Source organism: Pseudarthrobacter arbutini (genome assembly GCF_054510915.1).
Window position 1 is genome coordinate 1 of record NZ_JBTNDQ010000025.1, and the last position, 40,574, is coordinate 40,574.

The 40,574-nt window shown below is 65.7% G+C and carries 41 protein-coding genes and 1 pseudogene; 15 read left to right on the top strand and 27 right to left on the bottom strand.

Annotated features, from left to right (window positions below):
- Positions 1–137 precede the first annotated feature (137 nt).
- Genes ACX80V_RS20910 through ACX80V_RS20920 form a run of 3 tightly spaced genes read right to left on the bottom strand, consistent with a single transcriptional unit; the run spans position 138 to position 2,240 of the window.
- On the bottom strand, positions 138–860 hold the full coding sequence (locus ACX80V_RS20910; RefSeq protein WP_485844757.1) for a hypothetical protein: 723 nt from the start codon (positions 858–860) through the stop codon (positions 138–140).
- 2 nt (positions 861–862) lie between these two features.
- Complete coding sequence (locus ACX80V_RS20915) at positions 863–1,369, bottom strand: GNAT family N-acetyltransferase (protein ID WP_485844758.1); 507 nt, start codon at positions 1,367–1,369, stop codon at positions 863–865.
- 13 nt (positions 1,370–1,382) lie between these two features.
- Positions 1,383–2,240, bottom strand: coding sequence for an alpha/beta fold hydrolase (locus ACX80V_RS20920; RefSeq protein ID WP_485844759.1), 858 nt, complete (start codon positions 2,238–2,240; stop codon positions 1,383–1,385).
- A gap of 157 nt (positions 2,241–2,397) precedes the next feature.
- On the opposite strand from ACX80V_RS20920, the gene ACX80V_RS20925 reads away from it, so the two are divergent.
- Complete coding sequence (locus tag ACX80V_RS20925; protein WP_485844760.1) at positions 2,398–2,832, top strand: nuclear transport factor 2 family protein; 435 nt, start codon at positions 2,398–2,400, stop codon at positions 2,830–2,832.
- A 12-nt stretch (positions 2,833–2,844) separates the two neighbouring features.
- On the opposite strand, the gene ACX80V_RS20930 is transcribed toward ACX80V_RS20925, so the two are convergent.
- Both ACX80V_RS20930 and ACX80V_RS20935 read right to left on the bottom strand, forming a co-directional pair.
- Positions 2,845–3,189, bottom strand: coding sequence for an iron chaperone (locus ACX80V_RS20930; RefSeq protein ID WP_485844761.1), 345 nt, complete (start codon positions 3,187–3,189; stop codon positions 2,845–2,847).
- Between the two features lie 114 nt (positions 3,190–3,303).
- Positions 3,304–3,684, bottom strand: coding sequence for a VOC family protein (locus ACX80V_RS20935; RefSeq protein ID WP_485844762.1), 381 nt, complete (start codon positions 3,682–3,684; stop codon positions 3,304–3,306).
- 316 nt (positions 3,685–4,000) lie between these two features.
- Here ACX80V_RS20935 and ACX80V_RS20940 point away from each other — a divergent pair, with 316 nt between their 5' ends.
- A complete protein-coding gene (locus tag ACX80V_RS20940; RefSeq protein WP_485844763.1) occupies positions 4,001–5,158 on the top strand; it encodes a glutamate--cysteine ligase in 1,158 nt (385 codons plus the stop codon).
- 60 nt (positions 5,159–5,218) lie between these two features.
- Here ACX80V_RS20940 and ACX80V_RS20945 read toward each other — a convergent pair whose 3' ends face one another.
- From ACX80V_RS20945 to ACX80V_RS20955, 3 genes are read right to left on the bottom strand one after another with little or no spacing between them, the layout of a single operon-like run.
- Positions 5,219–5,653 carry an SRPBCC family protein gene (locus tag ACX80V_RS20945; RefSeq protein WP_485844764.1) on the bottom strand — a complete coding sequence of 145 codons (435 nt, stop codon included), beginning with the start codon at positions 5,651–5,653 and terminating at the stop codon, positions 5,219–5,221.
- Between the two features lie 16 nt (positions 5,654–5,669).
- Entirely contained in the window at positions 5,670–6,647 is a 978-nt protein-coding gene (locus tag ACX80V_RS20950) for a TIGR03086 family metal-binding protein (protein WP_485844765.1), read from the bottom strand.
- Entirely contained in the window at positions 6,637–6,966 is a 330-nt protein-coding gene (locus ACX80V_RS20955; protein ID WP_254750419.1) for an ArsR/SmtB family transcription factor, read from the bottom strand. The genes ACX80V_RS20950 and ACX80V_RS20955 overlap by 11 nt, the downstream gene beginning before the upstream one ends.
- A 167-nt stretch (positions 6,967–7,133) precedes the next feature.
- On the opposite strand from ACX80V_RS20955, the gene ACX80V_RS20960 reads away from it, so the two are divergent.
- Positions 7,134–7,451 carry a hypothetical protein gene (locus ACX80V_RS20960; RefSeq protein WP_485844766.1) on the top strand — a complete coding sequence of 106 codons (318 nt, stop codon included), beginning with the start codon at positions 7,134–7,136 and terminating at the stop codon, positions 7,449–7,451.
- A gap of 65 nt (positions 7,452–7,516) precedes the next feature.
- Here ACX80V_RS20960 and ACX80V_RS20965 read toward each other — a convergent pair whose 3' ends face one another.
- Positions 7,517–7,840, bottom strand: coding sequence for a hypothetical protein (locus ACX80V_RS20965; protein WP_104062533.1), 324 nt, complete (start codon positions 7,838–7,840; stop codon positions 7,517–7,519).
- A 113-nt stretch (positions 7,841–7,953) separates the two neighbouring features.
- On the opposite strand from ACX80V_RS20965, the gene ACX80V_RS20970 reads away from it, so the two are divergent.
- Entirely contained in the window at positions 7,954–8,451 is a 498-nt protein-coding gene (locus ACX80V_RS20970; RefSeq protein ID WP_485844767.1) for a DinB family protein, read from the top strand.
- Positions 8,452–8,484: 33 nt separating this feature from the next.
- Here the strand turns inward: ACX80V_RS20970 and ACX80V_RS20975 are convergent, their stop codons facing one another.
- The gene (locus ACX80V_RS20975; protein WP_485844768.1) at positions 8,485–8,952 is read right to left on the bottom strand and encodes an SRPBCC family protein; all 468 of its coding nucleotides are present in this window, start codon (positions 8,950–8,952) and stop codon (positions 8,485–8,487) included.
- Between the two features lie 144 nt (positions 8,953–9,096).
- On the opposite strand from ACX80V_RS20975, the gene ACX80V_RS20980 reads away from it, so the two are divergent.
- Positions 9,097–10,281 (top strand): metallophosphoesterase family protein, encoded by a 1,185-nt coding sequence (locus tag ACX80V_RS20980; RefSeq protein WP_485844769.1) that lies wholly within the window; start codon positions 9,097–9,099, stop codon positions 10,279–10,281.
- 88 nt (positions 10,282–10,369) lie between these two features.
- On the opposite strand, the gene ACX80V_RS20985 is transcribed toward ACX80V_RS20980, so the two are convergent.
- Genes ACX80V_RS20985 through ACX80V_RS21005 form a run of 5 tightly spaced genes read right to left on the bottom strand, consistent with a single transcriptional unit; the run spans position 10,370 to position 15,723 of the window.
- A complete protein-coding gene (locus ACX80V_RS20985; RefSeq protein WP_058929882.1) occupies positions 10,370–10,585 on the bottom strand; it encodes a hypothetical protein in 216 nt (71 codons plus the stop codon).
- Positions 10,586–10,632: 47 nt separating this feature from the next.
- Positions 10,633–12,540 carry a glycogen debranching N-terminal domain-containing protein gene (locus ACX80V_RS20990; protein ID WP_485844770.1) on the bottom strand — a complete coding sequence of 636 codons (1,908 nt, stop codon included), beginning with the start codon at positions 12,538–12,540 and terminating at the stop codon, positions 10,633–10,635.
- Positions 12,537–13,868 carry an MGH1-like glycoside hydrolase domain-containing protein gene (locus ACX80V_RS20995; RefSeq protein ID WP_485844771.1) on the bottom strand — a complete coding sequence of 444 codons (1,332 nt, stop codon included), beginning with the start codon at positions 13,866–13,868 and terminating at the stop codon, positions 12,537–12,539. The genes ACX80V_RS20990 and ACX80V_RS20995 overlap by 4 nt, the downstream gene beginning before the upstream one ends.
- Positions 13,865–14,662, bottom strand: coding sequence for a sugar phosphate isomerase/epimerase family protein (locus tag ACX80V_RS21000; protein WP_058929885.1), 798 nt, complete (start codon positions 14,660–14,662; stop codon positions 13,865–13,867). Before ACX80V_RS21000 ends, ACX80V_RS20995 begins: the two co-directional genes overlap by 4 nt.
- On the bottom strand, positions 14,659–15,723 hold the full coding sequence (locus ACX80V_RS21005) for a zinc-dependent alcohol dehydrogenase (RefSeq protein WP_485844772.1): 1,065 nt from the start codon (positions 15,721–15,723) through the stop codon (positions 14,659–14,661). The genes ACX80V_RS21000 and ACX80V_RS21005 overlap by 4 nt, the downstream gene beginning before the upstream one ends.
- 116 nt (positions 15,724–15,839) lie before the next feature.
- On the opposite strand from ACX80V_RS21005, the gene ACX80V_RS21010 reads away from it, so the two are divergent.
- A complete protein-coding gene (locus ACX80V_RS21010; protein WP_485844773.1) occupies positions 15,840–16,430 on the top strand; it encodes a hypothetical protein in 591 nt (196 codons plus the stop codon).
- A gap of 36 nt (positions 16,431–16,466) precedes the next feature.
- Here ACX80V_RS21010 and ACX80V_RS21015 read toward each other — a convergent pair whose 3' ends face one another.
- Genes ACX80V_RS21015 through ACX80V_RS21025 form a run of 3 tightly spaced genes read right to left on the bottom strand, consistent with a single transcriptional unit; the run spans position 16,467 to position 19,806 of the window.
- Entirely contained in the window at positions 16,467–17,396 is a 930-nt protein-coding gene (locus tag ACX80V_RS21015) for a carbohydrate ABC transporter permease (RefSeq protein ID WP_485844774.1), read from the bottom strand.
- Entirely contained in the window at positions 17,396–18,397 is a 1,002-nt protein-coding gene (locus ACX80V_RS21020) for a carbohydrate ABC transporter permease (protein ID WP_485844775.1), read from the bottom strand. The genes ACX80V_RS21015 and ACX80V_RS21020 overlap by 1 nt, the downstream gene beginning before the upstream one ends.
- Positions 18,394–19,806 carry an ABC transporter substrate-binding protein gene (locus ACX80V_RS21025; protein WP_485844790.1) on the bottom strand — a complete coding sequence of 471 codons (1,413 nt, stop codon included), beginning with the start codon at positions 19,804–19,806 and terminating at the stop codon, positions 18,394–18,396. The genes ACX80V_RS21020 and ACX80V_RS21025 overlap by 4 nt, the downstream gene beginning before the upstream one ends.
- Before the next feature lie 382 nt (positions 19,807–20,188).
- Between ACX80V_RS21025 and ACX80V_RS21030 the strand changes: the two genes are divergently transcribed.
- Positions 20,189–21,253, top strand: a complete 1,065-nt coding sequence (locus ACX80V_RS21030) for an ROK family protein (RefSeq protein ID WP_485844776.1) — start codon at positions 20,189–20,191, stop codon at positions 21,251–21,253.
- A 21-nt stretch (positions 21,254–21,274) separates the two neighbouring features.
- Here ACX80V_RS21030 and ACX80V_RS21035 read toward each other — a convergent pair whose 3' ends face one another.
- Both ACX80V_RS21035 and ACX80V_RS21040 read right to left on the bottom strand, forming a co-directional pair.
- Complete coding sequence (locus ACX80V_RS21035; protein WP_485844777.1) at positions 21,275–21,628, bottom strand: GNAT family N-acetyltransferase; 354 nt, start codon at positions 21,626–21,628, stop codon at positions 21,275–21,277.
- A 67-nt stretch (positions 21,629–21,695) separates the two neighbouring features.
- Entirely contained in the window at positions 21,696–22,886 is a 1,191-nt protein-coding gene (locus tag ACX80V_RS21040) for a serine hydrolase domain-containing protein (protein ID WP_485844778.1), read from the bottom strand.
- Positions 22,887–23,097: 211 nt separating this feature from the next.
- On the opposite strand from ACX80V_RS21040, the gene ACX80V_RS21045 reads away from it, so the two are divergent.
- Positions 23,098–23,427, top strand: coding sequence for a DUF6457 domain-containing protein (locus ACX80V_RS21045; RefSeq protein ID WP_248762200.1), 330 nt, complete (start codon positions 23,098–23,100; stop codon positions 23,425–23,427).
- Positions 23,428–23,442: 15 nt separating this feature from the next.
- Here the strand turns inward: ACX80V_RS21045 and ACX80V_RS21050 are convergent, their stop codons facing one another.
- On the bottom strand, positions 23,443–25,746 hold the full coding sequence (locus tag ACX80V_RS21050) for an FdhF/YdeP family oxidoreductase (RefSeq protein WP_485844779.1): 2,304 nt from the start codon (positions 25,744–25,746) through the stop codon (positions 23,443–23,445).
- A gap of 138 nt (positions 25,747–25,884) precedes the next feature.
- Here ACX80V_RS21050 and ACX80V_RS21055 point away from each other — a divergent pair, with 138 nt between their 5' ends.
- The 3 genes from ACX80V_RS21055 to ACX80V_RS21065 all read left to right on the top strand — a co-directional run bounded on the left by ACX80V_RS21055 (position 25,885) and on the right by ACX80V_RS21065 (position 32,167).
- Positions 25,885–27,081 carry a TerC family protein gene (locus tag ACX80V_RS21055; RefSeq protein WP_485844780.1) on the top strand — a complete coding sequence of 399 codons (1,197 nt, stop codon included), beginning with the start codon at positions 25,885–25,887 and terminating at the stop codon, positions 27,079–27,081.
- A gap of 89 nt (positions 27,082–27,170) precedes the next feature.
- Positions 27,171–30,902, top strand: a complete 3,732-nt coding sequence (locus tag ACX80V_RS21060) for a TM0106 family RecB-like putative nuclease (protein ID WP_485844781.1) — start codon at positions 27,171–27,173, stop codon at positions 30,900–30,902.
- A 41-nt stretch (positions 30,903–30,943) separates the two neighbouring features.
- Positions 30,944–32,167 carry an MFS transporter gene (locus ACX80V_RS21065; protein ID WP_485844782.1) on the top strand — a complete coding sequence of 408 codons (1,224 nt, stop codon included), beginning with the start codon at positions 30,944–30,946 and terminating at the stop codon, positions 32,165–32,167.
- A 76-nt stretch (positions 32,168–32,243) separates the two neighbouring features.
- Here the strand turns inward: ACX80V_RS21065 and ACX80V_RS21070 are convergent, their stop codons facing one another.
- The 4 genes from ACX80V_RS21070 to ACX80V_RS21085 form a co-directional block, all read right to left on the bottom strand.
- Positions 32,244–32,573, bottom strand: coding sequence for an acylphosphatase (locus ACX80V_RS21070; protein WP_485844783.1), 330 nt, complete (start codon positions 32,571–32,573; stop codon positions 32,244–32,246).
- Between the two features lie 5 nt (positions 32,574–32,578).
- A complete protein-coding gene (locus tag ACX80V_RS21075) occupies positions 32,579–33,124 on the bottom strand; it encodes a YceI family protein (protein WP_185262704.1) in 546 nt (181 codons plus the stop codon).
- Positions 33,125–33,281: 157 nt separating this feature from the next.
- Positions 33,282–34,175 carry a pullulanase X25 domain-containing protein gene (locus ACX80V_RS21080; protein WP_485844784.1) on the bottom strand — a complete coding sequence of 298 codons (894 nt, stop codon included), beginning with the start codon at positions 34,173–34,175 and terminating at the stop codon, positions 33,282–33,284.
- A gap of 240 nt (positions 34,176–34,415) precedes the next feature.
- A complete protein-coding gene (locus ACX80V_RS21085; RefSeq protein WP_485844785.1) occupies positions 34,416–35,507 on the bottom strand; it encodes an adenosine deaminase in 1,092 nt (363 codons plus the stop codon).
- A gap of 290 nt (positions 35,508–35,797) precedes the next feature.
- Here ACX80V_RS21085 and ACX80V_RS21090 point away from each other — a divergent pair, with 290 nt between their 5' ends.
- Positions 35,798–36,499 carry a transglycosylase family protein gene (locus tag ACX80V_RS21090; RefSeq protein ID WP_485844786.1) on the top strand — a complete coding sequence of 234 codons (702 nt, stop codon included), beginning with the start codon at positions 35,798–35,800 and terminating at the stop codon, positions 36,497–36,499.
- A 196-nt stretch (positions 36,500–36,695) separates the two neighbouring features.
- Here the strand turns inward: ACX80V_RS21090 and ACX80V_RS21095 are convergent, their stop codons facing one another.
- Positions 36,696–37,298, bottom strand: a complete 603-nt coding sequence (locus ACX80V_RS21095; protein WP_485844787.1) for a hypothetical protein — start codon at positions 37,296–37,298, stop codon at positions 36,696–36,698.
- Positions 37,299–37,486: 188 nt separating this feature from the next.
- Here ACX80V_RS21095 and ACX80V_RS21100 point away from each other — a divergent pair, with 188 nt between their 5' ends.
- Positions 37,487–38,401: an MSMEG_6728 family protein gene (locus ACX80V_RS21100; RefSeq protein ID WP_485844788.1), complete on the top strand. Its 915-nt coding sequence runs from the start codon at positions 37,487–37,489 to the stop codon at positions 38,399–38,401.
- Positions 38,402–38,521: 120 nt separating this feature from the next.
- Positions 38,522–38,869 (top strand): annotated as a pseudogene (locus tag ACX80V_RS21105) (nuclease-related domain-containing protein); the annotation flags it as partial.
- 12 nt (positions 38,870–38,881) lie between these two features.
- Here the strand turns inward: ACX80V_RS21105 and ACX80V_RS21110 are convergent.
- Positions 38,882–39,070 (bottom strand): hypothetical protein, encoded by a 189-nt coding sequence (locus ACX80V_RS21110; protein WP_485844791.1) that lies wholly within the window; start codon positions 39,068–39,070, stop codon positions 38,882–38,884.
- Positions 39,071–39,472: 402 nt separating this feature from the next.
- Here ACX80V_RS21110 and ACX80V_RS21115 point away from each other — a divergent pair, with 402 nt between their 5' ends.
- Positions 39,473–40,333: an SDR family oxidoreductase gene (locus ACX80V_RS21115; protein WP_485844789.1), complete on the top strand. Its 861-nt coding sequence runs from the start codon at positions 39,473–39,475 to the stop codon at positions 40,331–40,333.
- The last annotated feature ends 241 nt before the right edge of the window (positions 40,334–40,574 follow it).

Genomic DNA, 40,574 nt, shown 5'->3' on the forward strand with positions numbered 1-40,574 from the left:
AACGCTCACGACCAGCAAACAAGCCGCCAAACCCAAGCCCGCCACGCGCGCACTTCGGAATGATTCCACGAAGAATGCTACGCGCGCATCTTGACATGATTCCCCGGGGGCAACCCGCGCCCCGGTGAACGCAGTCCTCAGCCGTGCGTCACCGCAGCACCCAAAAGCCCGAACAGCGCTCCGGCCGCCAAGGCAATGAGGGCGCGCCTCCCTGTGGGATACAGCCAGCGGACTGCGAACACGGCCACCGCGAAAATGAACCCGTTCACAACGGTCATCGTGACCGCCAACCATTCGGCCCCGGTATACACCCCGAAACCTCCGCCGCTGCAGCCGCTGATCCCGCACCAGGCAAAACCCGCCACGAACCACTGCGGAAGGCTCAGCAGGACGGCGAGGGGCACGGTCCACCAGAGGTGCCGGACGTTCCGGGTGACCCCGTGAATTGTCACCCCCGGATCCAGAGGCACAGCGGCAGGCACAGACACAGGCGTGGCGGCGGCTGGAACGGGCTTCCGGATGCTCAGGACCATCCACCGGAAGAGCGCTGCCTTGACCACCGCAAGGGCGAGGAATCCCAGGTAGTGGACAACCGTCGTCGGACTCAACACACCCGGCGATGGCGGACTCGAGGTGTCAAGGAAGAAGACCACGGCGAAATACGCTGCCGAAACGGGCAGCGTCAGAACCACCACGGCCAGCCACAGCCGCTCCCGGAACACGGCATACAGACCCATGTCAAAAGAGCCGGCGAGGAGCGCAGCGGCAACAACGGCAACCGTCACCGTCAGATAAACGACGACGGCGATCCTCGCCCACCGCGGCAAGGTCCGTTTGTCCGGCCGAGATCCTGTCTGCATGATCATGACCGGGCCCGCGCCGGACGGACCATCCGGATTTCGGGCAGCTCTTCCCACTCGGGAGGCAGCTGGCCGCGCGTGCCGTCAGGGCGAAAGCCGTGTTTGACGTAGAAGGCCTGCGCCCGGGGATTGTTCTCCAGCACCCAGAGATACGCCGGGCTCTCACCGATGGCCGCGCTCAGCAACGCGACCCCCAGCCCGCTGCCGTGCGTCCGCCGAAGTGTGTACAGCGAATACAGTTCCAGCGCCTCCGGGCCGTCCTCATCCCGTGCGGGACCCGAGTCGGCGAGACCCACCACTTCATGGTTGTTGTCCACGGCAATGATCCGCGGGTCCCTACCGGCCAGGAATGGTCGACGGCGTTCCACACGTTCGGGAATGCTGGCCCTCCGCGTGCGGAAGAACTCCGCTGACAGCCGGTCACCATAGGTCTCCTCGTGGGCCAGGGTGTGCATATGCACCACGGCTTCAGCGTCCTCGGGAGTGGCCTGCCTGATGAGAAAGTCCATGGCCCCAGCCTAGCTAGTTCACCCAGCCGGTCTTCTGCAGCCAGCCGGCCAGGATGGGCAGCGCCACCGAGCTGTGCATCGCGCCCAGATGATCCAGGCCCGGCAGGACGCGGACGTCCCACCCGGCCTTGGTCAGGGCCGCTTGATGCCTCGCCAGGGGCTCCCCGATGGCCACGTGCACGCCGCCCCAGACCGGTTTGTAGTCGATCTGGTCCTCGGCGCCGGCGAACGCGAGTTTGGGCAGGTCCGCCGGGAGCGCTGCGGCGGAATCGTCAAAGCCCTGCAGCTCTTCATACAGGGTGACGAACTGCTGCGTCTGCGCCTCGGTGGTCTGGACCGACACCGAGTCCCAGTCGCCCGGCTCAGGTTCCGGGACCGGGCCTGCCGGTTCGCCTGCCGCCTGCACGGACATGGCATGCGCGGCGCGGGTGACCGCCAGCATGCTTCGGTACGGGCCCTCGAGCGGCGGGAACCCGCCCATGGCGAGCGCCCGCAGACGGTCGGTGCGGAGTGCGAGCTGCAGGCCGCACAGCGCCAGCCAGGAGTAGCCGTAGTAGGCAAAACGGTCGACGCCGGCGGCATCGGCAATTGCCAGCAGATCCTTCGCGATGTTCCCCGGCGTGAGCGTCTGCGGCGCCGGGTGGGACATGCGGTGGGCTTCGTAGTCGGCAGCAATGACCCGGTTGGTTGGTGACAGCCCGTTGATGAGGTTTGGTCCCAGATCCGGGTCCCCGCCCCACTGGCGCAGCGTCTCCGCCTCCGCCGCGGCGTGGGGCGCCAGACTGACCGGCAGGAGGACGGCGGGGCCGTCGCCGTGAAGGGCGACAGGGATGGTTGAGCCGTCATGGAGAACTGCCTCAATTGTGTCCATGGATTCCTCTTCGTGGGCGGTATTCACAGAGGGTATCCCCGTTCGTTGACACTCCTCTACAGCGGACGTGTACTTAAATTGGCGTCTGCGCATGCAGGGCCAAACCACGAAGCGGCCCGCGCTTTCGTGCGGCCGCCTTCAACACATGGAGGTCGAAATGGGACAGGCACGCGACGTCATGGACCGCTTAACCACGGCCATGTCAGCAAAAGACAAGGAGACACTAGCGGGGTGCTACGCCGAGGACGCCGTGGCCTTCACCCCTGATGAAGGCGAGCTCACCGGGCGGGAGGGAATCACCAACTACTTCGTCCATTTCTGGGAAGCGCTGCCGGACGTCACGTATGAGTACGCCGATAAACATGAGGCCGGGAATGTGGCTATCGATGAGGGTTTCGTCACCGGAACGAACACCGGGCCGTTGAGCCTGCCTTCCGGTCAAACGCTGCCAGCCACCGGCAAACACGTCAGAGTCAGAAGCTGCGACATCGCCAGGGTCGAGGGCGGCCTGATCACCTCGCACCACTTCTACTTTGACCAGATGGACTTCCTGGGACAGCTCGGGCTGCTTCCGGAATTGTCCAAACACTGATCGGCGCCAGCCCTACTTGAGGATCTCGGCACGGCGCAGCCGGACGATGTCCTCCAGTACGTCGTCGGGGAGGGGATGCGCCGCCGTGAACCGGATGGTCCCTTTGGACAGGGAGTACCCTTCAAGCCGGCCGGCGACGGCGTCAATCACCGCCGGGGAAAACGGGAAGACGGAGAGGTGCTTGGCTGCCCGAACGACGCCCACGAGTGGCTTTCCCTCAAGTTTCAGGGCGGGCATCCCGTAGCTCATCCCCTGCTCGGCCTCCGGCACAACGGCCCTTGCAATGTCGATCACATGTTGCAGGCAGCCGCGGTCCGGCTCAGGAAGATCGGCCAAGGAATCGTCAACGGTGCCCATGGCGCCCATTCTATTCCTAGGCGTGGCGCGCTATTCCTGAGCGTGGCGCGAGGGGCCGCACCTGCCTTCGCGGCAAGTGCGGCCCCTTCGTGCGCCAATCAGCCCTGCGCCTGGCTACTTGCGCTGGGAGATGTTGAGAATGTTCCCTTCGCTGTCCAGGAACCAGGCGGACTTCCCCCAGTCGTTATCAGCAACGCCGTTCTCCGTCTTCAGGCCGGGGAAATCGTAGTCTTCAAAGACGACCCCGCGGCCCCGCAGTTCCTCCATTTCGGCTTCGAGGTTGTCCGTTTCCCAGCCCATCTGGGTGTTCTTGGCCGTCCCGGCATTCTCTGTCTGGTAAATCAGGAAACCCGTTCCGTTGCCGCCGCTGTACAACAGGCTGTCGTCCTCCATGGACTCGGACGGTTCCAGGCCCAGCTTGTCCCGATAGAAATCCTTCGCCCTGTTGATGTCCTTCGCAGCGAGAACAGCCATGATGGTTCGATCCTTGAGCATGATGATTTCCTTTGTGCCTTGCTTTCGCGTTGGTGGCGATGCTCTCCCCCTGTGGCGGATCCGGAACCCCGTTGTCCGGTGCCGCGTGGCCGCCCGTTGCGCCAAGTGCCGGAGCGGCCACCTGGGACTCTCCTGCGCCGCGCCAGCCATCATCGGCGCGAGGGTCCCCGAAGCCTATGTGGCCATTATGGAACTGAAAGGGCACCCGCGGATATAGGGGATTTCAACCGCTTCGGGCGGCCCTCCCGGAAGCCTCCACGGTTGCCGTGAACAACTGTGGCATCTGGAGCCGCTTTTGTTGGCGCACACTTAGCTAGTGCGTACTTTTGGTGTTGAAGAAGAATTCCTGATCGTTGATCCCTCCAGCGGCAGTCCCCTGCCTCTGGCAGCGGACCTGCTGCGCCTCCAGGACCCGGGCGAACCGGCGGACCTTTCCACGCACCCGATGCTCGCCGTCGAGCTTCACCAAGAACAGCTCGAAGTGATCACCCACCCGCACAGCACCCTGAGCGGACTCTCCGCCGAGATCCTGTCAGGCCGCGCCTACGCGGACTCACTCGCCCGAAAAGTCGGCGCCAGGATCGCCGCGCTTGCCACGTCCCCGCTGGCAGTGACACCCCATTCCACCAGCAACCCCCGCTATGACGCGCTGCTGGAAAAGTTCGCCGTGGTGGCCCGTGAGCAGCTGACCTGCGGATGCCACATCCATGTCTCCGTCGATTCCGATGAGGAAGGCGTCGCAATCCTGGACCGCATCAGGTCCTGGCTGCCGCCGCTGATGGCGTTGAGCTCCAATTCCCCGTTCTGGGACGGCGCTGACAGCGGCTATGCGAGCTTCCGCACACAGGCCTGGAACCGGTGGTCCTCTGCCGGGCCGACGGAAATCTTCGGCTCGGCGCAGGCCTACCACCAGCGCGTGGCGGACCTGGCTGCCACGGGCGTAGTCAACAACCCTGATTTTGACGCCCGCCTCTCCGCCCGCCACCCCACCGTGGAGATCCGGGTATCCGATGTTTGCCTCGATCCCCGCGACACCGTCCTGATCGCCGCCCTGGTGCGGGGCCTGGTGGAGACAGCTGCCCGGGAATGGAAATCCGGGCAGGCGGCGGACACGGTTCCGGCCATCATCCTGCGCCAGGGAGCCTGGCTGGCCAGCCGGTGGGGCATCCAGGGCGAGCTGCTCCACCCGCTGACCCACAAACCGGAGTCCGCACGCAACGTCATCGCCGCGCTCCATAACCATGTCCGCGACGCCTTGGTCGAGGCGGGCGACGCAGCCTACGTCGAGGAATCCCTGCACCGGATCTTCGCCAACGGAACCGGCGCCAGGCTGCAGCGGCAGGCCTACGCGCGCCACGGCCGGCTGGCTGACGTGGTGAGCGACGCCGTCGTGGTTACCCACCAGGAACCGGCTATCTACGAGCCGCTCACCCCGGTTGACCTGTCACTTTTGGTCCCCAACCCGGTGGTTTAGCCACCAAACCTGATAGAGCAAACCCGCGCGCCTGGGGCCTCGCGTCGGATTCCCCGTCGCCTACGCGGCTTCGAGGACCGTTTTGAGCTTCGCCAGCTGCGCCACTTCGGCCTCCATGGTGCGGGCGATCACCGGGCCCACGAGCTTCATGAGCCCTTTGGGCTGCAGGTCCAGGGTGAACCTGACCATCGTCCCGCCGGGAACTTCGCTGAGTCGGTACTCCCCGGTGGGCCGGGCGGGGCCCGCCACCACCTGGAAGGCCAGCAGCCTGCCAGGTTCGGCTGCGGTGATCTCATAGTCGCCGGCGATGGGCCGTCCGCCAGGAGTTGAGAGCGTCTGGCTGTAGAAGGCGCCCAGGGCTCCGGCCGCACCGGTTTTCAGGGCGGTGGCCTGAATCCCCGAGCGCCATGCCTGGTTGTTCAGGCCGTCGGCCAGGTAGGCGTAGACGTCCTCCGGCGAGCGGCTGATGTTGGTTTCGTTTTCTGCGTGCGCCACGGCTCTCCCCCGGCGATCAGTCGGCCATGACCTGGCGGCCGGTGAACGCCACCAGCCGGTCCATACTTACCGCGGACTCTTCCACCAGGGTTTCGTCGGCGAAGCTCTTTCCGCGCATCTGCGGGCTGATGGTGTTGTGGGCCAGGCCCAGGACGTAGTCGGACAGCACCGGCGAAACGTCCAGGTCCTGGCCGGTGGCCGTTGCGAAGTCCCAGGCGTGGACCAGGAATTCCAGGTTCAGGATGTTGGCCACCATGGAGGCCGGCAGTTCCGCGAAGCCCATGTCGACGGTCCCCTCCAGGCCGCGGGCCTGGAACGCTTCCAGCGTGGGCTGGGCGGCGTCCGCGATGCGGACTTCCGGCGCAGCATCCGGCTGATCGACGACGGCGACGCCCAAGGCCTTCGCGATTCCCGTAATGGAGCCCACCAGGTGGTCCACGAGCTCCCTCACGGTGAAGTCCTCGCACGGTGTCGGCTTGTCCGCGTCACCATGTGTCAGCGTCCGCAGGACACGCTGGACGATCGCGAGCGTGGCCTCGGCGCTGATGAGCTCGTTGATTGGATCCGGAGCCGCCGCCCAATCGTCCGCGCCGGCGTCGTTCGTTGTGGCCAGCGTGACCAGGCGCTCGAAGTAGTGGTTCCACCCCTCGGTGTGGCCGGCCTCACCCTCCGGGCTGAGGCCCTCGTGGACCAGGCGGACGTTGGTCCCGCCGTCGACGCTGTCCAGGGTGATGGTGACTGTGGAGGCATCGGCGGCCGGGGCCGTGGAACCTTCCCAGTCCCAGGTGAAGACGACGCGCTTGCCGCGTTCGATTTCCGTGAATGTGCCCGCCGCGGAGTGCCCCGGCGTAATGGTCCAGCGGTACTCTCTACCCACGCGGAGGTCCACGCGCGCGGCGACGGCCTGCCAGCGCCGCAGCCGTTCGGGCCGGGTGATCAGGGCGAAAGCAGTGTCCGGGTCGACCGGAATGAAGACGGATTTGTCAATGGTCATCAGGGTTCTCCTTGAGATGTGGATGCTGCAGGGCGGTGGCCTCGGCCACCAGTGAATCCAGTTCGTCGGTCCAGAAAATGTCCAGGGATTCCCTGAGGCTCCTCATTCCTCCGGAGTCGAGACTGTAGTACCGGTTGCGTCCGTCCTTCCTGGCACGCACCAGTCCGACGTCGGCGAGCACCAGCAGGTGCTGGGAGATCGCGGACCGGCTGACGGCAAAGTTGGCCGCCAGTTCAGTGACGGACTGCTCGCCCCGGGCCAGCAGTTGGAGCAGGCGGCGCCTGTTCGGTTCCGCGGCAGTTTCGAGAAGATCAGGCACCAGAGATACGTTAGTGGCCACTAACGTCTTCAGCAAGTGTCAGGTGCAACTTCCCCGGTTGCTCTATCACTTGTGGTCCCCGAAACCGCGGTTTAGCAGCCGTACGTGATAGAGCAACCGTGGGGATTTGGGCAGGGGTGGGCCGGGAACCGCGGGATAATGGGAGCATGAGCAATCAGGACCCGGATCCCTGGGCGGAATTCGACAGGCTCAAGCCCGCAGTCCCGGACCGTGTGGCCGGCTATCCGGGCGGCGAACCGGTGGGCTTTGGCTTCCGGACGGGTGTGCGCAGCGCCAAAGTGGCCCTCGGCTTCGCCGTGTACGCGCTGGCGCTGGGAACCATGCTGGTCCTCACCGGCGCGGTGGTCTTCATCGCGCAGGGGCAATGGCTGCTGCTCGGGCTGATGGTGCTGATCGAGGCCGCCTTTGTCTATGGGTTCATCCGGCTGGCACGCCAGGCGCGCGACCGCCGAGTCTCCGGCTAGTCGCCCCTCCGGCCAGGCGGGCTTCTGGACAGGCTGCGGGGCAGGCTTCTGGCCGGGCAGTACGGCTAGGACCGCGCGGCGCGGATAGCCCGGGCGCCAGCGGCGCCGGCAGCCAGGATCACCGGGACCAGGCACATCAGGGTGACCACGGTGTTGGGGCGAAACGCCGCGCGGCCGCCGACGGTCCGGTACACACCCAGCGGCAGCACCATCCCGCCGCCACCCCCGCCGGAGGCACCGTCACCGGCTTCGCCGCCTCCCCCGAACCCGAAGGACACCAGGGCAACCGGGATGATTTCTTCCCCGCCCACCTGGACGGCCGGGCCATAAGCCTTGGTGACGCCGATGTTTTTGAAGGTGTCCACGAAGGACGAAAAGGAATCAGACATGGCTTCACCATAGGCGCGCGGCGCGGCGATCACCATGGGTGAGCGGCCGACGTCGGGCCTTCCCCCAGCGAGCCGCGCATTTCCCCGCGACCCCTGCCTGCAATACTTCGGGGATGTCTGCTCCTTCAGCCGCGTTCGCCGAGAACGCCATCCGCCAGCCCGTGCGCGCCCAGTTCGAGGCCTTCATCGATGACCACCGGAACATGCTCAACGCCTGCCTGAACGGCCTCACCGAGGAGCAGGCGCGCCGGCCGCTGGTGGCATCCCGCACCACTCTTCTGGGCCTGGTGAAGCACGCGGCGTTCGTGGAGAAAGTCTGGTTCGACGAGGCCATCACGTGCCGGACGCGCACCGAGATCGGCATTCCGGCAACGCCGGACGAGTCGTTCATCCTCACGGAGCAGGACACCATCGCCAGCATCCGGCAGGCGCACCGGGAGGCGTGCGAGGCATCGCGCCAGGCGACGTCGTTGTTGAATCTCGACGACGTGCTCCGCGGCAACCGCCGCGGCCCGCTCCCGCTGCACTGGGTATACCTGCACGTGCTGCGGGAGTTCGCCCAGCACTGCGGGCACGCCGACTTACTTCGGGAACAGATCCTCAACGGCTGACGCCGGGCAAGCGCCGGCGTCAGCAGCGCCGAGTCAGGCCTTGTTGGCCGTCGCGGCGGCCGAGAGCGCAGCCAGCCCACGCTCGAAGTCGCCGCCGACCATCTTGTCCATGTTCACGATCATGGCGAAAATCTTCGCGAGCCCCTTGTTCTCGCCGGTCATCCGCCACGTGACCTGGGTTCCGCCGTCGGCCGGTGTGAACGTAAACGTGGTGGGATTCACAGCCTTGAACGGCTTTGTGAACTCAAGCCGGACCTTGATACTCCGGGGAAAGTCGGACTCGACAATTTCCATGTTTCCGCTGCCTGCTTTGCGGTTTCCACTCCACGCATACTTGGCCCCCACACCGACGTCACTGCCCGAATACGAGCGGTTAAGTTCCGGGTCCACGTTCTCCCAGGGCGACCATTTAGTCCACTCCAGAAAGCTGTTGACCAGCGGAAACACGTCTTCCGCGGGGGCAGGAATAAGGGCGCTGCGAGTGACTTCGTAAGTTGACATGCCGCAATCATAGGTGGAGGGAGCCGATATTCAGCGAGTCCCGCATGTGGCGTTCACCAAGTGTTCCGGAACCCGATACCTGTCTTGCGTACTGTCGCAGGATCGACGGCCGGAGGTACGGCCGCATCAGTGAAAGAGGCATCGATGACCACCGGAATCCACCAGCCCACCCTCAGCCGGCGGGCCGCGCTGGCCGCCGCCGGAACCCTTGGCGCGCTGGGACTGACAGTGGCTGCGACAGCCGGAAGCTACGCGGCACCGGGGGCGAAGGCACCCAAGCCCGCACTTGCCTTCCGCCCAAACGGCGGCTTCAAAGTGATCCAGTTCAACGACACCCAGGACGACGAGCAAACGGACCGCCGCACGATCGAGCTCATGGACAAGACCCTGGACGCGGAGAAGCCGGACTTCGTGGTGATCAACGGCGATGTGATCAATGGCGGCTGCGACTCTGAGCTGGAGGTCAAGCAGGCACTCAACCACGTGGTCCAGCCCATGGAGCGCCGGGAGATCCCGTGGGCCATCACGTTCGGCAACCACGACGAGGATTCCGTGGCACGGACGGGCATGACCGAGGCCAAAATGCTGCAGTTCCTGCAGACCTACGAATTCAACATGAACGGCGACTCCACGCCGGGGCTCACCGGGACGTCGAACTCGATGCTGCTCGTGCAGTCGGCTAAGTCCAAGGAGCCGGCCTTCGGCCTGTGGCTCGTCGACACCGGCCGGTATGCCCCGGACGCCATCAATGGACAGGACTTCGAAGGCTACCCCGACTGGGACTGGGTACGCATGGACCAGGTCGCCTGGTACCGCAACCTGTCCATCGCCACCGAGCAGAAGTACGGCAAGAAGGTCCCCTCCCTCATGTGGGGCCACATTGCGCTCCACGAGCACCGCAACATGTGGTTCGCCAGCCTCGACTCGCGGACGGACGCCGATCACACCCGGGCCCTCACGAAGCACAACATCGTCGGCGAACGGAACGAGGACGAGTGCCCCGGTCCCATCAACTCCGGCCTGTTCAACGCCTTCCTGGAGCGCGGGGATGTGCTCGGCTACTTTGTGGGCCACGACCACGTGAACACCTACGTGGGCAACTACTACGGGGTGCAGCTCGGCTACGCCCCCGGAACCGGATTCGGCGCCTATGGGCTCCCCGGCGCTGAACGGAACCGCCTGCGCGGCGCCCGGGTCTTTGAGCTGGATGAGAACCACCCCGGAATCTACAAGGACACCCGGCTGGTCTTCGCCAAGGACATGGGCATCGACCTGACGGCCAACGACCAGCCGATCGTTCCCCAGCCACTGGACCCGGCCCAAGCCTAGGGACGTTAGCGTCGGCCAGGACTAGGGTGCCGCTCCGTGTGGCTCCGTGTGGCTCCGGCGGGACTGGCGGGCGAGGGGGTGGGACGGGCTATCCGGCTGTTGGCCGGTTCCTCCCATCCCATCCCCTGTGCCGCAGGTTGCGGGTGGCCACCAGCGAGGCGCCGATGAACAGCACGCCCAGGACCACGGTGGCGACGCCCACGTAGAACCATCCACCCTGGCCGAAGATCATCAGCGCGACGCCCAGCAGGCACAGGCCTTTAGCGGTGATATCCAAGTACAGCTGCACCTTTGGCGAGTCCATACCTCCACGATAAGCCCGGCGGCGGCATCGCAACCCGTGCGCTTTTCCTAGTCCGCCCGCTCGGAGCTACTGGTCAGGCGGACAGCGGCCAGGCCCGCGGCCGCAGCCCACGCCTGCGGCGAACCTGCGTGATGGTACGTAACCGGCACAGGGAAATCCGCCCGCGAGAACCCGCCGAACAGTTCCGGCAGGCTGTTGCCGAAGTGCGCGGCCGCCTCCCGGATCCCCTCTGCCACGGTCCGTGCCTGGTCGGTCAGCCCGTAGGCTGCCATTCCCTCCGCGGCCAGCATGGTGTCATGCGGCCAGACGGAGCCGTTGTGATAGGACATCGGGTGGTAAAAGTGCTGGCCTTCGGCGAGGGTCCGGATCCCCCACCCGGTGAAGAAATCGTCCCGGAGCAACCGGGACGCGACCGCACGGGCGTCGTCCGCATCGAGGATCCCCGCCCACAGCAGATGGCCGGCATTGGAGGCCAGCGCGTCAACCTGCTGGCCTTCACCGTCCACGGCCAGGGCGGGAAAGTTCTGGTTCTCCATCCAGAACGCGTCCCGGAAGCGGAGCTTCAGCTCGTCGGCGAGCCCGCGAAGGGTGCCTGCCCAGGCCTGGTCATCCCATTGCTCGGCTGCGAGGCGGGCGCATTCCCGGAGGCCGCGCCAGGTGTAACCCTGCACTTCGGCAAGGGCGATGGCGCCTACCGGTTCGCGGCCGTCGGCTCCGGCCACGGCGTCGAACGAGTCCTTCCAGCCCTGGTGGAGCAGGCCCGCGGGGTCCGGGGTGTAGCGGACAAACCCGGTGTCCTTCAGGCCGCCGTCGCCGAGGATCCACTCGACGGCGGCCCGGGCGGGCTGCTCCAGGTCGCGGAGCAGCGCGGGATCCTCCACTTGCCCCATCGCCATCAGGAACAGCGGTGTGGAGTCCACCGTGCCGTAGTAGCGGCCGTAGGGAACAGCACCCAACTGGGCCAGCTCGCTCACGCGCACCTCGTGGACAATCTTCCCCGGCTGCTCCACCCGCGCCGGATCATCCGCTGTTCCCTGCGTTGCAGCCAACGCGCGGAGCACATCGCCCAGCAGCTGCGGGCATTCTTCACGCGTGAGCATCGACGCCAATAAGGAATCCCGGCCGAAGAGCGTGAGGAACCAGGGCAGCCCGGCCGCGGGGATGGTCAGTTCGGGCTTGACGGGGCAGGGCATCAGCAGCGAATCAAGGTCTTTCAGGCTCTGGCGCGCCAAGGCGGTCAGCCCCTCGCCGGAACGTACGACGGCGGCCGGAACCGTCGGGCGTGCCTGCCCGCCACTGGCGACCGCAGAAACAGTCAGGGCCTGCGTCTCCCCCACTGCCAGCGCCAGATCCCAGGACAGGGCGGCGCCGACGAAGCGCCCGTCGGCAGGCTCCCTGCGGACCGTTGGCGGGATGCTCGCGGCCAGGCGGACGCCGGCCTCGAAGGTCCGGCCACGGAAAGTGTGGCTGTAATCGAAAGCCAGCGAGCCGTCGTCGTGGACGTCCATGCTGCTGGCGGCGGCGCTGAGATCGAAGATCCGGCCGTCGGTGCGGACGGTGAACTGGTCCGCGAAGTCTGTGCCGGCCCGCAGGACCAGCCGGGCGGTGATTGGCACCCGGCCAAGGTTGCGGATGCGCAGGGTGTCGGTAAGGCCTCCGGCGTCCAGCTCCTGGGTCCGGAGGACGAAGAGGTCGTGCGTCTGGTTCCGCCGTGCCGCCGGACTGAGGGCGGTCTCGCGGCGGCCCGGTTCACGGACGCTGCCCACATCCCAGAAGGTGGAGTCGTTGATCTCCAGGATCCAACGGGACAGCAGGCGCGTATCGGCAATGTAGAGGCCTTCGGTTCCCTGCGCGGGTGCGTCTGCCCGGCCCACGCTTCCGTCGGCAGCGCCGCGCATCATGGCGCCGTGGGCCACGAGGACCGAGACGGCGGACGGGGGTGCAACAGCGGTCATGGCGTGCTCCGATGATAGGTGGTTTCCAGGGCCAGCGCGGCGGTCCAGCTGAATCTGCGGGTCCCGTGCGCGGCTCCGGTCCAGGGGTCTACATACTCGGGGAAGTTGTGCTCCGCTGCGAGCCTGCCGATATTGCCCCGAAGGAAGGCCGCCTGGTCGGTGTGGCCAAGCCTGTCCAGCGCCTCCGCGACCATCCAGGACATGTTGAACCAGGCCGGGCCGCGCCAGTACAGGGCCGGATTGTGGTCCACGGCCGTGGCGTCGTAGCTGGGCACCATCAGGGCGCGCCCGTCCATGAAGCGGGGTCCGTACAGGGTCTCCAGCAGGGCGTCGGCGTGGACCTGTCCGGGCAGCAGGAGCGGGATCAGGCCGTTGATGGTCGCCTTCTTGACCACTGTTCCATCGGTGATGTCGCGGGCTGAGTAGCAGCCCAGTTCCGGGACGTACAGGGCCTCCAGCGCTTCGGTGATCTGTTGCGCCCGGTCCCCGTGGGCCTCGCCGGGCAGGCCCAGCTCGGCGGCGATGTCCGCCAGGGCCAGCTCCGACACCGCCAGCAGCGTGTTGAACAGCGGATCCTCCATCAGGAACGGGTAGTCCGCATCGGCGTCGTCGCAGCCGTTGTCCCGGTAGCGCTCAGCCATCCAGAAGTATTTGCCGTACTCCTTCTGGCTGGGCCGCTCGCCGGCGTCGGCGTGCTGCAGGTCGGGCCGGTTCAGATCGGTTTTGCTGTCAGCCGGGATCCGCTTCATCACCGTGTCCCACAGCGGCGAATTGTCCGTGCCGGACTCCCAAGGGTGCACGATGCAGGCCAAGCCGGACCCGCCGCGGTCGCGGCGGCCGGACAGGTATTCGTGCCAGTGGACCAGTTTGGAGTAGTTCCGCTCCAGGAAGGAGCGGCGGCGGGATTCGGCGGGGTCGGCCTGGTGGATTTTCCAGACAGCCCACGCATGGTTTGGCGGCTGGACCAAGCCTGCTGTCTCCACCTGCTTCGGGGAGCCGGGAATGAGGCGGGACTGCCAGAACGATGCCCCCGGGGCGTAGTCCTCGTCCCGGTGCGGATCGAAGATGATCTGCGGCAGCCGGCCGTCATCCCACTGGCCGGCGAAGAGTGCATCCATCTCCTGGCCCGCGCGGCGGGGTGAGATCCGGCTGAGACCCACGGCAATGAAGGCCGAATCCCAGCTCCACTGGTGGGGATAGAGGCCGGCGGCCGGAACCGTGTGGGTCGTGCGCCAGTTGGCCTCCAGCACCGCCGTGGAACGCGCGGCGATCATTGCGTCCGTCGCTGGAGACCCGCCGTCGTCGATGGTCCCCGAAACGGCCGTCACAGGTATCGCCCCAACAGGGAGGGCACCCGGGGAAGGACTTCCTCCGCCGGTCCGGACAACCGGGATTCCAGGGCCACTGTGCCCTGGTAGCCGATGGATTTCAGCGTCGCACCAAAGAGGGCCCAGTCGATGTGCCCGGCACCGGGTTCGAGGCGGTTGGAATCGCTTGCCTGAATGTGGCCGATGTATCCGGCGGCGTCCTGGAGGGCCGCTGCAGGGTCGCTTTCCTCAATGTTCATGTGATAGGTGTCCGGAGCCAGGCGTACGGCGTCCAGGCCCACAAGCGTCAGCAGCCGCACGCCGTCGGCCAGGGTGTTGATCATGTGGTCCTCATAGCGGTTCAGGGGTTCAAGATAGATCTCCACCCCTTCGGCGGCCGCATGCTCGCCAAGCTCCGTGAATGATTCCACCAGCACGGCGGTGTCCTCTTCCTCGGTGCGCGACGGGATGAATGGAGGAAGGCGCTTGGAGAACATTCCGTAGGAGGCCGGCGTCATGACGCCCCGGCCGCCGATCTCGGCCATAACGCTCAGCTGCGATTTGAGCTGGACGACGGCGTCCTTCCGCAGTTCGTCGTCGAAGGCTCCGACAAAGTGGGGCATCTCCACGCATGCGGTAGGCATGACCACACCGGCATCCCGGGCCCGGCGCAGTTCCGGCAGGCGCGCCTGGAACTGCAGCCCGCCGGCGGACCGCAGTTCAATGCCGCCGAAGCCCCAGGAAAGCGCTTGGTCGAATTTCTCTTCCAGGCTGGTACCGGGCAGGTGCTGCTCCTGGACGGTGATGAGGGTCATGGGAACTCCAATACCACCTGGAGGGCGGACTCCGGGTCCGTGTCCAGGAGTTCGTAGGCTTTGGCGGAATTCGCCAGGGGAAAGGTGTGGGTTACCAGGGCCGGCGCGTTCACCCGACCGTCGGCGAGATGGTCGACTACGGTCTGCTGCAGCCGGGGCACGGTCCAGCGGGAGCGGAGCCGGTTAGGAACGGAGCCGATCTGGGAAGCGAGGAGCTGAACCCGGTTGTGGTGGAACTCCTCACCGAACCGGACACCGGCGGCTTCGCCCTGATAGAAGCCGGCGGCGATGACGGTGCCGTCGGCACCTACCGCCCGGGTGGCTTCGTGCAGTGCACGGTAGTTTCCGCTGAGTTCGATCGCCACGTCCACGCCGGCGCCGCCGGTGATGCGCCGGATGTCCCCTGCCAGTTCCGGGGCGGGGCCGAAGGCATGCAGGGCACCCCATTCGAGGGCACGCCGGCGGCGGGCCTGGATTCCGTCCACGGCGATCACTTTTGCCCCGTTAAGCACTGCGAAGCGGGTGGCAAGCAGTCCGATGACGCCCTGGCCAAAGATGGCCACGGTGGAGCCGGGGCCCAGGTCCGCGGCCAGCACGGCACTCAGGGCGATTGCGCCAACCCGCACGAAGGCGCCGGCGAGGGGATCCATCCCTTCCGGCAGCACGTGGCCCCGCAGTGATTCTGCCGCGAGAACGCCCTCGTCCCGGTGGCCCCAGATCCCCCAGACCATGTCGCCCACCTGCACGGGAGGATCGGCATCAACGGTGTCCACCGCCTGTCCTGCCTGCGGTGCCAGCTCCACCACTTCGCCCACTTCGGAATATCCCCAGCCATCCAGCGGATAGCCAAGCGCCTCCTGCCCGGGCTGGAACAACCGGGCATCGGGATCCCAGATGGATGTCAGGTAGGGGTTCGTGCCACGGTAGGCAGTGAGCTCGGTGCCCGCCGAAATGCCGGAATAGATGGTCCGCACGCGCGCCTGACCGGCTTCGAGCGGAACGGAAGGCTGGTCGATCACGGCGACGCTGCGCGGCGCGGCCATGCGGAGGAAGCGGGACACTTCGGATCGATCCTTAGGTAGGTGAGGTGGCTAGGACTGTGATGCAAACGACATTAGCATAACAACTAGCCTACTTGTGTATAGACGTTAGGCAGAATCGGCAGTATCTTCATCACATGGTTTCTGACGCCTCCACGAGGCAATCCCCTGCCCGCTATCCAGCTGTGAAAGTCGGGCTGGTCGGCGCCGGCCAATGGGCCGCAACCATGCACGCACCACTGCACAGCGCGGGCGCCGAGACCGAACTTGCAGGCGTGTGGTCCGCGAGCGGGAGCACCGCCAAGGCGCTTGCCGCAGAGCATGGCGGACGGGCCTTCGGCACGTTCGAAGAGCTGCTCGGCGGATTCCTTGACGGAGGATTCCTCAACACCGGATTCCCGGCTGGCAAAGCCACCGAAGGCTGGCGCGAGGAGTTGGGCGTGCTGTACGTCCTGGGCCCGCACCTGCTGGACCTCCTGGAACTCGCTGCCGGACCGATCCAGGCAGTTCGCGCCGAAGGCAGCAAGGACTATGTCACCCTGACCACATTCCACAGTGACGGCGCCACCGGCCAGGCGTGCCTGTCCGGCTCCGTTCGGCTGCCCCAGGCCAGAACCACGCTCAGCGTCTACTCAGCGGCCGGCAGCCTGGACTACACCACCGAGGGGATGGACCACCCCGAATGCTGGCCTGCCTTGCGGCGGGAGTTCGCAGACGCCGTGCAGTAGTCGGAGTGCCCGGTCTTGCGGCCGAATCGCCCGCCATCAGCCTTTCTCCGCGCCGGCAGTGAGGCCCTCGGTGAGGAGCCGCTCAGCAGCGAAGAAGATGATGATGATGGGCAGCGTGAGGATCACCGAACCAGCCATCAGCACCGTGGTGGGCACTTCAATGCTGCCGGCCAGCTGGGACAGGCCCAGCGAGACGGTCCAGTTGGAACGGGTGTTCACTAGGAACAGCAGGGCGAAGAGGAACTCGTTCCACGCGATCATGAACACGAACAGGCCGTTGGAAATGATGGCCGGCAAGGCCAGCGGCAGGCTGATACGGCGCAGCACGCCGAGCCTGCTGCAGCCGTCCAGGGCCGCGGCTTCCTCCAGGCTGGTGGGAATGGTGTCGAAGTAATTGCGCAGCATGTAGATGGTGACCGGGATGACCTGGGCCACGTACACGATGAGCAGCGCCACCAGCTGGCCGCGCAGGCCGAGCCGCGTGAAGAAGGTGAACAGCGGGATGGCCAGCAGGATGCTGGGGAACAGGTACACGGCCAGGAACAGCGCACTGATCTGGCGGCGGCCGAAGAAGTTCAGCCGGCTGATGGCGTAGGAGCCTGGAATGGCCACCAGCAGCGAAATCAACACCGTTCCCAGCGCCACCATGGCACTGTTGCCCATGAACCTCAGGAAGCCTTGGCCACCGTCCTCCTGCGGAGTCATGATGTTGCGGTAGGAACTCCAATCCAGTTCGCCGAACGGAATGGCCAGCGAGCCGGGATCGCGCAGCAGCGAGTCAAGGGGCCTGATGGAGAGGATAAACATGTAGTAGAACGGGAACAGCGTCACCAGCACCAGGCCCACGATCACTACCCAGCGGAGCACACCGAAGACCTTGGTCTCGATCACGTCCCGCGTCCAGCGCGAACCCTCCGGGGGCCGGGACGGGGAGGCCGGGCGTCTCGTTTCGACGGGGACAGCCATCAGGAGACCTCCTCTTTCTTGCCGAAGAATTTGATGTAGATTCCCACCATCAGGCCGAGGATTACGGCCAGCACCAGCGCCTGGGCAGACGCGGCACCAATATCGCCACGCGCGGTCAGGAAGTTGAACACGGTCACGGCCACCACTTCGGTACCGCCGCCACCGCCGGTGAGCAGGTAGATGTCATCAAAGCTGTTGAACGTCCAGATGAACCGCAGGACGGACAGCATGGCGATGGTGGGCAGCAGTTGCGGAAGGATGATGTGGACAAAGCGTTGGATGGGGGTTGCCCCGTCCACCCTGGCGGCTTCCTCCAGGCTGTCCGGAATAGCGTTGATCCGGGCCGTGAGGAACAGGAAGGCGAACGGGAAGGACCGCCACATTTCAAAAACGATAACGGCAATCAGCGCGGTGGGGATTTCAAAGTTCAGGCCGAGGAAGGAGACTTCCCTGGCCCGCTCGCTGAGGAAGGGAATGGACTCCTCCCAGCCCAACAGCCGCTTTCCCCAATAGTTGATGAGGCCGAACTGCGGATCCAGCATGGTGGTCCAGGTGAACGTTACGGCCACGATGGGTGATACGTAAGGGATCAGCATGGACGCGCGGATCAGGGTCCTGCCCTTGAACGGCCTCCGGAGGGCCAGCGCCGCGATCAGCCCCAGGATGATCGCCCCAGCGGTGCCGAAGATGGAGTATGCCAGCGTAGTGCCGAGCGACGTGAAGAAGCTGCTCGAGAACACGCTTTCGAAGTTGGCCACCGTATACGGGCCGAAGATGCCGGCGGTACGGATATTCAGGATCCGCACGCGCTGGAACGCCAGCACCAGGGTCCAGAGGATCGGCAGAACCACCATGACCAGGACCAGAATCAGCGTGGGCGAAAGCAGTGTAAGTCCGGCCCGCTGCTCCTCCCTGGCCATCGGTGAAAGCCTGCGGCGCCCCCGCGGGCCGGCGGCTGATGCCGCCGGCCCGGCAGGAACGTCCTTTTTGACAGAACTCACTTCAGCGAACCCTGAATGGAGCGCAGGGATTCCGCGGCCTGCTTGGCTGCGGTTGCAGGATCGACTCCGCCGGACGTGACGTCGCTGACGGCCTTGGCGATGGGCAGTTCGCCCAAGGCTGCGCCCACCAGGTCGCCCTGGCCCTGGGTGATGCCCCAGCGCTTCAGGTCATCCGGACCCTGCTCAAGGATGGAGAGGACGTCCTCGGAGTAGAAGTTACCCAGAGGTTCTTTCCGGTCCACACCGGCGGGCATGGTCTTCCACTTGTCCGAGTATTCAGTCGGCTTGTCCGCCGTTCCCGCACGGACCGGAAGCCTGCCTTCGGGGGCGATGGACAGCCAGTCAACATAGCCGTCGGTCATGAAGTACTCCACGAACTTCTTCGCGGAATCCGAGGCAGAGTCCTTCATGACTGTCCAGGACACAATCTCGCCGAACTGGGCTGGCTGCCCGCCGTCGGGTCCCTGGATACCTGTCACGACGCCCGTGTTCTTGGCGAGGAAGGCAGGATCGACAACGCACTCCGGGCACGTGGGCTTCGCGTTGTCACGCAGGCCGGCCATCTCGTCCAGGATGAAGGTGGACCATATAGCCATGGCTGCCTGGCCTGCGAAGTAGGAAGCGCGGACCGTGTCCACGTCTTGGGCGCCCGGAACCGAGTACTGGGTCAGCATGTCGCGGTAGAACTCAAGGGCACCCACACACTCGGGGCTGTCAAAAGTGATGTCCCCCTGGTCATTGACCATTTCACAGCCGTTGCCCTGCGCAATATGTTCGAAGGTCTGCTGGGTAAACGCCTCGCCAGGCTTATTGGCTGCCGCAAGGCCTGCGAGCTGCGGGGTGTCCAGCTTTTGCGCCGCTGCCTTGATGTCGTCATAGGTCTTCGGTGCCGCAATGCCGGCCTTGTCGAAGAGGTCTTTCCGGTAGTAAAGGAGCTGCTGCCAGGAGGAGTCGGGGACCGACAGCTGCTGGTCGCCGTCCCGCGTCAGCTCGAGGGCCCGCTCGGAGAATGTGCTTGCACCCAGGCTCTCGATGACCGCCTTGTTGCCTGCGGGGTCCACCAGGTCGTTGGCGGCGAGCGTGCGGACCTGCGCAAGCGAAATGGAGCCGATGACATCCGGGAGGTCCCCGGCCGCAGCGGATGAGGTCAGGACCTGGTTGAACTGGTCCTCTGGCACGCCCACCAGGTCAACCTGAACGCCCGTGGCGGCGGTGAACTTGGCGATGATCTCCTCCGTTTTGGCGACGCGATCCGGCAGGGTGTCCGCCGTCCAGACGGTGATCGCCTGCGTGCCGCCAGTGGTTGGGCCGCCATTCGAACCTTCGTTGGGTGTGCAGCTTGCCAGCATTGCCATGGTCAGCGACGCTGCCGCAATCACGGCCACTTGTGAGCGGCCTCTGGTTCTCATCACTTCGATGCTCCTGTCTTCGGCGGCCCCGAAACCGGTGCCGCGGATTCGCGCGCTGGGCCCCCGTTTCCGTCTGGCCCGGACCGCTTCGGCCGGGCCAGCAAACAGGTGCTGAAAGACTTCCCGGCTGTGAGCGCAGTCACAAAACCGGGACTTGTGCCTAAAGGCTATCCAAATGTTGTCTAGCTGTCTAGCATTAGCTGCAGAGTCAATCGACACGGGCGCAAGCAGGTTGTGCCTCCTCCACCTCAGGAGCACCTAGGATTGCCAAAGTGCCTTTCAACCGTAGGAGCCGCAGATGTACGTGGGACCAGGGGACGTCCTTCAGCTAATCCGGTCGGGTAAGGCCCGGACGCGCGGGGACCTCCAGGAAGAAACAGGCATGTCCCGCATGACGGTGGCACAGCGCGTGGATGCGCTCCTGAAGGCCGAACTGATCCGCGAGGCAGGCACTGCCAGGCCATCCGGCGGACGCCGCCCCACTGACCTGGCCTTCAACCTCCAGCACTCCTGCACGATTTCAGCGTCGGTTGAAACAACCTCCACCCGCGTCGCCCTCACCGACCTCAGCGGGGCCATCGTGGCCGATGAACACCTGGATATTGCGGTCGACGACGGTCCGGAGAAAGTCCTGCACGGCATCATCGAAGCGGGATACAGACTCCTTAAGAGGTCCAAGACGCCGGCGTCGAAGGTCTCGGGGGTGGGTGTCTCCATCCCCGGCCCGGTGGATCCGCACACGCTCCGGCCCAGCCAACCGCCCATCATGCCCGGCTGGGACGCCTACCCGATAGTGGAGTTCATCCAGGACGCGTTCCCGGTTCCTGTCCTGGTGGAGAACGACGCGGACGCGATGGCTGTGGGCGAATACAGTGCCGGGTTCGCCGGCACCACTTCGCTGTGCCTGGTGAAGGTTTCCACCGGCATCGGCACCGGGCTGGTCATCGACGGGCGGATCTACCAGGGCGTCGACGGCGGCGCGGGCGACATCGGCCACGTCCGCCACCCTGCTTTCGCTGAGCTGCAGTGCCAATGCGGCTCCTTCGGCTGCCTCGCCGCGGGAGCCAGTGGAGGCGCCATCGCACGCGAACTCGCAGGCCTCGGCATCGAGGCTTCCTCGGGGCGGGATGTGCGCCAGCAACTGCTGGCGGGAAACGTCGACACGATGCGGCTGACACACGAAGCGGGCCGTCGGCTCGGCGAAGTGATGGCCACCGTGGTGTGCCTGCTTAATCCGGCAGTCCTGCTCATCGCCGGAGACCTTGCCTCGTCGTCGCTCATCGGCGGCATTCGCGAAACGCTGTACCCCATGTCGCTCCCCCGGGCCACGCGTCACCTAGACGTCCGTCTTGCAGCCCTGGGCGAGGACGCCGGAATCCGCGGGATGTCCTCCCTGTTGGTGAACCAAGTATTCTCTGCTTCCGCGGTCAACGCCCGGCTCGGCTAAGCGCAGCCGGAAAACTGACCGCTACGCCCGGGCCCGCGGGGCCAAGGCGGTGTTCAGGAACTCCAGGTGCGCCGGCGTGATGGCCACCGCGGCCGCCGCGTAATCCGGGTGCTTGCGAACGTACTTCTTGATGAAGGGGCCGACCGGGACGATGGCGCGACCCTCGTCAATCGTTTCATTGAGCGCCACCTTGGCGAGCTTGCCTGCAAGTCCCTGGCCGCCGTATTCCTCATTGATCACCGTGTGGTAGAAAATCCGCTGCGGCGAGCCGCCGCCGTCGTACTCCTTGTACACGGCTTTACCAATGACATTCCCGCCGGTCAGCACTTCGAAGCGCTGCCGCTCCGGGTTGTGGCGGATGGTGACATCGTGCACGGGATCTCCTCGGTTCGGCTTCCTGTACAGCCTAACCTCGGTACCCCCGCCCTTATTTCGTCTCCCGCTAACAGGCCAGGTTGAGCGCGTTAACGGCTGCTTCGGCCATCTCGAGCGACCGCCAGTCTTCGAAACCAACCGGGTCCCGGACGGGTTCACGGGCCACCGCCATTGCCACCTGCCGGGACCCGTCTGCGCTGATCAGTGCGAGTGCCGCGTATCCCCGCACCACGCCGACATGGCCGAAATAGTCATTGTTGGAGCACTCGTCGTACTGCCTGACGAGGCCAAGGCCGAACGTTTCGTACTTTGGATGATGCATCTCCTGCACGCTTTGGGGCGTCAGCAGCGTCCCTTTCTGCAGGGCGGCGAAATAGGTGTTGAGTTCCGGGACGGTGGAAATCATGCCGGTGTCGGGGGAACGGTTGTGGAATGGAGCTAGAGCCTTGTCCTCCAGCTCGCCGGTTTCCGTCCGGGTGTAGCCGTGGAGCATCCGCTGCGGGCCCGGTTCCTCCCCCGTCATCAGGGTGTCCTGCAGCACCAAGGGCACCACGTTGTCGTCGTGAATGACCGCTCCGATGTCCTTGCCCCGCAGCTTCTCGACGAGGAGGGCTAATGCCGAATAATTCGTGGCGGAGTAGCTGTACAGGCTGCCCGATCCGCCGGTCCAGGGCATGCCCGCAACGAACGACACACGTTGTTCATGGGTGAAGGGCCCGTCACCTGTGTGGATGGGCGATACCCAATAGTCGGGCATCCCGGACCGGTGGCTGAGGAGGCTGCGTATGGTGATGGGTCCAGGCGGCTTGATGATGTTCTCGAAGTCCGGCAGGTACTTCTGGATAGGGTCATCCAGCTGGACTTTTCCCTCCTCCACCAGCTTCATGACGGACACCGCCACCATGGTGGTGGTGATGTCGCCGATATGGGTCTGGTCGCTCAACTGCACGGGTTCCCGGGTCTCAAGGCTTCGGACGCCTTCGGCCGAGGACCATTCGCCCAGCCTTGACTTCAGCTGGATGATGACGGCCGTCGCTCCCCCTGCGCGCATTTCCGCGCTGTACTTTTCCAGCACTCCCACAAAAGCCCGCGGCGCCGGGGCAGTGGCGGACGCCGCCGTCGTGGATTGAACGGACGGGGACTGCTGATCTGGCGGATCCGGGGCGCTGGTGCAGCCTGCGAGCGAGGCCAACAGCGCGGCCGCTGCCACGGCGACCGCAAGGCCGGAGGAGCTGAAACCATGAACGGCTGCCTGCATCCCACGTCCCTTCACGGGCCGGTCAGCACCTGAACTCCCAAGAGACCGCCAGCTGCCCCGGCACCTTCGATATTCCTCAGGGCAAAACGGAGTGTCAAGGATGCTGCCGCAGCCCGGTGACGCAGCCGCCCAGGCCTTGTAGTGTCGTGGGCAATGGGCAAGGATTTCCCCTGCCGCCCACCAGCAGCGAACCGGCAACCTAGGAGCGAACATGACTGTTGACGAGAACGAAGCCCAGGTCCTGGACCAGTGGACGCAGCGACTGGCGCAGGCACTGCAGATCCTGGACCTGGAGGTGGATCAGGAACTCCTCCTTGATCTGGCCAGGAAGTCTGCCGGCTCGGTGATCCATGCGGCTGCACCGGTCACCACGTTCCTGGTGGGTTACGCCGCAGGGCTCGCCGCCGGCAACGGCAGCGCCGGATCCAAGGAAAAGTCGACGGCGGCAGTCACCCAGGCGGCCGACGTCGCCTTCCGGCTGTGCGAGGACGGGCACGACGGCGGCCCGGCGGCTGGGGGCTGGGCGGACACCGGCCAGTAGCGGGTCTAGACACGCTCAATCAACGGCTACGGGCTCCAGCCGGACGATCACTTCCTTCGACGCCGGCGTCTGGCTGCCCTCGGCCACGCTGTCCAGCGGCACCAGCACGTTGGCCTCGGGGTAGTAGGCTGCCGCACAGCCGGCCGCCGTGGGGTAGGAGACCACCCGGAAGTTCCGCAGCACCCGCTCCACGTTGTCCTGGTACACGCCGTGGATATCCACGTGCTGCCCGTCGCTGAGTCCCAGTTCGGCGAGGTCCCCGGGGCTGACAAACACCACTTCGCGGCCCTTCTTGATGCCCCGGTAGCGGTCGTTGTTGCCGTAGATGGTGGTGTTGAACTGGTCGTGCGAGCGCATGCTCTGCAGGATCAGCGTTCCGGCCGGCCGCTCCATATGTTCGAGCTCGTTGACGGTGAGCATGGCCTTGCCCGTCGGGGTGGTGAACGTCCGGGAATCCCGGGGCCCGTTCGGGAGCACAAAACCGCCGTCCTGCCGGATCTTCCGGTTGTAGTCCTCGCAGCCGCTGACCACGTGCGAGATGTGGTCCCGGATGAGGTCGTAGTTCTTCTCGAACCCGGCCCAGTCCGCCTGCACGGAGTCACCCACCACTTTTTGGGCCAGCCTGCTGACGATTGCCACTTCGGACAGCAGGCCCGGCGCCACCGGTTTCACGGTTCCGTGTGAGGCATGCACGGCGCAGACCGTGTCCTCCACGGACACAAACTGCGGACCGGATTCCTGCATGTCGATCTCCGTGCGGCCCATCGTGGGCAGGATCAGCGCCTCGGCGCCGGTGACCGTGTGCGAGCGGTTGAGTTTGGTGGAAATCTGGACCGAGAGCTCGGTGTTCTCCATCGCCGCGAACGCCGCGTGGGTGTCCGAAATGGCTCCCACGAAGTTACCGCCCATGGCCACGAAAACCTTGATGCCGCCGTCGCGCATTTGCCTGATGGTATCGACGGAATCGACGCCGTGTTCGCGCGGCGGTTCGAAGCTGAATTCCTTGCCGAGGGCGTCCAAGAATGCCGGCGGCATCTGCTCCCAGATGCCCATGGTGCGGTCGCCCTGGACGTTGCTGTGACCGCGGATGGGAGAGGCTCCGGCGCCGGGCTTGCCGATGTTGCCCCGGAGCAGCAGGAGGTTGATGATCTCCTTGATGGTGGCCACGCCCTTCTTGTGCTGGGTGATGCCCATGGCCCACGTGATGATCACCTTCTCCGCCCTGAGATAACGGTCCGCGAGCTCGTCGATATCCTCGGTCCGCAGGCCGGTGGCCGCCAGCACGGCAGCCTCGTCCAGCTGGGAAAGGTGCTCGCGAAGCTCCTCCAGACCCTGGCAGTGTTCGGCGAGGAACGCGTGGTCCAGCACCGTGCCCGGATCCGCAGCTTCCGCGTCCAGTACCCGCTTGGAGACGGCTTGGAGCAGGGCCATGTCCCCGCCGATGCGGACCTGCAGGAACTGGTCGGCGATCTCCGTGCCGCGGCCAATGATCCCCTTGACCTTCTGCGGGTTCTTGTAGCGCATCAGGCCCGCTTCCGGCAGCGGATTCACGGCCACAATGCTGGCTCCCGCCTCCTTGGCTTCCTCCAGGGCGGTCAGCATCCGCGGGTGGTTGGTGCCCGGGTTCTGGCCCATCACGATGATCAGGTCCGCCTTGGCGAAGTCATCGTAGGAGATGGTGGCCTTGCCGATGCCGATGGTCTGGCCCATGGCCCAGCCAGAGGACTCGTGGCACATGTTGGAGCAGTCCGGCAGGTTGTTGGTCCCGTAGGCCCGGACAAATAGCTGGTAGAGGAACGCGGCCTCGTTGGAGGTCCGGCCGCTGGTGTAGAAGGCGGTCTGGTCCGGGCTCGGCAGCCCCTTGAGCTTGTCGGCGACGATGGTGAACGCCTGCTCCCAGCTGACCGGCCGGTAGTGGTCCTCCCCCGCCGGCTTGTGGACAGGCTCGGTGAGGCGCCCCTGCATCCCCAGCCAGTACTCGGACCGCTGCCGCAGGTCACTGACCGGGTTCTCGGCCCAGAATTCGGAGCCGATCACCACCGGAGTGGCCTCCCAGGTGACGGCCTTGGCGCCGTTTTCGCAGAACTCGAACGTCTTGCGGTGGCCCGGGTCCGGCCACGCGCAGCTCATGCAGTCGAAACCGTCCTTCTGGTTCAGGGCAAGCAGGGTTTTCCCGGTCCTGACCAGGCCCATGTGCTGCACGGCCGGCTCCAACGAGTGGTAGACGCCCGGGACGCCGGCGGCCCACGTCTTGGGGTGGCCACTGACCTCGATGTCAGCCTCGTTGGCCTCTTCCACGTGCGGGTTCTTGCGTGCCACGTTGCACTCTCCTTGGTTCAAGCTCACACCGGCAGTGCACCGGTTTTCAGCTCGGTGTGACGGTCCCAGTCCACCCTTATAGAGGGGGTCATCCAAGTCAAGCAGGACTAACGGCAAACGCCTAGGTAGGGTGGACTGATGGACGTCCCTCCCTTTGTCTGGACCCTGACCATCGCGGGAATTGTGGGCCTGCTGGCTTTCGATTTCTTCTTCCATGTCCGCAAGGCACACACGCCCACGCTCAAAGAATCGGCCATCTGGTCCTCCATCTATGTGGGGATCGCCCTCCTCTTTGGCCTGGGCGTGCTGTTGTTCGGTGGCACCACCATGGGCACCGAGTACTTCGCCGGATACATCACGGAGAAGGCCCTGTCCGTGGACAACCTCTTTGTGTTCCTGATCATCATGGCCAGCTTCAAGGTCCCCCGTGCGGACCAGCAGAAGGTGCTGCTCTTCGGCATCGTGTTTTCGCTGATCGCCCGGACGGCGTTCATTTTCCTTGGCGCCGCTTTGATCAACAGCTTCGCGTGGGTGTTCTACATCTTCGGCCTGATCCTGCTGATCACCGCGGGGAACCTGCTCAAGCCGGACGGCCACGACGAAGACGCCGAAGGCCTGGTGGTCAGGCTCGCCAAAAAGTACCTCCCGGCGTCGGCCCATTACGATGGCGACAAACTCTTCACCCAGGAGAACGGCAAACGCGTCCTCACCCCGATGCTCCTGGTGATGGTGGCCATTGGCGGCACCGACATCCTGTTTGCACTGGACTCCATTCCCGCCATCTTCGGCCTCACGCAGAACGTCTTCATCGTCTTCACGGCCACCGCGTTCTCGCTCATGGGCCTGCGCCAGCTCTTCTTCCTGATCGACGGACTGCTGGACCGGCTGATCTTCCTTGCCTACGGTCTCGCCGCCATCCTCGGCTTCATCGGCGTCAAGCTCATCCTCCATGCCCTGCACGAGAACAACCTGCCGTTCATCAACGACGGAGGGCACGTCAACGTCATCGAAGTCAGCACCGGTGTGTCCCTGACCGTGATCCTGGGCGTCCTGGCGGTCACCGTCCTGGCCTCGATCTTCAGCCCCAAGGGCAAGGCCAAGAACGCGGTGTCCGGCGCCAAGCGGCACGCCACCGAATACCTGGACCTCAACTACGAAACGGACATGGCGGAGCGGGACAAGCTGTTCGCCCGGATGGTCCGGGAGGAAGACCAGATCCGCAGCCTGCCGGAGAAGTACAAACGGCTCATCCGCAACGAAACCGAGTTTATGGACCTCCTTCGCAAGGCCCACACTGAGCATGACGAAGCCCAGGTGCGGGCGGCGCAGGAGTAGCCGGGGCCTGATTGTCAGCCCCTCTTGCTAGATTCAAACCAGCGTCAGGGGAACTGTCCTCCGGCCAGGCACGTCAATGGGGAGGCCCCGTGTTTCTGCTCGATCCAGCCAGCGCTGATCCCGGTACTGTTGATCCGCGCCTCGCTGATCCCCGCCCCAGCGCGCCGCAGGACCTGGTGTTTTCCGCCAGCGACCTGGTGGCCGCCAGCGAATGTGAGTACCGCACGCTCCGCATCCTGGACGAGAAACTGGGCCGGACCCCCAAGGCGCAGTTTCCCGACGACGAAATGCAGCGCCGTGCCGGGGCGCTCGGTGACAAGCACGAGGCCAAGGTCCTGGCCGGCTTGGTCGCGCAGTATGGCGCGTGGGACGCCGGACGCGGCGCCGGGGTGTACTCGATCGAGCGCGGGGAGAACACGCGCGGCGAGCTGCTGGCCAAGCACGCTGAAACGGAACTCGCGCTCCGCGTCGGGGCCGATGTCGTCTTCCAGGCAACTTTTTTCGACGGAGAATTCCTGGGCTACGCCGACTTCATCGTCAATGAGGCTGCCGGCACCGGCAATCCTGGACGCTACGAGGTGTGGGACACCAAGCTGGCACGGCACGCCAAGGTGGGTGCGCTCCTGCAGCTCGCCGCCTACGGCGATCAGCTCATCGGCATGGGCCTGGACCCGTCGCCCCGGGTCACGCTGGTGCTGGGCGCCGTGGTGGACGGCGACTACGTCCGCAGCCACCACTCCCTGCCGGACCTGCTGCCGGTTTTCCGCGAGCGCCGCGACCGCTTCCGCGCCCTGACCGGCGCCCACCGGGAGGCCGGTTCGGCGGTGCAGTGGCAACAGCCCGGCGTCGCATACTGCGGGCGGTGCAACTACTGCGCCGAACAGGTCCAGTCCCACCGCGACCTCCTGATGGTGGGCGGCATGACCACCCTCCGGCGGAAGAAACTCATCGCCGATCACATCACCACCATCGACGCACTGGCGGATCTCCCGCTCAGCAAGGCCACCGGCTCTGTGGCCCGGCTCCGCGACCAGGCCAGGATGCAGCTGGGCCGGGACGTTCCGGACGGTTCGCGCACTTACTCCAAGGACGGCGAGGAGCATACCGTCACCTTCAAGGTGCTGCCCGAGAACGCCCTGGCAGAGATACCCCGGCCCAGTCCCGGCGACATCTTCTTCGACTTCGAGGGCGATCCGCTCTGGCAGGACCCCGCCACCAGCAAGTGGGGGCTGGAGTACCTGTTCGGCGTCATCGAGGCGCCTGTGTTTGACGGTGACGCAGCTGACGCAGTCGCGGCTGACAAGCCCGTCTTCCGACCCTTTTGGGCGCATTCACGCAACGAGGAGCGGCAGGCCTTCCTGGACTTCCTCGCCTACGTGGAAGTGCGCCGGGCCAGGCACCCCGACATGCACGTCTACCACTACGCCGCCTACGAGAAATCGGCGCTCCGGAACCTGTCCGTCGCGCACCTCGCCGGCGAGGACATCGTGGACAACTGGCTCCGCGAAGGCGTGCTCGTGGACCTCTACGCCACCGCCCGGCATTCGCTGCGGATCTCCGAGCCGTCCTACTCCATCAAGAAGCTTGAGCCCCTGTACATGGGCAGCAACCTCCGCTCCGGGGACGTGAAGGACGCCGGAGCCTCCGTGGTGGCGTATGCCGGTTACTGCGCTGCCCGGGACGACGGCGACGCCGCCACGGCCGCACACATCCTGGCCTCCATCTCCGACTACAACGAGTACGACTGCCTCTCCACCCTCCGCCTCCGCGACTGGCTGCTGGGTCTGCGAGGGGCGACTGCCTCAAGCGCGGCGACAACCGGAACGTCCGACGACGGCGGGCGGCCGGCGCCGTCGTCGGCCGCAGTTGCTGCCCCGCCACCAATTCCGGAACCCGAACCAACACCGGAGGAGCGCCGCCTGCAGGCCTACCTGGCCGGCCTCCCGGACAACCGGCCGTGGACCAACGACGAACGGGCCATCGCCATGGTGGCCGCCGCCACCGGGTACCACCGCCGCGAGCGCAAGCAGTTCTGGTGGGAGCATTTCGACCGCACCGAGTCCGAGATCGACCACTGGTCCGAGCACCGCAACGTGTTTGTGGTGGATACCGCGGAAATACTGACGGACTGGGAGCTCGCAAAGCCCACGGCCCGGATGCGCACCCGCACGCTGAGGCTGACCGGAATCATGAGCGAAGGGTCGGAGTTCAAACCCGGGAGCACCTGGTGCCGGCTCTACGACTCCCCTGTCCCTGACGGCCTGGACGATCCGCTGGGAACCACCACGGGCCGCGGGTTCACCTTTGGCACGCTGGTAACCGCTGTGGAGGACCACCCGCGGGTTGCCGGCCAGACCATGATCACCATCGAGGAGCGGGAAACAGGCAAGGTCCCCGCCTATCCGCATATTCCGGTGGCGCTCACCGAGGACCAGCCGATCCGCACCGCCAGCATCGAAGCCGCCCTGGCCGAGCTGGCCCAGAGTGTCGGCGCCTCGGTCCCCGTCCTTCCGGAACACCCCGGCGTCGACATCCTGCGCAAGGTGCCGCCGCGCTTCCATTCGATGCCGGGTCCCGCCGCCGTCGGCAAGGACGCCACCGGTGCAGCGGACTACGTCACGGCGATCACCGCCACGCTGCTGGACCTTGATCATTCGTACCTTGCCGTGCAGGGCCCTCCCGGGACGGGCAAAACCTACGTCGGCTCGCATGTCATTGCCCGGCTGGTGGAGCAGGGCTGGAAGATCGGTGTGGTGGGGCAGTCCCACGCAGTGGTGGAGAACATGCTGTGCACCGCGATCGAAACCGCCGGTGTGGATCCGGCGCGGGTGGCGAAGAAGCTGGCCGCCCCGCACCCCGTGCTGTGGCACCGCACGTCCGACGACGACGTCGCCGCGCTGCTCGCCTCCCCCGGCGGCTGCCTGGTGGGCGGCACCGCCTGGACCATGACGGGCAGGTCCGTCCCCGCCGGATCCTTGGACCTGTTGGTCATTGACGAGGCCGGCCAGTTCTCTCTGGCCAACACCCTGGCCGTGGCCCGCGCGGCCAAGCGGCTCCTGCTCCTCGGTGACCCGCAGCAGCTGCCGCAGGTCACGCAGGGCTCGCACCCGGAGCCCGTGGACGAGTCCGCCCTCGGCTGGCTCGCTGCCGGGCACGCCACCCTCCCCGGCGAACTGGGCTACTTCCTGGCGGACAGTTGGCGCATGCATCCGGACCTGTGCCGGGCCGTGTCCGTCCTCAGCTACGACGGAAAACTCGAAGCTGCGCCTGCGGCATCCCTCCGCAGCCTCGCGGAACTGCCGGCCGGGGTGGAAACAGTCTTTGTGGACCACAGCGGGAACACCAAGTCCTCCGCAGAGGAAGCTACCGAGGTGGTCCGTCAGGCCCAGCGGCACATCGGGCTGAAATGGCTTCCCGGCGACGACAAGCCGGCCAGGCCCCTGAACCCGGAAGACATCCTGGTGGTGGCCGCTTACAACGCCCAGGTCCAGCTGATCCGGCAGGCCCTGCACGACGCCGGGCTGCCGGGTGTCCGGGTGGGCACGGTGGACAAGTTCCAGGGCCAGGAGGCGCCGGTGGTCCTGGTGTCCATGGCCTGCTCCGCAGTTGCCGAGGCTCCGCGCGGGGCCGAATTCCTGTTGAACCGGAACCGGATCAACGTGGCTGTGTCACGGGGCCAGTGGCGGGCCGTGATCATCCGCTCCCCCGAGCTCACGAATTACATGCCGGCCAAACCGGCGGTGCTTGAGGAACTTGGCGCCTTCATCGGCCTCAGCGCGGGTCTCCACAGCCCTGGTAGTCACAGCCGCGCAACACCCTGAGAAACCGTGTTCTCACCGCTGAATCAAGGTAAGTTCGTGGGGTGACCTCCCAGAGCAACAGGTTGCCTGTCGGCGCCCTGATAGTCCTTGCCGCCATCGGCTTCACCGCCATCACCACCGAACTCCTGCCCTCCGGCCTGCTGCCCCAGATCAGCGCCGACCTCCGGGTCTCCGAGGCGACCGCCGGCTACCTGACGGCCGGTTACGCGGCCATCATCGTGGTCACCGTGATCCCTTTATCGCTGCTACTGTCGCGGGTCCCGCGGCACTACCTGCTCATCGCGTTGATCCTGTTCTTCGCGGCCAGTAACGCCTTGGTGGCCATCGCCTCCGATTTCGGCGCGGCCATGGGTTCACGCGTGGTGGGCGGCATCGCGCACGGCCTGCTGTGGTCCGCCATGGCCCCGTTTGTGGCGCGGATCGTCCCCGCCCACAAAGTGGGCAAGGCACTGGCCATCGTGTTCAGCGGCAACAGCCTGGGACTGGCCATTGGCGCCCCGGTGGGCACCGCCCTGGGCAACATCGTCGGCTGGCGGGCGGCGTTCCTGGTCCTGGCCGCCTCCGGGGTGGTGCTGGCGCTCCTTGCCGTGTTGCTGCTTCCCCCGGTGCGGCGCATCCCCGATGCTCCGCACCCATCCATCCGCAAGGCGATCGGCCAGCCGGGAGTGAAGACTGTCGCCGTTGGCTGGCCGCTGATGCTCATGGCCCATTTCGCCTTGTTCACCTACATTGCGCCGTTCTTGCGCGAGGTCCGACTGCCCGACTTCAGCATCCCGCTGTCCATCAGTGTTCTCGGTGTTGCCGGGTTGGTGGGCATCTGGATCGCTGGCATCACCGTGGATTCCCGTCCGCGGCGCTGGCTCCTGATCACCGTCGCCGGCGTTGTAGTGTCTGTGGCCTTGCTCCCGCTGGTGGGAAGCGTCCTGCCGGCCTTGGCGCTGCCGGTCACGCTGGTCCTGATGCTGGTCTGGGGCACAGGCATCGGCGCGATGGGGATCTACAACCAGTCCGCCATCCTCCGGGCCGGCGGCGAGTACAGGGACGCCGCCAACGGCCTGACGGTACTGACCATCCAGATCGGGATCATGATCGGCGCGATGTTCGGCGCCGCCGCCCTCACCCTTGCGGGGCCGCTCCTGATCCCGATCGCCGCCGCAATCCCCGCCGTCGTCGCGTTTGTGCTGATCCTTGCCGGACGGCGGCACGCCTATCCGCCGGGGCCGAAGGAACGCCAAGCCACTTTGGCCGAAGCAACGTCCCCATAGCCTTCAGCGCACGGCGCCGAAACGTCCACATAGGCCCCTCCCGCGCGGGCTGGCGGGGAGCCTGTCAGGGGGCCTCTCAGCGGGCCCGAAAGTCCCGGAACGATCCGTCGGCCGCGGAGATGGACTCCTCCACCCGTTCCACCCGGCCGGGCGCGTTCTCCGACCTCAGCCAGTCCAGGAGCTTTTGGACCTGCTGCTCCGGCCCTTCGGCCTCGATGGACACCGAGCCGTCGTCGAGGTTTCTCACCACGCCCTTGAGCGCCAGTTCGTCGGCCTTGCCCATTGTCCAGAAACGGAATCCGACCCCCTGCACCACGCCAAAGACGCGGGCAGAGAGCCGGATATCGCCGCTATCGTGGCCAGGGATATCCCGACTGGAGTCACGCCGGCGCCCGGAAAACCTCATGGCCGTCAGGACTGCTTGACCAGCGCCGCTTCGACGTTGATCTTGACCTTGTCGCTGACCAGCAGGCCGCCGGCTTCCAGTGCGGCGTTCCAGGTCAGGCCGAACTCCTTGCGGCTGATCTCGCACTCCGCGGAGAATCCTGCGCGGGTGGCACCAAAGGGGTCCACTGCCACCCCGGTGAACTCGACCTCCAGCTCCACCGGCTTGGTGATTCCGCGGATGGTGAGATCGCCCGTGAGCGTGTAATCCTCGCCGTCGCCCTCCACCGAGGTGGCCCGGAACGTCATCTCGGGGTACTCCTCCACATCGAAGAAGTCCGCCCCCTTCACGTGCCCGTCGCGGTTGGCGTCGCCTGAATCGAAGCTGGCCGTTTTGACCGTGGCGTGAAGCGAAGCCTCGGCGAGGGATGAGCCAACGCGGGCTTCGGCCGAGGCGTCCGTGAAACGTCCGCGGACCTTGCTGATGCCCGCGTGCCGGACAGTGAAGCCAATCTCGCTGTGCGACATGTCCAGGGTCCAGACGCCCGAGGTAAGGCCTGAAGGTAGGGTCACTTTGCATCTCCTTTGTGGGAAACAGTGCTGTGGAAACCGGCCAGGACGACCGGTTTCCACACTGCTTCACTCCGGAGTTTTTGTCCAGATACTGACCCTAAATCCGCCCGCAGATGCCGTTATCTGGACGAAAACTCGTCGGGCTGGGCGGGCCCGGTCAGTTGATGGTGATGTCCCGCGTGCGGTGGTCGTAGCGGATGGTGACAGTGCCGCCGTCGTGGTGCAGTTCGTGGTTGGGGCCATCGAACGTGCCGAACGCGCCATAGTTCTCGTCCCACGACCGGTTCAGGGCGATCTTGAAGGTGTAAGAGCCGGCGGGCAGGTCGGCGCTGATCTTCCACAGCTGATCCAGGGCATCGAGGGTCAGCTGGGCCTCGTCGTACTGCGGGGCCCAGTTTTCCGGCGCGCCCAGGATGGTATTGAAGTCGCCGGCAACCGCGACGGCCTCAGGCTGCGGGAAAGTCTCCACAGCGGGCGCTTCGGCCTTGGTCGCAGCCTTAGCCGCAGTTTTGGGCGCTGCCTTGCGCGAGCGGACCGCCTTGACCACGGGCTCTACGGCGTCCTCGATGGCGTCTTCGATTGCCTTGGCGGCCTTCCCGACGGCGTCGGCAGCCTTCTTAGCGGGCGTCCGCTTTGCCGGGGCCTTCTTGGCGGGAGCCGCCTTGACTGCCGCTGCCGGTGCGGGTGCCGGCGGAATGGCGACGTCGGCAGGAACCGGAGTGCCGGCGTCGAGCGCTACCGCGAAGGAATCCGCATCGGGGAAGGCGACCGTCGCGCGCATGCCGTCATCGGTGATGGTCCAGCCGGAACGGCCCTTGACCAGCCAGCCGGCCTTGACCAGCTTCGCCGTGGCGGACGTGAGCGTCTTGTGCCCGCGCGGAATGCCGCCGCTGAGCAGCGTGGCCTCATGATCACTGAACGGCACGCGCGCGGTGGCTTCCGCCAGAACCTCGCCGGCATTGAGTGAACCGCCGGACCAGACCCCTTCCGTCAGGACGTGCAGCACGGTCTTGAGACGGAGGTCGGTGTTATCTGCGATGGACTTGGCCATGATTCCCCTTGCGTAATGCGATCTGTCACTAGGCATCCTGCCAAGACCCTGTTAAATCGCGCGACTTGAATTGGTTAACTCTGCGTGTCATGACCCACTATGACGCGGATTACAGCAAAAGTGAGGCAGGAGTCTCGGCTAGGGGGCTGTTTTCTCAACCCTGGCGCACAAATCCCGGGTATCGCCGAACTCTTCCCGCACGCGCTCGCGCACCAGTGTAGCGAGTGGGAACGAGCGGAGCTACCCGCGGTTCAGTTCGTCCAGAAGCTCTGCTTTTCGCTCCTCGGAGGCGAACGACGAATGGATGGAATTGGCCGCGAGCCGGGACCTGTCGAAGTCTGAAAGGTCAAAAACGGCCTTCAGCTGGGAAAAGTTGTCGTCCACGTACCCACCAAAGTAGGCCGGATCATCCGAGTTCACGGAGACGTTGAGCCCGGCGGCGAGCATGGCCGGCAAGGGATGGTCCGCCAGGGTGTCCACGGCACGCAGCCGGACGTTTGACAGCGGGCAGACCGTCAGCGGAATCCGGTCCGCCACCAGCCGCTCCACCAGGTCCGGGTCCTCCATGCAGCGGATGCCGTGGTCAATCCGTTCCACTCCCAGGATGTCCAGCGCTTCGATAATGTACGACGGCGGTCCCTCCTCGCCTGCGTGCGCGGTCAGCCGCAGGCCCGCTTCGCGGGCTTTGGCGAACAGCCGCTCAAACTTGGCCGGCGGGTTGCCCACCTCGGCCGAATCCAGGCCGATGGCCGCGATGGGGGCATTCATGGCCAGCAGTCCGTCCAGGACCTCCAGCGCGGATTCCTCGGACTGGTCCCGCAGGAATGCGGCAATCAGCAGGGTGGACATGCCGAAGTCCTCCTGGGAGGTGGCCAGCGCCGACGCCACGCCTTTGACGCAGGTTTCCAGGCTGACGCCGCGGGACAGGTGGGCCTGCGGGTCCATCATGATCTCCGCGTGCCGGACCCCCGCGGCTGCGGCGCGGGCGAGGTAGGCGCGGGTCATATCGGCGAAGTCATGTTCGGTCTGCAGCACCACCATGTTGGCGTAGTACAGGTCGAGGAAGGACTGCAGGTCCGTGAACTCGTACAGTCCCCGGAGCTCCTCCAGGCCTGAGTGCGGGAGGGTGATGCCGTTGCGTTCGGCCAGTTCGAGGATCAGCTCCGGCTGCAGCGTGCCCTCAATGTGCAGGTGCAGTTCCGCGACCGGCACGAGCAGCGCCGCTACTTCCTGCAGGTCTGTTGCTGTTTCTGTTTCTGCCGCGGCAGCTTCAGTTTCAGTGGCGGCAGCTTCTGTTTCGGGCACCGCGGTTCCGTCCGCAAAGATATTCATCCGGTCAGGATATGCCTGCCAGCCGGTCCTCGCCCTCTCAGCAGACCACTTCCATCAGGACATCACCAGCTGACCACCAGAAATCATCTCGGTTTGATAACGGCCTCCTGATGTCCTAGCGTGAAATGCAAGCCCGTTCTTCGGGCGACATGAATGCCCGGTGCTGCCTCCACCAGAACTGCCCGGCCGGCAGACACCGAAAATTGACCTCTATATCGTCAGGGGCGGGCAGTGGCGCAATAACCTCCGGGGACGGACCGAGCGCTGGTGGCCTTCAGGAGCATCACACCATGAACAACAAAACCATCCGTACTGCCGCACGCCGTGGAGTAGCCGTTGCCGCCATTTCCGCGGCTGGCCTTTCACTCTCCGTCACCGCGGCCAACGCTGCCACCGACGGCGCAACCTGGGACGCACTGGCGCAGTGTGAAAGCGGCGGAAACTGGGCCACAAATACCGGCAACGGCTACTCGGGCGGCCTGCAGTTCAGCGCCAGCACTTGGGCTGCCTACGGCGGCACCGGTTCCGCAGCCGACGCCAGCCGCGAGCAGCAGATCGCCGTGGCCGAACAGGTCCAGGCATCGCAGGGCTGGGGAGCGTGGCCGTCCTGCACCGCGGAGCTTGGCCTGAGCGGCGGAGGGGGTGCGACGGCGGTGGCTCCCCAGAGCGCGCCAGTCCAGAGTGCACCGGTCCAGGCTCCTGTGGAGAGCGTGCCAGTCCAGGCTCCTGTGGAGAGCGTGCCAGTCCAGGCGCCTGTGGAGCAGGCACCAGCCGTGCCGGCCGCGACGGATGCGGTGACGGCTCCGCAGCACGCCGCGCCCGTGGAACTGAGTGGCGAGACCTACACGCTTGAGCCCGGCGACACCCTGAGCACCGTCGCCGACAAGCTTGGCGTTGAGGGCGGCTGGCAGAGCCTGGCGGACGCCAACCTGGACACCATTGCCAACCCGGACCTCGTGTTCTCCGGGCAGGTCCTCCAGCTTCCCGCCTAAGCTTCAACACTTTCCGCGGGAACCGCCCCTTCCCCAAGAACGACGGCCCACGGAAACAACAAAAGCCCGGCAGAAACAACCCCGGGAAACAACGACGCCGGAGCCCCCCTCGCTGGGGAGCTCCGGCGTCGTCCGTTGTTGTGTTCTGAATGGCCGGCAGGGACCTGATCCTCCTGCCGTCCGCGATCCTTCGTGCTTAGGCTGCTGCCTTGGCCACGGCCGGAATCTCACGGATGATGCGGACCTTCCACGCGGCGTCGTCGCTGGTGTCCAGCAGGGCCACCGTGCCGTGGGCGAGGTTCAGCGCCACACGCTTGGCCGCCAGCAGTTCAAGGTAGAGGTGCTCATTCATGCGGCTGGGGGTGTCGATCATGTACTTCACGGCGTCGCGGACCTTGCGGTAGTTGGCGCTCTTCTCGCGGTGCAGGTGCAGTTCCAGCATCTGGCGCTGGCGCACTTTGGGCTCGTGCTTGTTGAGCCAGGAGACGGCGAGGTGCACACCGATCACCAACGCGAGGGAGACAGCGTAGATCCACCAGCCGCTGGACATCAGGAACAGGGGCAGGTTGCCGATCGCCACGAGCGCAATGACGATCCGCAGCGCGACGATCCGGCGAAGGGTCAGGGCCACTGAGGCCATAGCCGCACGAAAGCCGTGCTGCTCGTGGCGCGCCGCGGCCGGGTCAAGGGTAAATTCATCAAGGACCAGGATGCCCTTGGCCTCCGGATCAAGCATCTGCCCAAACTTGGGCACAAACAGCTGCGTTGAACCGGCGGTCACTTCAGGTGAAATTGTCATGAGGGGGCTTCCGGGACGGTGGGGCGTTTCGGTGATTTTAGTGGTTAGCGGCATCCGCTGTATGTATCGGTCCACTATGTGAACTATTCCGCTGCCCTGTCGCGGTTGAGGGGCGCTGCCAGGATCCCGCGCGTGTGGCGCCGGGCACTGCAATTGGCACATCCGCCGCATGCCGTCAGACTGAAGGGATGCAAACCTTCCTTCCGTATCCCGATTTCCGGCAGAGCGCCGCAGCACTGGACACCGCCAGGCTTGGCAAGCAGCGTGTCGAGGCGCTGCAGACCCTCCGGGCTCTGGTGATTCCCGAGTACGGCTGGCTGGACCATCCCGCCGTCCGCATGTGGATGGGCCACGTTCCGGCGCTTACCATGTACGGCCTGGCGATGGTGGACGAATGGACCAACCGCGGCCATGAAGACAACACGCGCGCCAACATCACCGAGTTCGCGCCCCAAGCCGCACACCCGGACTACGCGGCCAAGATCCCGCTGCCGGAGTGGCTCGGAAACCCTGATTTCCACCTGAGCCACCGCGCCAAGCTGCTCCGCAAGGAACCGAAGTTCTACAAGGCGGTGTTCCCGGACGCCGACCTGGACCTGGACTTCATTTGGCCTGAGCCCAAGCACGAGTTCTATCCGGCAGAACCCGAGGGCGATGTCCTCTGGATTCTCCGCGACCCGCACGCCGAAATCGATCCGCAGACGCTGGATACCGTGGCGCTGCCGCCGATACGCCGCGGCGGCGCTGTTGCACCCGGCGCCCCTGAGGACGGCTACTCCCCCGTTTACGTCGACGACGGCTCCCGCCGCCCGTCCAAGCAGCCGCGCAAGCTGCCGCCCAAGCAGCTCGTGAAGAAGCCCACCCGGAAGCGTCTGGCGCAGGAGGAAGCATTCGCCACCCTCCCCGGCAAGACCACCGTCGCGGTTTCGTTTGAGGACGGCAACAAGTTCGCCGTCGGGCAGGTGCTGGGCCGCCCCATCACGCTCGACGACGGCCGGTTCGGCCGCACGTTTACCGTCACCGAGGTGATCGACCGGTCCGCGTTCGATTACCCCGCGCTCCTGCAGGACCCCCGGGTGTTCTTCCCGGTTCCCGCTCCCTGAGTGGCCACGCCGGGGTCTCGCGCCACTGAGGACGCCTAAACTCCTGCACGCCCGCGCAACTTTTCCCTTACAGTGATCGTTGAATGCTGGCAGCAAAGCACCAACAGCTTGGGGGCGAAAATGGGGGCAGGCGACGGCGCTGCTGAGCAGGCGCGGATTGCGGCGGAACGAGCGGCCAAACTGAGGCGCCAGCTCGACTACGCAGAACGGGCTGAACGGGCGTGGGCCGCGGGTGCCGCTGGTGAAGCCCGGGTTGCCTCGATATTGGAAACGCTTGAGGCCCAGGGCTGGATGGCCCTTCACGACGTGCATTGGCCAGGGCGGCCCAAAGCCAATTTGGACCATGTCTTAGTGGGCCCGGGCGGTGTCATTGTGATCGATGCGAAGAACTGGTCCGGCGACATCCATCTCCGGAACGGCGTCCTGCGGCAAAACGGTTACTCCCGTGAGCGAGAAGTCTCCGGGGTGGTAGAGCAGTGCTCAGCTGTGGCAGCCCTCCTGGAACCGCGGCACCGCCGCTACGTTCAAGCGTGGCTGTGCATGGTTGGACAACCCGATCTGCAGGGCACCACCGCCAGCGGTGCGCGGGTCCAGGGCATCGACACCGTATGCCGCGCCGTAGGTGCTGTGCCGGCCGTGCTTGATGCGAACACAGTCGAAGCCATTCACCAATTCCTGACCAACGTGCTTGCCGGAACCTCAAGTCCACCGCTTCTAACCACTGGAAGTGTTCCGACTGGACCTTCGGATTTCATGCATGCTGCAGGCCCTGCCACATCCTTGGCACGCTGGCGGACTGCACGCGACCCCTCCGATGACCCGCGCACCATACGCCCTCCGGTTAGCGTTCGACCACAGCCTGCACGCAGGAAAAGGACGAGCTGCCTGGGGGTGCTCTTCCGGCTGGCACTGATCATTTTCGCCCTCGGCGTGCTCTCCAGCGTGCTCTCACAACTTTCGCCCCAGCCGCAGAGAGTCCCGGTTCCCGCGCCAGCGGTAGTTTCCACCCTTCCAGCGCCCTGATCAGGCCGCGAATGCGAGTCACGACGGCAAGAATGGCAGACTTTCACCATGACGATTCTCTTGGCCGGCTGCGGCGATCTTGGCACCGAAGCGGGCCTGCGCTTCGATGCGGCCGGACACCGGGTGGTGGGCTGGCGGCGTTCGCCCGAAAAACTGCCCTCTGCGATCGAAGGTGTGGCGGCGGACCTGGGCTCCACGGACCTGCCCGGTGTCCCGGCCGACACCACCGCCGTCGTCGTGGCGGTTGCGGCTGACTCACCCACGGAAGCGGCCTACCGTGCCGCGTACGTGGACGGTCTGGCGCATGTCATGGACGCCCTGGAGCGTGACGGCGTAACGCCGCGGCGGGTGCTTTTTGTGTCGTCCACCGCTGTCTACGGGGACGCCGGCGGTGGCTGGGTCGATGAGAGTACGACGGCGGTTCCTAGCGGTTTCTCCGGACGGATCCTCCTCGAGGCGGAGGAACTCCTGGTTTCGCGGCTGCGCGGCACTGGTACTTCGCCCGTTACGCTGCGGCTTGGCGGGATCTACGGTCCGGGCCGGACTCGGCTGATTGACCAGGTCCGCAGCGGGAATGCCGTGGTTCCCGACGAACCACGCTTTACCAACCGGATCCACCGGGACGACGCCGCTGCGGCGATCGTCCAGTTGGCCACGATGGAAGCTATGCCTGCGCCGGTATATGTCGGTGTGGACAACTCTCCCGCTGAACTTGGGGATGTACTGCGGTTCCTGGCCGCCGAAATGGGCTATCCGGAACCGCCCGTCGGACCGGCCGACGAGGCCCGTGGTGGCAACAAACGCTGCAGCAATGCGCTGCTCCGCGGGACCGGGCTTGAGTTCACCTACCCGACGTTCCGGGAAGGTTACCGGGCAGTTCTGGCGCGCACCGCAGTCCGCCACCCGTAACCCCCGGGCGCGAACGGACACTTAAGCCCCACCGTCGCCGACGACCCGCGCGAACGGACACTTAAGGCCCTGAATTGCCGCGGCGCGATTCGCGGCACCGATCGTTGCTTCGCAGGGTTATGCACATAGCCATTCAGCCTCGCCGTTATTGTCACACCCTCCGGGGATGATTTGAGTATGGATAGCAGAGCAGCTGTGGCGACGGCGGAGGCCCTTTCTGTGTCCTTCGCTGAGCTTGCGG

Excerpts from the sequence above, each read along its gene's own strand:
- ACX80V_RS20910 (WP_485844757.1), bottom strand. The coding sequence starts at position 860 with ATGCAGACAGGATCTCGGCCGGACAAACGGACCTTGCCGCGGTGGGCG.
- ACX80V_RS20915 (WP_485844758.1), bottom strand. The coding sequence starts at position 1,369 with ATGGACTTTCTCATCAGGCAGGCCACTCCCGAGGACGCTGAAGCCGTG.
- ACX80V_RS20920 (WP_485844759.1), bottom strand. The coding sequence starts at position 2,240 with ATGGACACAATTGAGGCAGTTCTCCATGACGGCTCAACCATCCCTGTC.
- ACX80V_RS20925 (WP_485844760.1), top strand. The coding sequence starts at position 2,398 with ATGGGACAGGCACGCGACGTCATGGACCGCTTAACCACGGCCATGTCA.
- ACX80V_RS20930 (WP_485844761.1), bottom strand. The coding sequence starts at position 3,189 with ATGGGCACCGTTGACGATTCCTTGGCCGATCTTCCTGAGCCGGACCGC.
- ACX80V_RS20935 (WP_485844762.1), bottom strand. The coding sequence starts at position 3,684 with ATGCTCAAGGATCGAACCATCATGGCTGTTCTCGCTGCGAAGGACATC.
- ACX80V_RS20950 (WP_485844765.1), bottom strand. The coding sequence starts at position 6,647 with ATGACCATTGACAAATCCGTCTTCATTCCGGTCGACCCGGACACTGCT.
- ACX80V_RS20960 (WP_485844766.1), top strand. The coding sequence starts at position 7,134 with ATGAGCAATCAGGACCCGGATCCCTGGGCGGAATTCGACAGGCTCAAG.
- ACX80V_RS20965 (WP_104062533.1), bottom strand. The coding sequence starts at position 7,840 with ATGTCTGATTCCTTTTCGTCCTTCGTGGACACCTTCAAAAACATCGGC.
- ACX80V_RS20970 (WP_485844767.1), top strand. The coding sequence starts at position 7,954 with ATGTCTGCTCCTTCAGCCGCGTTCGCCGAGAACGCCATCCGCCAGCCC.
- ACX80V_RS20975 (WP_485844768.1), bottom strand. The coding sequence starts at position 8,952 with ATGTCAACTTACGAAGTCACTCGCAGCGCCCTTATTCCTGCCCCCGCG.
- ACX80V_RS20980 (WP_485844769.1), top strand. The coding sequence starts at position 9,097 with ATGACCACCGGAATCCACCAGCCCACCCTCAGCCGGCGGGCCGCGCTG.
- ACX80V_RS20985 (WP_058929882.1), bottom strand. The coding sequence starts at position 10,585 with ATGGACTCGCCAAAGGTGCAGCTGTACTTGGATATCACCGCTAAAGGC.
- ACX80V_RS20990 (WP_485844770.1), bottom strand. The coding sequence starts at position 12,540 with ATGACCGCTGTTGCACCCCCGTCCGCCGTCTCGGTCCTCGTGGCCCAC.
- ACX80V_RS21000 (WP_058929885.1), bottom strand. The coding sequence starts at position 14,662 with ATGACCCTCATCACCGTCCAGGAGCAGCACCTGCCCGGTACCAGCCTG.
- ACX80V_RS21010 (WP_485844773.1), top strand. The coding sequence starts at position 15,840 with ATGGTTTCTGACGCCTCCACGAGGCAATCCCCTGCCCGCTATCCAGCT.
- ACX80V_RS21015 (WP_485844774.1), bottom strand. The coding sequence starts at position 17,396 with ATGGCTGTCCCCGTCGAAACGAGACGCCCGGCCTCCCCGTCCCGGCCC.
- ACX80V_RS21025 (WP_485844790.1), bottom strand. The coding sequence starts at position 19,806 with ATGAGAACCAGAGGCCGCTCACAAGTGGCCGTGATTGCGGCAGCGTCG.
- ACX80V_RS21030 (WP_485844776.1), top strand. The coding sequence starts at position 20,189 with ATGTCCCGCATGACGGTGGCACAGCGCGTGGATGCGCTCCTGAAGGCC.
- ACX80V_RS21040 (WP_485844778.1), bottom strand. The coding sequence starts at position 22,886 with ATGCAGGCAGCCGTTCATGGTTTCAGCTCCTCCGGCCTTGCGGTCGCC.
- ACX80V_RS21045 (WP_248762200.1), top strand. The coding sequence starts at position 23,098 with ATGACTGTTGACGAGAACGAAGCCCAGGTCCTGGACCAGTGGACGCAG.
- ACX80V_RS21055 (WP_485844780.1), top strand. The coding sequence starts at position 25,885 with ATGGACGTCCCTCCCTTTGTCTGGACCCTGACCATCGCGGGAATTGTG.
- ACX80V_RS21070 (WP_485844783.1), bottom strand. The coding sequence starts at position 32,573 with ATGAGGTTTTCCGGGCGCCGGCGTGACTCCAGTCGGGATATCCCTGGC.
- ACX80V_RS21080 (WP_485844784.1), bottom strand. The coding sequence starts at position 34,175 with ATGGCCAAGTCCATCGCAGATAACACCGACCTCCGTCTCAAGACCGTG.
- ACX80V_RS21085 (WP_485844785.1), bottom strand. The coding sequence starts at position 35,507 with ATGAATATCTTTGCGGACGGAACCGCGGTGCCCGAAACAGAAGCTGCC.
- ACX80V_RS21090 (WP_485844786.1), top strand. The coding sequence starts at position 35,798 with ATGAACAACAAAACCATCCGTACTGCCGCACGCCGTGGAGTAGCCGTT.
- ACX80V_RS21095 (WP_485844787.1), bottom strand. The coding sequence starts at position 37,298 with ATGACAATTTCACCTGAAGTGACCGCCGGTTCAACGCAGCTGTTTGTG.
- ACX80V_RS21100 (WP_485844788.1), top strand. The coding sequence starts at position 37,487 with ATGCAAACCTTCCTTCCGTATCCCGATTTCCGGCAGAGCGCCGCAGCA.
- ACX80V_RS21115 (WP_485844789.1), top strand. The coding sequence starts at position 39,473 with ATGACGATTCTCTTGGCCGGCTGCGGCGATCTTGGCACCGAAGCGGGC.